This window comes from Tepidisphaeraceae bacterium (genome assembly GCA_035998445.1).
Taxonomy (GTDB): Bacteria; Planctomycetota; Phycisphaerae; order Tepidisphaerales; family Tepidisphaeraceae; genus DASYHQ01.
Map to the genome: position 1 here is coordinate 172,734 of DASYHQ010000033.1, position 57,671 is coordinate 230,404.

Sequence of the window (57,671 nt, forward strand, 5' to 3'; positions counted from 1 at the left end):
CGCGTGTCGCTTCGACTGCGGGGTCGAAGCTGGCGATCTTTACGTCCAGGCTGTACGCGATCGTTCGCTGGATGACTTCTTTGAGCCCGATGCGTTCGGTTTCCGCGAACAACTCAGGGGTCGTCAGTTCGACGACCGGCGCGGTGGACGGCCCGGCGATGCCACCGCTGTCACGCGTGGTGGGGCCGGTGGTCGGGCGGGTCGCAGCGCGGGTGGTGCGGTTGCCGGTGGCGGGCTGAGCCTGCTGTTCGGGGGGCGCGTCGAGCGGGCTGACGAACGTCGTCGGCAGGGGCGGCATGGCCGCCGGTGAGAACTCGCTGGAACGGGCGCGCTCGTCCGACTGCAGCGCCCGCGGGCGAAATGGTGGTGGCTCGGCCGCGTTGCAACCGGCAATCGCCAAGCCCAGAACCAGTACGCTCGTCTTCCGCTTCCGCATCATGCCCATTCAGTATGCTCCATCCGTGTTTGGGCGGGCATTGTAGGAACGGCGCGGCCGCTTTCCAACAAGGTTGAGGCTGTCAACTGGAAAAATGTCGACCGCGGGTGACCTCTGGACTTCATGTCGCGGCGGGTCCACATCGTTTCGCGCCGGCAACGCGCGACAGTATGATCCCGGGCATGAGTGAATCGGCCACCGTCAGCACGCCCGCGATCGAACGAAAGTCCTTCGAAGCCCCCGTCCGCGACATCATGGATGGCGCGGCCCGCTGGGAGATGAAGATTCACGACCACGGCCTCGTTGCCCTGGTCGACGTGATGCCGCGCCTCGTCCCCGAGGGCAAGACCGCCGACTTTGCCATCGTGCAGGCGGCGCGCGTGTCGTACGGCGAGGGGACCAAGCTGGTGAACGAGGACACCGGCCTCATTCGCTACCTCGCGCGGCACCGGCATTCGACGCCGTTCGAGATGGTCGAGTTCAAGTTCCACCACGTGATGCCGATCTTCATCGCACGGCAATGGATCCGCCATCGCACTGCCAACGTGAACGAGTACAGCGCGCGGTACAGCATCGTGAAGGACCGCTTCTACCGCCCCAGCCTCGATAACGTGCGCAAGCAGAGCACCAGCAATCGTCAGGGCGGCGAAGGCCCGACCGACGTCGCGACGGGCCAGGAGTTTCTGGACTACCTGGATGAGATCGAACGCAGCTACGAGAAGTACCAGCACTTCATCGACAAGGGCGTCGCCCGCGAGATTGCCCGCATCGCGCTGCCGGCTAGCGTGTACACCGAGTGGTACTGGAAGGTGGATCTGCACAACCTGCTGCGCTTCCTCAGCCTGCGCATGGACCCCCACGCCCAGCAGGAAATTCGCGACTACGCGTGGGCCATGTTCGAGCTGATCCGCCCCGTGGTGCCGGTGGCCGCCCAGGCGTTCTTGGATTACGACTTCGAGGCCATGCACCTCACGCGGCTCGAGATCGAGGCCATCAAGTCCGGCCAACCCCTGAACACAACCAACAAGCGCGAGACGGCGGAGTGGGAAGCTAAGAAGGGGAAGCTGGGGTTGTAGTGAGCCTGTATTGGGAGACTGCGATGCCGGTGCCAACGATCACTCTGCTGGGTGAAAAGTTCGTCGTAATACCCGAAGCGGAATACCTGCGACTGAAGCGGTCCGCCAAATCCGGGCAAGCCAAGCGCAAAAGGCGCATCCCTTCGGCAGAAGACTTGGCGGACATTGCGGAGATCAAACGCATAAAAGCCGATCTTACGCAGAAGTTCATTCCGTGGAGTGAGGCCAAGAAGCGGCTGCGTAGGCTCTAGTGAGATCAGTCGATGAAACAGGACATTGAAACGTTCGTTCACGAAAGAGTCGCGTATCTTGCAAATGCGGGGCTTGCCCGTCGCGGCCCAGTGCCGGAAGAGGTGGTCCGCGAAACCGCCAGGCGCTTTCAGGAACAGTTCGGGTTCGACCTTCCAGCAATCTACTTAGACATCTGCCGGATCGAAGACGGTATCGAATGTGGTGGTGCGGCGCTGTTCGGTCTAATCACGCGCACAGAATCTGGCGCGGACTTCCCGTGGACTGAAGGATTGCTGGATGCCTACGAAACGCAGGTGGTTGACATAGGCGAAGAGGAGTTCATCCCGTTCGGACTAGCGACGGACGGAGGTGACCAATACGGGTACGATTTGACCGATCAGCAGTTTGTTCGAATCGTCAGACATCGAAGCGATAGACAACAGACCTACGCCGACTTCGAAGACATGTTTCGCGACTTCGTCGCGCGGGGCCGCCAGTTTGAATAGCGACAACGTTCAGTTGCCGCAAGGAGCTTAATGCCCGACCTTCCCCCCATCCAAACGCGCCAACTGTTGCCCGACGCCAACGAGTCGTGGCGGATCTTCCGGATCATGTCCGAGTTCGTGGAAGGGTTCGAGGTGATGGGCCGCGTGGGGCAGGCGGTGACGATCTTCGGTAGCGCGCGCACGAAGCCGGACGACCCGTACTTCAAGGCGGCCGAGGAGACCGCCCGGCTGCTGGTGAAGAAGAAGTACGCCATCATCACCGGGGGTGGGCCAGGCATTATGGAGGCGGGGAATAAGGGGGCGTTCGAGGCCAAGGGGACCAGTGTTGGGCTGAACATCACGCTGCCGCAGGAGCAGGAGGGGAACCGCTATCAGACAGTCCCGCTCGACTTCCACTACTTCTATGTGCGCAAGGTGATGTTCGTGAAGTACAGCGGCGCGTTCATCGTCTTTCCCGGTGGGTTCGGCACGCTGGATGAATTGTTCGAGGTGCTGACGCTCGTGCAGACGCTGAAGATCGAGCCGATGCCGATCGTGCTGTACGGCAGCGCGTACTGGTCGGGCCTGGTCGGGTGGATCAAGTCGCAGATGGGGACGTACTACATCGACGTCGAGGACACCGACATCTTCCGCATCGTCGACACGCCCACCGACGCAGTGCGAGAGGTGGTGGCGGGGATGAAGAAGCCGTGGTGGCGTCCCTTGGATGAACAGCCGGTCCCCGCGCCCGCGCCAGGCGCCACCGCCGAGGCGGCGGCCGCCGCGTCGTCGATCGCATCGCAAGGCGAGGCCGCTACGACAGGTGAAGGTACGCGATACGGTCGCCGGGCGAAGCCAACGACGAAGAAGCACGCCAAGCCGTCGCGCAAGCCCGTGCAGTAAAGGAAAACACCCAGCCCCATCCAGGCAACACGACGGCCGGTTCAGCTTTGCTGAGCCGTCACCACCGCCCCGTAGCGTCTCGGTGACCGGTGGCACGTCCGATACTTCGTCGTTCCGCACCGCGCGCCGGGTCAACCTGATGCAACAATTTCTGCATTTGGAACTGGTGCGGCCCAAATCTGCTTTAGTCTGCCAACTTGCACGACGATGACGACAGCAGTGCCGCCGGTTTCGGTGGCGCCACGTGTCCCGAGTACCGCGATTTTGCGGATCGAACGGGGCAGCGTCCGGTATGAGCGCGACGTCGTGCATCATGGTAGAGCAAACGAGCCTAGCGGAACTCATCGGCATCGCGGAGCTCAGCATCGCGCTCCTGTGTAGCCTGCTCGCGCTGACGTGTTGCGCGTTTGGCCGGCTGGCCGCGCATCGCGATCATGTTGCCACCCGGGTCGTTGCGGTGGCGAAGCCTTCGGTCATCAACACGCCTTCCATTTCCACCGGCGACGTGCCGATCGCCGAGCGGTTGGCCGCCACCGAGGCGCAGTATCAGGCGTTGGTCGAGCGTGTGCCTGCAATCGTTTACACCTGCACGTTTGGGGCCGACTGCCAGTGCTACTACGTCAGTCCGCAGATCATCGCGATCCTCGGGTTCGAACCGCACGACTGGATGGGCGACCGCACGTTCTGGTTCAAGCGAATCCACCCCGACGACCGCGTGCGCGCCTTAGCCGAAGAGGACGCCGCCAAGCGCACCGGTGAGTTGCACAGCGAGTACCGCATGATCCGCCGGGATGGGCGGATCATTCACGTAAAGGACAACGCGAAGGTCATCTACGACGACGCCGGCGAGCCACTTTACCTGCAGGGGTTCCTCACCGATCAGACCGAGCAGCGCACCGCGCTCATCCAGCTGCGCGCCAGCGAGCTGCGATTCACTGAATTCATGAAGAACCTGCCCGGCGTGGCGTTCGTGAAGGACGATGAGGGGCGCTACGTCTACTGCAACGATGCCTGGCAATCCATGTTCGCGACCGGCGTGCCTGCCTGTCCCGGCATGAGCGACGAGGAACTGTTCCCCTCGATCGCCGACCGTCTGCGCGAGAACGACCTGCGCGTGATCGAGAGCGACCGCCCGGTGCAGCTAGAAGAAAGCATCCCCCAGTCCGGCGGCACGCGGCACTACCTCGTCTGCAAGTTCCCGATGCACATGGAAGGGGGCCATCGCCTGCTGGGCGGCATCGCGGTCGACATCACCGATCGCAAGCGCGCGCAGGAACAGTTCACCAGCCTGTTCGAGAACGCCGTCGAGGGCATCTTCCGCACCACCGCCGACGGGCGATTCATCGCGGCCAACCCGATGCTGGCGCGCCTGTACGGCTACGACAGTTCCGCGCAGCTCTGCCAGAGCGTGGGCAACATCGGCCAGCAGTTGTACGTCGACGAGCGCCGCCGGGCGCAGTTCCAGGACCTCATTGAGCAGCACGGCTCGGTGACCGGCTTTGAATCGGAGATCCGCCGGCGCGATGGGTCGATCATCTGGATCAGCGAGAACGCGTGGCGGACCTGCGACGACGACGGCAAGCTGCTGTACTACGAGGGCACGGTGATGGACATCACCGCGCTGAAGCAGAACCTCGCGCTGAACGTCGCCAAGCAGCAGGCGGAAGAGGCCAACCGCGCCAAGAGCGAATTCCTGGCCAACATGAGCCACGAGATCCGCACGCCGATGACCGCCATCATGGGCTACACCGACCTGCTGCTCGACGAGATGCGCGAGCACCCGCGCGCCGGGCAGTGGCTGTCGATCATGCGCCGCAACGGCGACCACCTGCTCGGCGTGATCAACGACATACTGGATCTGTCCAAGATCGAAGCCGGCAAGATGACGGTCGAGCAGTTGGAATGCTCGCCGTGGCAGGTCGTCACCGACGTGGCCGCGTTAATGCGGGCTCGCGCAAGCGAAAAGCAACTGGCGTTCACCTGGGACCGCGCCACCGGTGTGCCCGACACCGTGCTCACCGACCCGACCCGACTGCGGCAGATCCTGATGAACCTCGTCAGCAACGCGATCAAGTTCACCGATCGCGGCCACGTGCGCATCGTGCTGCGCACGCTGCCTGAGTCGATGGACGGCACAATTGGTAGCACGGCCGGTAACACCGGCGACCCGCGCAGCGTTCGCCTTGCGTTCGATGTGATCGATTCCGGCGTGGGCCTGAGCGCCGAGCAGCAGTCGGTGTTGTTCGAAGCCTTCACGCAGGCCGATACCTCGCACACGCGCCGCTTCGGTGGCACCGGGCTGGGGCTGACCATCTCGCGCAAGCTGGCCCGCATGCTGGGCGGCGACATCACGATCACCGGCGATACCGGTTCCGGCAGCACGTTCAGCGCGACAATCACCGCACTTACCGTGACGCGGCCGCACCGGTTGCAAGCGCCCCGGCCGACGCCGTTCGCTTTGAGCACCGAGTTCCGCGCCCTGGCGCCAATATCCGATCTGGCGCAGCAACCATTGCCGAAGCTGCGGGGGCGCATCCTGCTGGCCGAGGACGGGCCGGACAATCAGCAGATGATCACGCTGATCCTGGAAAAGGCCGGCGCCACCGTGACGTTGGCCGAGAACGGTCGGGTGGCGGTGGAGCGCGCGACCGAGGCGTGGGAGCGTGGCGAGCCGTTCGACCTGATCCTGATGGACATGCAGATGCCCGAGCGCGACGGCTATTGCGCAACGCGCGACTTGCGCGAGCGCGGCTATCGGTTGCCCATTATCGCGCTGACCGCCCATGCGATGGAGAGCGAGCGCGCCCGCTGCCTGACGGCCGGTTGCGACGAGTACACGACCAAGCCGATCGACCGCAGGCAGCTGTTGAATTTGGCATCGCGATTCATGAACCCATCGCAGCCGGTGCGTGTGCATAAGTCGCTCGTCGTACCTTCCATGAGCCACGCGAGCGACGACCTGCAGATGGTCGACCTGAGCGGTGACCCGGAGATGTTGACCGCGGCCAACAACTTCCTGCGTGTGCTGCCGGCTCGGCTGGAGGCGATCCAACAAGCGCTGGCGGCATCTGACCTCGATGTCTTGGTCAACCTATCGCACCAACTGCACGGCACGGCCGGCACGTTCGGGCTGATGAACGTTACCCACGCCGCCGCCGCCATCGAGCACAGCGCCCGGAGCCACGCCGACGTCGAGGAACTCGCACGCGCGGTTGATGAACTGGGCGTGTTGGTTTCGCAGGCGCTTTCCACTCAGTCTTGCCGTGCGCTGGATGGGAAAGCGGGTCGATAGTGCGACTCGTCCGCAAAACTGGTTGCCCCCGGCATCCCAATTCACGCGATGTACGCCATATCAGATGACGGAAGCGTCCACTTCTAGGCGTCGTCCGCAAAATCGTTGAAAATTGTTGAGAATTGAAAACCGTCCGGTTAACCTCCGCGGAACGGGCAGCCACATATTTCGAACAGGTCGCCTTCGCTTCTAGGAGTTGGGCAATGGCAACGGGCAACGTTAAATGGTTTGATTCGAAGAAGGGCTTCGGTTTCATCGTTGGGCCTGAGGGCAGGGACGTCTTCGTCCACTTCAGCAGCATCGACGGAGACGGCTTCCGATCGCTGAAGGACGGCGAACCGGTCGAGTACGAGTTGATCACCGGCGCAAAGGGCCTGTCGGCCCTGAAGGTGAAGCGCGTCACGGTGCCTGAGCGCGCGGGCGTTTAAGTCCTGTCCATTCCTCGTGTGCGACCGGCGGCTTGTCCGTCCGTGTCTTTGCATTCATGCGACAACGGCACGGGCGGGCAAGCCGCCGGTGGCAACTGCGCTGGACATGCTGGCGTGATTTGAACTGCGTGGTGCACCCTGTTTCTGCTTGATCGCTCACCTTTCGCTTCGGCGCGACCTCCCGTAATCTCCCGCCCATGACTCCGTTTGCCTGGGGCATGCTCGCCGGCTGGGTGAGCGGCCTGATCGTCCTAGCCGTCGTCGGTTACGTCGCGTACCGGCGCATCCTCACGCTGCGTGCCCGCGCACTCGAGGCTCAGCGGTTGGCCGAGTTGGGCACGCTCACCAGTGGCCTGGCGCACGAGATTAAGAACCCACTCTCGACGATCGGCCTGAACCTTCAGCTGTTGAAGGAAGACCTGCCGCAGGACGACCCGAACCACCCACGGCTGGTGGCGCGGTTAAACTCCGTCGTTCGCGAGGCCAATCGGCTGAAGGACATCCTCGACGACTTCATGCGCTACGCCGGCCGGATCGAACTGGAACTGGTGCCGACCGACGTCGGCGAACTGCTGGAAGACCTGGTCGACTTTTTTACCCCGCAGGCGCAGCTGGCCAAGGTGCAGTTGCGCCTGAAAAAGCCACCCACCCCGTTGATGGCGCGCATCGATGAACGGCACCTGAAGCAGACGATCCTCAACCTGATGCTGAACGCCACGCAGGCGATGACCGAGGGCGGGGAACTGATCCTCGGCGCCCGGCCCGAAGGCACCTTTGTCGTCATCGACGTGATCGACACCGGCCCCGGCATCGCGGCCGACCGGGTCGACCGCCTGTTCGACGCCTACTACTCCACCAAGCCCGGCGGCACCGGCCTTGGCCTGGCCATCGCCAAACGCATCATCGAAGCCCACCACGGCACGATCACCCTGCAAAGCCAACTCGGCAAAGGCACGGACTTCACGATTCGGCTGCCGTTGGAGAAGTAGGGCGGAAGGCGACCTCGGCGCTTTCTGTCTCTTGCCGGACCCTGGGAAGAGACGGTGTTTATGAAGTCTCGTCCCCTCTCCCGGTACTCCGGGAGAGGGTTAGGGTGAGGGTGATTTCGCGCTGCTGGCGACTTCAGAAAGAACAGAATGCATCCTCACCTATCCTCTCCCGGAGTACCGGGAGAGCCGGGGGGAGATCCTTCGGAGCACCTCAGGATGACGAGTGGCGCGACTCGCATCAGAGCCCGAACCGTCAGACTTCTCCTCTTCCCGTGTCATCCCCGCTTTCCCCCGCTACACTTACATCGCTATGGCCGACAGCAACGTGATCAAGTCCAACATTCTCGTGATCGACGACGAGCGCGAGCACGCGCAAGTGATGTGCGAGGCGCTGACCCGACTGGGGCACAAGTGCGACCTCGCCTACAGCTTGGCCGAGGCGAGGATGAAGCTTGGGCGGAAGAATTACGACGTGATCGCGACCGACCTGATGATGGAGGGCCGCAAGGACGGCCTGGCCGTGCTGCATGAGGCGCTGGCGCTCACGCCGCCACCGCCGGTGGTGCTGGTGACGGCCCATGCGGACATTCCGACGTGCAAGCAGGCGCTGAACGAAGGAGCGTACGACTTCATCGAAAAGCCGCTGGATTTGGAATATTTCCGCGCCCAGATCAACCGCGCCGCAGAGCGGGCGAACCTGCAGAAGCAGAACGAGGTGCTGCAGCAGCAACTGGTCGACTCGGCCGGGTTCGAGGGCATCATCGGCGTTAGCCCGTCGCTGCAGGCCGTCGTGCGCACCGCACGGCAGGTGGCGCCGAGCGACATTCCCGTCCTCATCCTCGGCGAAAGCGGCACCGGCAAGGAACTGATCGCTCGCGCCATTCACAACAACAGCAAACGCCGTAAGAACCGCCTGGTGCCGCTGAACTGCGCCGGCCTTAGCGAAAGCATTCTGGAAGACGAATTGTTCGGCCACGTGAAGGGGGCCTTCACTGGCGCCCAGACCGACCGCGAGGGCCGATTCGAACACGCCGACGACGGCAGCCTGTTCCTCGACGAGATCGGCGACATGCCCGCCGCCATGCAGGCGAAGCTGCTGCGCGTGCTGGAGAACGGCGAGGTCGTGCGCCTCGGCAGCAACGAGCCGATTCGCGTCAACGTGCGGTTGATCAGCGCCACCAACCGCAAGATCGACGAGATGGTCGCCGAGAAGCAGTTCCGCGAGGACCTGTACTTCCGCATCAAGGGCGTCACGATCCAGATTCCCCCGCTGCGCGAGCGCCGCGAGGACATCCCGCTCTTGCTCCACTACTTCATGCAGCAGGCCGGCGAGCGTTACGGCAAGCAGATCGACGGCCTGAAGCCCGAGGCCCAGCAGGCCCTCATGAGCTACGGCTGGCCCGGCAACGTGCGCCAGTTGAAGAACGTCATCGAAAACATGGTCGTGCTATCGCCCGAGGGCAAGATTGGCCCTGAATCCCTCCCCCCGGAAATCCGCCCCCACGGCGGCGCCACCGGTGGCGGTGGCATGAACAACCTCGTCGGCATCAGCATCGAACAGGCCGAACGCGAACTGATCCGCAACACCCTGAAGCTGGTCCACGGCAACCGCGAGCACGCCGCGAAGATGCTGGGGATTGGGGAGCGGACGCTGTACCGGAAGATCAAGGAATACGATCTGACGGAGTGATCGCCAGTCTCCCTGCCGTACCACGGGCGGCCCGCCCGTGTCTTCTATCCTCGCTTCATCAAGAGCACGGGCGGGCCCCCCGTGGTACGGAACCCAATGTCATCTGATCTCCGCATCGGCCACGGTTACGACCTTCACCGCCTTCAATCGGGTGGCCAACTCATCCTAGGTGGCGTCGTCGTCGCCGAAGGTATCTCGCCCGTAGCGCACAGCGATGGGGACGTCGTCCTGCATGCGCTGGCCGATGCGCTGCTGGGGGCGCTGGGCAAGGGGGACATCGGCGAGCATTTTCCGAACGACAACTCCGCCTACCGCAACGCAGCCAGCATGTACTTCATCAACAACATCAAGTCGCTGATGGCGCTCGACGGGTGGCGGCCCGTGAACATCGACATCACCATTCTGGCGGAACGGCCGAAGTTGAAGGCGTTCAAGCCGCGGATGGTGACGTTCATCAGGGAATTGCTGGATTGCCCCGTGAACGTGAAAGCCGGTACCAACGAAGGCGTCGACGCCATCGGCCGCGGCGAGGCGATCGCGGCCCACGCGGTGGTGCTGCTGGGTAAGGATGAAGGTTGAATAGAAGCAGGGCGGCCGTCCGCGTTTTTCCATGCTTTACCCTTCAAACTTCATCCTTTCCTCCACTTCCCCTACAATCCCGCCACGATGAGCCTACGCGTCTACAACACTCTGACGAAGCAGAAGGACCTGTTCGAACCGGTACGGCCGGGGAAGGTCGGCATGTACCTGTGCGGGCCGACGGTCTACAAGCCGCCGCACATTGGGCACATGGTGGGGCCGGTGATCTTCGACGCGGTCAAGCGCTACTTGAAGTACAAGGGGTACGATGTCACTTGGGTCGTGAACATCACGGACGTCGACGACAAGCTCATCGAGGCCGCCGCCAAGCACAACACGACCATTGCTGATTTAGCGACGCGCTACACGAAGGAATACCTGGACTGCCTCGCCGGCTTTGGCATCGATTCGATCGACGCGTTTCCCAAGGCGTCGGAGCACATGAACGAGATCCTTCAGCTGTGCGAACGGCTGATCGCCAAGGGCGTGGCGTATCCCGCTGAAGGCAACGTCTACTTCGACGTGACGAAGGACGCCGACTACGGCAAGCTCTCCAACCGCCGCGTGGAGGAACAGGAGAGCGGCCTGCGCACGCTGGAAGGGGGCGGCAAGCGCAACCCCGCTGACTTCGCGCTCTGGAAGGCCGCCAAGGCCGGCGAGCCCCACTGGCCCAGCCCCTGGGGCAACGGCCGACCGGGCTGGCACATCGAGTGTTCGGCCATGTCTATGAAGTACCTCGGCGAGACGTTTGACATCCACGGCGGGGGCATGGACCTCATGTTCCCGCACCACGAGAACGAACTGGCCCAATCCGAAAGCGCCACCGGCAAGACGTTCGCCAAATACTGGATGCACAACGGCCTGACGCGCATCAAGACCAAGCTCGCCAGCGGTGAAGTCAAAGACGAGAAGATGAGCGGCAGCCTCGGCAACGTGGTGTCGGCGGTCGAACTGCTGCAGCAGTACGGCGCCGAGCTCGTGCGCTACATGCTGCTCAGCACCCAGTACCGCCGGCCGATCGAGTTCACCGACGAGGTGATGACCGCCAGCCGCAAGGGGCTCAACGTCTTCGTTCGCCTGTTCGAGCGCATCGAACGCCTCGCCGGCGCCGGCCCGCACCCGGACATGGACGAGGCGGCGCCGATCCTGCTGGAAGGGGAGAACGGCGACTTCATCCGCGACGTGCTGGGCTACAAGATGAAGTTCATGGAGTCGATGGACGACGACTTCAACACCGCCGGCGCGATCGCGGCGCTGCACGAGCTGGCCGGGGCGATCAACAGCTTTATCGAGCGCACCGAGGCCGAGAAGACGCGCGCCACCGACCTCATTCAATCCGTCGCCGCCGCCGGGCAGTCGGTGCGCCGGATGGGCGGGCTGCTGGGGCTGCTCAGTGGTTCCACCGCTGGCGGCGTAGCGGGTGGCGCTCACGGTGGACCGGCGGCGAAGGATGTTCACGCGGCCACGGTCGAAGGGCTGATGCAACTGCTGATCCGCCTGCGCACCGAGGCCCGCGCGTCGAAGAACTTCGCGCTGGCCGACGACGTGCGCAAGGGACTGACAGAACTTGGCATCACGCTGGAAGACCGTGCCGACGGCACCGTGTGGCGGAAGGAATAAGCCTCTCCGGTCCCTCTCCCATGTACCCATGGGAGAGGTTAGGTGAGGGTGATTTGTTCTGCCTTGATCGTCAGCAGTTCGAAATCACCCTCACCCAGCCTCTCCCGGCGTACCGGGAGAGGGGCCGGAGGTGCGTCTCTCCACGTGGCACTGCACTCCCGAAACATGACCCCGCCCAACACCGTCACCTTGCTCACCCCGCCCGGTGTTGGGGCGCTGGCGGTAATCCGCATCGCGGGGCCGGCGGTGCGGACGTTTCTCAGCGAGCATTTCACGAAGCCGCCGCGGGGGGGCAGTTGCGTGTACGGACAACTGCGGGATGGGGCGACTGGGATCGACGATCCCATTGTCGTTCTTGGTCCTGATCAAACCTTCGCTGACATCAGCCTCCATGGCGGGCCGTGGGTGGTTCAGCGAACGATCGACCTGGCAGTGCGGCATGGGTTCGTCGAGCACACGGACACCGCGACGATCGACGCCGCCAACGAGTTGGAACGTGAAGTGATGTCTGCCGTGCCCACGGCTCGAACGGAACTGGCGCTTCAAGCTTTGCTCGCCCAACCCGCCAACTGGGTGAAGCTGCGGCACGAGCCAAACCCCGCGGCCCTTCAGCGGGCGCTTGACGACGTTGCCCTAAGTCACCTGTTGCGCGTCCCGCGCGTCGCGATCGTCGGCCCGGCCAACGCGGGGAAGTCGACGCTCGCCAATCAGTTGTTCGGCGTCGAGCGCTCCATCACCGCCGATTTGGCCGGCACCACGCGCGACTGGGTCGGTGAGATCGCCGACATCAACGGCCTGGCCGTCATGCTGATCGACACGCCCGGCCTGCGACGTACCGCCGACCGCATCGAACAGCGGGCGATCGAACTGGCCACGCCGCAGATGGAGACCGCCGACCTCGTCATCGTCGTGCTCGACGCATCGCGGCCGCTGGAACCGGAACAGTCGGACATCCTGAATCGCTACCCAGCGGCGATTGTCGTGCTGAACAAATCCGATTTGCAACATGACTGGTACGACCGCGTCCCTATCACCGTCGCCACGCGAGCCACCACCGGCGACGGCATTGCCGAGTTGCGGCTGACGATCGTCCGCCGATTTGCTTGCGATGCGATCGATCTCACGCTTCCACGTTGCTGGACCGCGCGACAGCGAGCGGTTGTGACGCGATCGCTTGGCGACCCATTGCACCTAGGGCAACTGTGGTAGGGCGGGCTATACTCCCGGCCATGGTAAGCACATCGTATATCGCCACGCCGGGCAAAAAGATCGACCTCGCAAACTCGCCAACGAAGAACAGGACCGACTTCCCCAACAAGGACGCCGCCGCCGCCGATACGGAGGCGCATCTGAAGAAGCTGCGCGACCTGCAGGAACACCTGTACGCCGAGTCAAAGCAGGCGCTGCTGGTCATCTTCCAAGCCATGGATGCCGGCGGTAAGGACGGCGCCATTCGCACCGTCTTCACCGGCGTCAACCCACAAGGCTGCGGCGTGACGTCGTTCAAGGTCCCCAGCACGCTCGAGCGGTCCCACGACTTCCTCTGGCGCCACCACCTCGCCTGCCCGGCCGCCGGGATGATCGGCATCCATAACCGCTCGCACTACGAAACCGTGCTGGTCGAGCGCGTGCACTCCATCGTGCCGGAGAAGGTCTGGTCGGCGCGGTACGACCAGATCAACGCCTTCGAGCAGATGCTGACGGCGTCAGGCACCACCATTTTGAAATTCTTCCTGCACATCTCCAAGGACGAGCAGAAGGAACACCTGCAGAGCCGGCTGGACAAACCGGACAAACACTGGAAGTTCAACATCGGCGACCTGGCCGAACGGAAGCTGTGGGACGAATATCAACTGGCCTACCAGGACGCGATCGAACGCTGTTCGACGAGCCACGCGCCGTGGTACATCGTGCCGTCCGACCAGAAGTGGTACCGCAACAACGTGGTGTCGCGCGTGATCGCCGAGACGCTGGAAAAGATGGCCCCGAAGTTCCCGGTAGTGGAGGAGGATTTGTCGAAGGTGGTAATTGAGTAACGGAACTTCTGAACACGCGCTCCGGTCCCTCTCCCGGTACTCCGGGAGAGGCTAGGTGAGGGTGATTTGTTCCTGCCGAGCCGTCTGCAGTTGGAAATCACCCTCACCTGGCCTCTCCAAAGAGTGCATGGGAGAGGGACCGGACTCATGCACGGGCATCTCTTCTCCTGTTGGACGTTGGTAATTACCGAATCTCTTCATCGATTGTCATTCTCAGTCGTAGTCCTTCAACCGCTCTGGACGCACCGGGAAAGGGGCGGTGCGAAGGTTTGCCTTCGTCCCGCAATTCCATCCGCACATGAAACGTCTCATAACCCCGCTTGTCGCTTCATCTTCCCGTTCTTGACACCCCCGTATCCCGGTTTTACCCTTATTCGATAGAGGGCTGCGCATGATGTGCGGCCCGTGCGGAGAGACGGTTCGCCACCGATAGCGCCCCCGGCGGATCGACAACTCGACATCCAGACAAGTGGACGCTCGCGCGATGCCTCGCGTGAACCGTCCCGGCACCTTTGGAGGCAGCCCCATGATGCGTTCGCATCGGTCCGTCGCGCGTCTCGCCCTCGTTGCTTCACTATCCCTTCCGTTGATCGGCCTGCCACCCGTTATGGCGCAGGACACCGGCGCGCCCGCGGCCGCGGTCGAGGTGCCGGCGGAACTGCAGACGGCCGTCGAGAACTACTGGCACTACGGCAAGATCGCCCGCTACGACCTGCAGAGCGCCGAAGCGCAGAAGATCACCGGCGCTGGCGCCGAGCCCGCTGTCGTGCTGGCCGCCTTCGAGAAGACCGCCGCCGGTCGAAACGATGATTTGAACAACTGGGTGCTGCGCTGGCAGGGCATCGCCGAGTCGGCCGACAGTGCCAAGCAGATCTACCAGCTGCTGCAACAGGGCCGCGCCACGCGTCGCGCCGACCAGAACTACGTCGAAACGCAGATCCAGCGCCTCGGCACCAACGAGCGCGCCTACATCCTGGCCGTCGGCCAACTGCGCGAGAGCGGTGAGCTGGCCGTGCCACTGATGATCTCGTACCTGCAGAACCCCCAGCGGGCCGAGCTGCACGCGCCGATCCGCCGGGCGCTGCGCGACATGGGTCGCGTCGCGTTGAACCCGCTGGTGGCGGCGACGGAGATGAAGCGTGACACGAACACGCTGCTGACGGTCATCAGCGTGCTGGCCGACATCGGCTACGACGCGCCGGTGCCGTACCTGGCCCGGCTGACCGAGTCGCGGGAGGTTACGCCGTCCGTATCGCAGGCCGCCCGTCAGGCCTTGGGCCGGCTGGGCGCGTCGCAGGGCGTGAAGGCGACCGACGCGTACTTCGATCTGGCCGAGCGCTTGTACTACGGCCGCAGCGCACTGTCGGTCGACCAGCAGGTGCCGACCGCGTACGTGTGGTTCTGGGATGAAGAGAAGGGCCTGACCAAGCGTGACGTGCCGCCGGCGATCTTCGGGCCGGTGATGGCGATGCGGGCGGCCGAGTATGCGATGAAGCTGGGCCAAAGCCGTGGCGACGCGCTGAGCCTCTGGCTCGCCGCCGACTACAAGCGCGAGGCCGCGCTGCCGGAAGGGGCCAGCGACCCCACGCGGCCGGAGAACTTCCCGTCGGCCCATTACTTCGGTGTGAGCTCGGGCGCATCGCACCTGTACACCACGCTGGAACGCGCGTTGCGCGATAACGACTCGGCCGTCGCCGTCAGCACGATCAAGTCGCTCGGCGAGATCGTCGGTGCCGCCAGCCTGCCGCAGGATTCGGCGGCGCCATTGGTGAGCGCGATGCGCTTCCCCGACCGCCGGGTGCGCTACGAGGCCGCGTTCGCGTTGGCCGAGGCCAACCCGCCGCAGTCGTTCACGGGTTCGGAGCGCGTCGTGCCCCTGCTGGCCGAGGCGATCTCGCAGACCGGTGGCAGCAACGTCGTCGTCCTGGCGCCGCGCGGCGGCGAGGGTGACGAGGAACTGAACAGGCTGATCGAATCGATCAAGGGCACCGGCGTGGGCGCCGTGGGTGGGGCGACGGCTCAGGAAGCCGTGAACGCCGCGGCCCAGTTGCCGGCGGTCGACGCGATCGTGGTGTCGGAGAAGGCGCCGGCCGGTGAGATCGAGGCGTTGAACGCGCTGGTGCGGGGCAACGCCCGGCTGGAGCGCACGCCGCGCATCGTGATCGTCGGTTCGGGCGCGTCCCGCTTCGTCGAGGCCGCCGCCACCGATCCACTGCTGTCGACCGTGAACTCGCCCAGCGGCGGGACGATCAAGGCCCAGCTGGAGAGCGCCCGCACGAAGGCCGGCTCGCTTCCGCTGGATGACGCGATGGCCGCCGAGTACGCGTTGAAGGCCGCGAGCCTGCTGCAGAGCCTGGCGGGTCGCGCGAGCGCGTACGACCTGCTGGTGGCCGAGGGCGCACTGACGGCCGCGTTGAACGACGCCCGGCCCGAGATCGTGAAGGCCGCCGGCGCGGTGCTGGCAACGCTGGACTCGGCCCGCGTGCAACCGGCGCTGCTGGAGGCGGCGAGCAAGGAACAGGCTGCCGACGATGTGAAGATCAGCCTGTACCAGAGCCTGGCCAAGCACGCCAAGCAGTTCGGCGACCGCCTGAGCGGCGACCAGCACGCCACGCTGGAGCAAGCCGTCGAGAATGGCCAGAACCTCGACGTCCGCGCCGCCGCCGCCGAGGCCCGCGGGGCGCTCGACCTGCCCGCGGATCAGGCGAAGACCCTGATTCTGAAGGGGTCGCAGACGTAGTCGCTGGCCGGCGACGTTCAATCGATCGAAATACGAAAAGAGCCGTGGGTTTTACCCACGGCTCTTTTCGTTTGGTCAGGCTGATCACGCTTGCGAGCGGACGGCTTCACGTAGCATGGGCGTACTGCCCATGATCGTAGGATGGAATGGCGACGCAATTCGTGGCAACCCGTTTCGACCAAGCAGCCATGAAGAACCACGTCTGACCTCATAGCGGTCATGGGCGAGACGCGGCTCTGTTGAAAAGAGGGTTGAACGCCAAGACGCCAAGGACGCCAAGCGGAGCTACGCCGAGAGAATCCTCTTCTCTCTTCTTTCCTACCTTGGCGTTCTTGGCGTCTTGGCGTTCAACAACGAATGTTTTCCACAGAGCCCCGAGACGCCCATGGTATTTTGGCGAGGCGTACCGCGAAGCGGCTCGCATGCATCCGCGGAATCCCGCGACGGGTTCGTGCAGTCCCTCGTCGGACGCACCGAGCGCAGGCGCTCCGACGCGACTGCCCAAGCAGTGTGTGGAAATGCTTCACGGGCGGAGGCCCGCGTCATGGCAGTCGCGTCCAAGTACTGACGCCAGGGGCGGGCCGCCCATGGTGCGGGCGAACATGCCCGACGGACGGCGTCAGGTGAACGTTGGTGGTTTGGACGTCGTTCTACTTCTTCTTGGCCGCTGGTCCGTTCACCGCCTGCACGGCGCCGACGATCGCGCCCACGGCACCGGCGGTGGCGTTGACGACGGTGTCGGTCACGCTGGTGACGGTAGCCGCGACAGACCGCGACTTCGTCTTGAGCTTCGCGGGGGCCTTCTTGGCGGACTTCATCGCCGTGGTCGCCAGTGAGGTCACCTGCTTCTTCACCTTGGTCGCCGAGACGGCGAGGGACTTGGTGGCGGTGGGCTTGCTGGTCTTCTTCGTCGTCTTCTTCGACTGCTTCGCCACGATCTTCGGTGGCGCGGGCTTCTTGCCGGTGGTCTTCTTCGTGGTCTTCTTGGTCAACTTCGTCTTGCTCGCGGAACTCGTCGCTTTGGCCAATGCTGCTCCTGTTAGTTAGAGCGCATTAGACCAAAGTAGCGGAAATTACCGCAAAACTCGCGACGCTCGCGACATGCGCGCGAGGGTAGGTGATCCCGACCGGTGACGCTCGAGTTGAGGGTGATTTTCCCAGATACGAACGCGCCTACCACTCGATGTTTTCCAGATGCCGTTGGATCTCCCCAGCACTGCTGAACCGTTCGAGGATCAGCGAATCCTTCAGTCCACGGATGATATCCTTCACGACCTTTGGCTGCTCGCCGTACCGGCTGCGGCCACCGACGATCGTGTGGAAGACCTGGATCAGGTTCAGCACGTCCTTGCGAATCTTGGCGCGCGTCGGTTTGCCTAAGTCGAAGAAGTCGAGCAGTTTCACCTCAAAGCCGATGCCCTGCCGGCGGATCATGACGTTGTCGTCGTGGATGTCGCCGTGGTACTCGCCGCGCGCGTGGATGGGGGCGATGCCCTTGGCCAGGTTGTACAGGACGTGCAGCGCCTCGAAGGTGGTCAACCGGCCGTCAGGTTGATCCTTCAGGAACGCCGACAGCTTCTGGCCTTCCACCAGTTCGCTGATGACGACCATGACTTTGGCGCGCTTCACGATCACCAGTTCCTGGTGATGGTACTGCATCAGGATCGGGCAGTGCCGCAGCGCGTCGAGCTTGCGGGCGTAGGCGATGGCGGCCTTGCCGGTGGGGTCGCGGTGGGGGTAATAGAACTTGGCGGCCCGGCGGATGCCGGTGGCACGCTCGCGGATGCAGTAGACCTCCCCCTCCCAACCACCCCCTAAGGGCGAGTCGATGTCGTACTTCCCCGCGACCGATCGGCCGGGTTCGAAGTCGAAGCGTTTGACCTTGCCGGGCCGGTACATGATGGGCCGGATCATGGTGCCCCGACGCGGGGGCGTCAACCGGTGATTCGGCGTTCGGCCAGCATTCCAGCCACCTGCACCACCGCCAGCAGCCAGCCGGTGTACAAGAAGGTGTAGAAGGCCGCATAACCGGCACTCTTTAGCAGGTTTCCGCGACATTTCCGCCCCCGCAGCAGCACCAACCGCAGAGCCCGGTAGAACATCCAGAATACCGCCGTGAGCACCACCGCGAAGACAGGCAGGAACAGGCTTACCAGCAGAGTCAGCAGGGCGACGAGCAGGACGCTCACAACGATCCAGATCACCAGCGCGACGATGCCGCCGATGCAGCCCTCATCAACCTCCAGAGCTGCGGGAAAATCCGTTGCCATGTCGAAGTTGCTCGGCGACTCATCGGGCATCCACCGGCCTGGATCGAACTTTGCAGACGCCTCGGTCTCCCGTTTGACCCGCGCGCCGGTGTAGAGGCCGACGGTCAGGAACACCATCAGACAAACGGACACCGCGGCCAGGAAGATCTCCGTCTCCACGAACGGCGATGCGTTCAGGACGAGGAAAAGCATCGAGCAGACACCGGAGGTCATCCCGGCGACGAGCATGGCGCGGCCGGTGGTCCAGACGGGAAACCGGGGTCGCTGCCGCCATGTCTTAAGCCTTGCCCTTAACGGTACTTTGGCGACCCGATTCATGCCGGCAATGTAGCCATCGTTGCGCCCTAGCATAGGAAAGAATCACATGGCGTTTATAACGCCACGGTCCATCCGGATCGCTACAATTCCATCGTGGAATGGATCAAGACCATAACCGGCCGAATCGTCACCGGCGGCATCGCGCTGGCGGCGGTGGCAGGGGGGATCAGCTGGTGGCAGATGGACCCGGCGACGCGCGAGGCGGTCGTCGACAACACCGCGCGTGGCGCGGCGTGGTTCGTGCTGGTGTTGATGATTCCCTGGTTGATGTTCTGGCTCGTCAGCCGCGTGGCGCAGTTCGACAGCAACGCCGCCGGCGCGGCGTTGGTCGCGGGACTCACACTGCTGGAGGCCGTCGCGCTCGGCGCGTTGTTCGGCTTCACCGACCACTCGCCCGCGGGGTGGGGCCTTTTCGCGGCGGCGGTTTGCGTCGCGGGCGTTTACAATGTCTTCACGTGCGATTGGATCGCGGAGAAGATGGGATAGTGACTTTCACATAGCCCCCGGCTTGCCGGTGGTCTTCTGTTCGAACGGAAGAGAAGACCACCGGCAAGCCGGGGGCTATGTGTGGGGCAAAAAACAGGGGCATGAACGATGACGAACGTGCACGCGGGACAACGCGTTGGTGAATACATCCTGAACGAACGCCTCGGTAGCGGCGCGTTCGGGCAGGTGTGGCGCGCGCACCACCACGTGTGGACCGACCAGTTCGTCGCCATCAAGTTCCCCACGGAACCGCAGTACCTGCGCGAGTTGCAGCGGGAAGGGTCGGCGCTGCACGGCTTGATTCATCCCAACATCGTCAAGGCCGTCGCGTTCGACCCGTTCGCCGACCCGGCGTACCTCGTCATGGAGTACGTGCCCGGCAGCAACCTGCGCGTGCCCGTGAAGAACCGCTCCCTGACGGCCGACGACACGATCGCAATCCTGCGGCAGGTGCTGGGGGGGCTGGCGTTCGCCCACAGCCGTGGGTTGGTGCATCGCGACGTGAAGCCCGAAAACATCCTGATCCACAGCCAGGTGGAAACCTCCGGTTACAGTGCGGATGGCCTGGTGAAGGTAACCGACTTCGGCCTGGGCCAGGCGACGCAGACGACCGCGACGCAGTCGGTGGCGTTCTCCGCCTCGCTGAACTCGCAGGCGGGCCGCGATCTGGCGGGCACGCTGGATTACATGTCGCCGGAACAGCGGTCCGGTGGCATCGTCGATGCCCGGGCCGACCTGTACGCGTGCGGCGTCGTGCTGTACGAGATGCTGACCGGTGAACGGCCCGCTGGCACCGATCTGCCGAGCGATCTGAACCCCGACGTGCCGCGGCATCTGGACGAAGTATTTCGGCGGTCGTACGCACGGCTCGACAAGCGGTTCACCTCGGCCGACGAGATGGCCACGGCGCTGCTGGCGCCATCGACCGCTGTCGCGGTCCGCGATTCGCTGCCGATGGCACGGTTGCACGGGTGTCCGCAGTGCCGGCAACCGACTGATCCGGACGACCAGTTCTGCATGTCGTGCGGCACGCAGTTGGTGGCAGTCGTGCGGCGATGTGCCGCGTGTGGTGGGTACCCGCATCCGAGCGATCAGTTCTGCATCGGGTGCGGTCATGATTTGACGGGCCGATCCCGTCAGGCTGTGAGGGCAACCTAATGGACCCGTTCATCATCCTCCTGCTAGTGTTCGCCTTCCTGGCGGCGGCGTTCTGTTTTACGCTTTGGGCGACGGTGTGGGTCGTGAAGCTGGCGATCAACTTCGTCGCGATGATCTTGCGCGGCGTGTGGCAACTGGGCGTTGCCAGCACGCCGCCGTCACCGCAGTTCGGCCCACCGGTCGTTCGACCAATGCGCGTGCTGACCCGCCGCTGCGCCAATCGCCAGTGCGGCACGGCGCTCCCGTCGGCGGCACGGTTCTGCACGCGCTGCGGCTCGTCAACCAGCGGCTCGTTCCGGCAGGTGGCGTAAACGGTCCCGTCGGCTATAACACGGGGCATGTCCACGCTGAACTACCTGTTCGCCGTAACCGGTTGGACGTGGCTGGCGATCGCGATCGCCAGCGCCGCGGTGATCAGGATGCGCCGCGCGCGTTAATGAAGAACGATTGAACCGCCAAGGACGCCAAGTAGGAAGAGAAGAAGAGCGTCCTTGGCAGTTGGAAATTTTCTTCGATCAGGATGAGTAGCCAGTAGAACGGAGTCTACCGTAGCCCATGCGATCCAGCCCTGACCCATCCGTACATCGATCGCGCGAGCGGCAGATGATTGACCACGTCACCCGCCTGCTCGACGATGATCGACTGCGCATCGATACCGTACGCGGCCGGCGCGCGATTACCGAGTTTGTGAAGGACGTAAAGCAAGGTGACCGCGGCACCGACGTGAAGCGGACGATGACGGACCTGGACAAGCCCGACCGCACGCTGCAGTCGCAGATGCCCCTGGGCGAGTCGATCGACGTGGTGGTGTCGCAGAAGAAGTGGGGCTTCATCAAGACCCCGATGGGCCGGCTGCACGTGGTCTGCGTCTCCCCCACGCGCGATCTGGTGGCCGGTGGATCGCCGGCGCCCATGTCGCGCGGCGACGTGACGAAGGTGCTATCCAGCGTGCCCCCGGCACCGGCGGGCGTGCCGAGCACGGTCGTAATCGTGGCGACCGGTGGCGTGGCGCTGGAGGCCCACGAGATGGCCGACCGCGGCGCCGATCGCACAGTGATCATCGCCGAGCCGAACGACGCCGGTGGCTGGAGCGTGGCGGGCCCGGTCGAGACGAAGGCGCTGGTCGACTTGTTCGACCCGGAACCGGACGACGAAAAGCGCCGCCGGATCGTCGCCGAGATCGAAGCGCCTTCAGCCGACTTGGGCGGGGCGGGCGTGGCGACGGATCGGCTGGCGGGCCGGCTGCAACTGCCGTTGCCGTTCGTCGAGTCGGCACTGAAGGCCTACGCAAAGTCGCACAGCGGCCTGACCGCCAAGCGGTTGGACGGTCGGCTGGTGTTGTTCCGCGAAGGGTCGGTCGCGCCGTCCGCGTCGTCGTCGTCGTCGTCGTCCACCACTGCTGGAGGTTCGGGCATGCCGCTGATCGACAAGATGAAGGCCCTGTTCGCCCGCAAGGGTGAGACGGAGAAGAAGATCGCGTTCCTCGCCGAGCGGCGGGCCGCGCTGTCGCAGCAGCGCGACCGCGCGTACGACGAGATCCACGCCGTCGAAGGCAAGGAATCGGCACTACGGGCCGAGTTCAAGACCGCCCCGAGCGAGGCCGCCAAGCGGCGCGTTACCAGCCATATGCTGCAGCTGCGCAAGGAGCTCGATCGCCGCCAGCAGATGCTGAGCGTCTTCAATCAGCAGATCGACGTGGTCAGCACGCATTTGCACAACCTGGAACTGCTGCAACAGGGCCAGACCGCGAAACTGCCCGACACCGACGAGATTACCACTGACGCCGCCCGCGCCGAGGAGATGCTGGCCGAGCTACAAGCCAGTACGGAGGCCGCCGCCGGCGCCAGCAGCACGATCGCGGGCGGGCTGTCGTCTGAAGAGCAGGCTTTGTTCGAGGAGCTGGAACGCGAGTCCGCCGAGCCCCCGGCGGCCGCGCCGGCGATCGATCGGGAGGTGATGAGCACGATGCCCAAGACGCCAGACCAACCGCCGGCCGAGCAATCACGGCAACCGGCGAAGCGGAGCGAGCCGGAGGCGGGGTAGGGAGAATCCAAAGTCCCAATGACCGACAACTGGCCAAGCACCATATCCCGCACGGAGCGTGAATCGCCGCGGACTGTCATCCCGATGGGAGGCTTGCCGACCTGAGGGATCTCCCAATGGCAGCACGTGCAGCAATCGCGAGATCCCTCAGTCGCCTGAGGCTCCGATCGGGATGACATCCAGTGCTGGGCCGCGATGCTAAGGATTTGTCTTTGAAAGTTAATGATCGTTGGGGCTCGGGAATTTGAACTGGATTTAAACATGGCCCTCATCGACAAGCTGTTCAATCGCCGCAAGACGCTCAGTGAGCTGTCGCCGCAGGAGCTGCGCAAGGAGGAGATCCTGATCGGCAAGCAGCGCGAGAAGCTGTTCAAGCGGGTCGAGCAGATCGCGGGGGAGAAGCAGAAGATCTTCCAGCAGGGCGCGGCACAGAAGTCGCCGGAGTTGCGCAAGGCGCTGGCGCAGGACTTTGAGCTGCGCACGCAGGAACAGCTGATGGTCGCGCGGGAACTGGGGCTGCGCAGCAAGGAGCTGCTGACCGTTAGCCGGCTGCGCATGGTGAAGGAGAACCAGGGGCGCGGCAGCGCGCTGGGGCGGCTGAATCTGACGGACAAGGACGTCGCGCGCATCAGCACGTGGATCGAGGACGACGCCGTGTCACAGGAGATGTACGTCGAGCGGCTCAACGGCCTGCTGGAGCTTGGCGAGCATTCGGACAAGGACGGACTGGCGGCCAGTGGGCTTACGCCAGCGGGGCAGGAATTAATGAACGTCTGGAACGATTTGGACAAGGGCGCGGTCAAGCCGGACGCCGCGTTCGAGGAGGCCGACAAGGCGGTCCGCCGCCGGGCGTCGACGTCGGCGGATGGGGCGATGTGAGATGTCAAATACCGCCGCCAACTGGATCATGCTGCTGGCGGCGACGGCGCTGTCGGTGGCGATCGTCGCGGTAGGGCTGGCGGTCTATTTCCTACTCATCCGATTAACGCCGTTGGGCGTGCGCGTGGGGCGGGTGCTGAGCGGCCTGTGGGCGGCTATCCAGATGAACGGGCGGCAGATGGGGGACAAACTTTCGCAGGGCGCGAAGGTCACCGAAGAATGGGCCGCCGAACAGCGGCGTTTGCGCGACGCCGAGCGTGAGCATGGCTTTCCCGTGCTGCCGGTCGCCAGTGAGGGAGAAGCACGCTGGTTCCGCGTGCGCGGCGTGGTGCGCGAGACCGAACAGGAAGTCGACGTGATGATCGATGCCCAGACCGCCGAGAACGCCTCGGCCAAGGCCACGATCCGCGGCATCCTGGTGACCGATGTGTCGGCCGTCGAACCGGTGGGGCAGTCGTGACGACGCCGACGCCAGAACCGCATCAAGAGCCGAATCTGCACCGGAACAATGCCGCCGAATGGGTGATGTTGGCCGCGATCATGCCGCTGCGGTGGCTGGTGCGGGCGGGGATGCGGCTAAGGAGAGTCTTCAGTCGACCGTGAGGCTTTCAGTAGCGACAATAGAGCGGCTTCATGTTGACGCAGAAGCTCAGCCTCCGATCGACTGCAGGCGTTGTTCGGCGCGGTTGATATAGGCCTCGTACTCGGCGCGATCCTCAGCGTACGGGTCGAACGGCGCCGACTTCACTTCGTTCATGATCTGCTGGTAGACCCGACGAAGCTCCGGCGCGGGAATCTCCTTCGTACGCTCGCGCGTCAGACCGGCGGGATAATGCTTGGCCGTCATCTGATCGTCGGCGTAGTAGCGCAGCAGGATCCGGTAGTTCTGGTCGGCGGCGTTACGGTAGTGGGTGGCGGCGACGGCGAGCAGGTCGGCCTTCTCCTGGCCCGTCTTCGACTGGGCAGCCAGGTAAGCTTCGTCGGCCAGCGACATCTCGCGCAGCGCGATCAGGCCGTCGATGTGCGACTCGTAAGTCGTCTCGCCGGTAGGGTACAGCCGCAGGTGGTCCTCGTACTCGGTGATCGAGTCACCGGCGACGCGGGCGGAGACGGCGTAGGCGTCGAGCGCCTCGGCGATCCGCGCCGCATCGGGCGTCGCGTTGGCCGGCAGCACGATCGATGGGGCTTCCATTTCAATTCGCTCGGTCGGCACCGGCAGCCCGTACGCCATCAGCTCGTTGCGACGGCCACGCTCGCCTTCCGACTCGGCCCACTGCTTCAGCGTAAGGCCTGGGCGGCTGTCGATCACGGTGTCGCTCAGCTGCGCGTGCTTCTGCTTCGACTCGCGCTGTAGCACTTGCGCCTGCTTGTAATAGTTGTACGCCAGCGCCATCGGTGGCACGCCGTAGGGAAAGGGCTGGTACTGCTTCAGGTACTGCAGTTCCGCGCCATCGTTAAACAATCCGGTGTGCCCAGCGCGTGGTTGGCGCGTCGGCGTGATGTAGGCGCTAAGCAGGTTTCCCTGTGCGTCCAGCAGCGTGTCGTGTTCCACCGGACGCCACGCCGGGTCGCTGCGATCCAGGCGTTGCTTCCGTTGATGTTCCGCGGTCTCGGCCCGCATGCGGCGGGTGTAATACTGCTTCTCGGCGGAGTTGCCGAGCTTGTCCGAGTAGACCTGCGCCACCGACGCGGTCAGGTTGATGTTGTCCGGCCGGCCGCGCAGCACGTCCTTGGCGTACTCCAGCGCATCCAGGATCGTGGTGTACTTGTTGGCCAGGCTCGCCATCTGCACGGAGATGTTGTAGGCCTTGTTCCACACCTGGAAGATGTGAACCGTGTCGAACTCCGGCTGAAGCAAACGGATCCACTCGACCTTCGTGTCGAAGTCTTCCAGGTTCTTGTCGGCCTTTTGCGACTCACTGGTCGACCAGAGGAACATGACCAGGGGCCCGCGGAGCCCACCGAGCAGCAGCGCCAGTGAGAAGCTGTTCATCGAGCCCAGCGACGACCGCGACGACCCCGACGCCGTCCCCGGCACCGCGGCCACGCTCAGGCGCTGCCGCATCGCCCAGTCGCGCGTGATGGCGGCGGCCAGGATCGCGACGATCATCACCATGATGATGCCGGCGCGCGCCCGGCTGGTGCGCGTGCGAACCAGATCGACGTCCGACGACGTGGAGGCGGATGATTTAAGCGGGGTCGTTGTCATGATGCTTGAGTTAGGGCGCGACTTCCTTGTTTCGGAAGATCACGTACGACAGGACGATCAGCGGCAACCCGAACAGCAGCAGCACCATCAGCCCATCGCCGATCGCGCCCAGCGGAATCCAGATGCCACGTTCGATGTCTTCGGTGACGGCGAAACGGCTGATGTCGGGCAGCACGCTGCTGAGCGCCTGCAGCGCCCGCGACAGCGATTCGACCGTGTTGCTGACCACCTGTGACTCGGCGGCGCCGGTCAGCTTCAGGTCGGTCACCACCTGCCGGCCGATGCCGGGCGTGAGGGCATCGCCCAACTGAAGCACGCCCCAGCGGCCGAGCAGGATCACCACGGTCAGCACGACCGCGATTGGCCACGACAGGAACGTGCTGCAGAAGACCGCGATCGCGACCACCAGGATCGCCAGCAGCCAGAGGATGAACAGGCTCTTGAACAGGTTCAGCGCGAAGCTGCGGTCGGCCTCCACCAGGGCAAGGTTCGTCTCGTTCAGCGAAATCCAGTGGCCGGGCGACGTGACCTTCAGCACCAGGTCGAAATTGCCGCCCGCCATCGCGCTGGCGGGCAGGTTGGCGTAGGCGGTGCGGCCATTTTCCGGGTGGATGACGACCGGGTCGCTCAGCGTGTTGCTCTTGCGATTGAACACCTGCAACTGCAGGTTGGTCATGCCTTCGTCGTTATCGTCGACGCCGGAGCGTTCGATGAACGACCGCACCTCGACGGGCACCTCACCGGTCTCGTCGACCTCTTGATTGCGGTAGCGATAAACGGCCACCGGCGCCACGTCGGCAACGTCGCCGCGAAGTTGTTGGCCGTGGTTGCCCATGCGGCCACGGAACGAGATCGGCAACGCATCGGGCGAGGCGGGAACGGACGGATATTCCAAGGCAAACAGCTTGTCGGGCGACGGGCTGGCGTATCCCAGTTGCGCCGCACCAACGCGCGTGCCGTACTCGTAACCGGGCACCGCGCCGCGCAGGCCGATGTGGAACCGCACCGGCGAGCCGTCGACCGACGTCTTGCGGATGGCTGCCAGGTTCGCAGGCGTCAGCTCGATGGCGACGGGCGACACCTCGTTGGGCGCGACCTCGATCGGTCGACCGCCGTTGATTTCGTTGGATGGAACGAGCGTAAAGAAGTCGCGATCCAGCACCTCAACGAACACCGCCGGTCGGCGGGCGTCCGGTGGCGCGTCGGGTTCCATGCCGGGCAGGTACGGAATGCGGACCGACTGCGTCGTCGGCGCCGTGGCGGGCATCGCCGAGGCGTCCTCGGTCGCGGTTTCACCCTTGGTCGGGCGCACCTCGACCAGCGCCACGAACCGCATCGGGGGCAATCCGTCCGCAGCCTCGACGGTGACGGGAAGGTCGTCGGCGGGCACCTCGAACGGAATCGCGATGCTCTGTTCGGACGCGCCGCTGGTGAACCGAACGCCGGTGTCCTCACCCGGTAGGCGCGAGTAGAAGTTCAGGTCCTGCGGGCGGTAGAACTCCTTGGCGTTCAGCAGGCCGGCCGACACGTAATGTTCGAGCGTTGGCCGCAGCGCCGGGTCGACTTCACCGGCCTCAAGGCGCTGGCTCACCTCACGCTGCATCGTCCACGATCGCAGGTGCAGGTAGCCGTACGTGAAGACGCCCATGATCAGCAGGATGGCCGCCGACACGCAGGCGAAACCGACGACTTTGCCCAGCACGATCTCGAGCCGCGTGGTCGGCTTGGTGACGATCGTGAAGATAACGCGGTTCTCGATTTCCTTCGGCAGGTTCGTGCAGGCCAGGATGATCGCGGTCAGCGTGACCAGCATGCCCGTGGCGAACAGGCAGAACTTGGTCGTCTGGCGAATGGCGTCCAGTTCGTCGACCGGCTTTTGGAATTGCGAGACGAGGATGACGCCGACGATGGCCAGCGGAGTGATCCACAGCACGCGGCGGCGGATTGCGTCGGTAAAGCTGACGCTGGAGACCGCCCAAATGCGCGCGGGTGACAGGCGGAGCAGATCCTTGAAGCCGAAGATCAGCAGGCCCACCACCACGATGCCCGCGGCGACGAGAAGCCCCACGTGACGAAAGAAAAAATCGGACGCGGCGAGAATGCTCGGTTCGCTCGACATGGGAATTAGCGTCTGGTCAATCGTGTCTATGGTCTACGGGGCCAAGTGGCGCACCTGCGCGTTGCTGTAAGTCGAAATCACCCTCACCTAACCTCTCCCGGCGCATGCGGGAGAGGAACCGGAGCGGCAACCGCCGACTCGAGCAACATTACGTGTCGCTGCTGGTGTACGAACCACCGGCAGCGGTCTTCTCGCGGACGATGCGCATGAACAGGTCTTCCAGCGTGGTCGTCGGGTGCGTGACCGTCGCCTCACCATGACCCATTCGGCGGATGAACTCCTGCACCTCGATGATCTGGCTCGGCGTCAGGCCGCTGGCCTCAATCTGCGTCACGTCCTTCACCTGCACGAGGTCCTTCACCTGCCCCAGCGTCTGCATCTTCCCGCGGAACAAAATCGTGATGCGGTCGCAGACGTCCTGCACGTCGGCCAGCAAGTGGCTGCACAGCAGCACCGTCTTGCCCTGTGCCTTCAGCGAAAGGATCAGGTCCTTCATCTCGCGCGTGCCGATCGGGTCGAGGCCCGTCGTCGGCTCGTCGAGCAAGATAAGGTCAGGGTTGTTAATAAGCGCCTGTGCCAGACCGATTCGGCGAGCCATGCCCTTGCTGTACTCGCGCAGCTTGCGCTTGCGAGCCTTGGCGTCCAAACCGACGGTGTCCAGCAGTGCCGGCACGCGCTTTTTGAGTTCACGGCGCGGGATTTTGAACAGCCGGCCGTAGAAGTGCAGCGTTTCCTCACCGTTCAGGAAGCGGTACAGGTACGACTCTTCGGGCAGGAAGCCGATGCGCTCGTTGATCTCCGTGCTGCCGGCCGAGTGACCCAGCACCGCGGCGCGGCCGCGCGACGGGAAGATCAGGCCCAGCAGCAGTTTAATGGTGGTGGACTTGCCCGAACCGTTGGGGCCCAGCAGGCCGAAGACTTCACCACGGTTGACGGTGAGGGACAGGTCGTCGAGCGCCCGCACCTTATCCCGGCCCCAGAAGTCCTTGTAGACCTTGGTCAGGTTGGCGGTGTAGATCGCCGACGCCGCGATGTCCGACTCCGAAACCGGGGTCGATGCGTTCACGCTTTCGGGAGCGGTTGCTGTGGTCATGCGAGAGGTCGTGGGAGACGTGGTCTACGCTCAGGCCGGGCTCCGCAGCCCGAGCCTCCAAGGGACGACATGCGCCGCCCGGGCGAAAGTCGCAGGCGAAGTGCATCGCGCACGACACCGGCGAGGCCCGAGGTCGAGCCGCGAGGAACAGGAGCGCAGAAGTGAACGGCAGCGCTCTATTCGATCGCGGATCAACGCGACGACGCGCCTCGTCTTAGCGGCCCATCGGCTTGGCGACGCGCGGCTTCGAACGAATGCGACGGCGACGCTTTTCGCTGGGCTTCTCGTAATAGGCGACGCGCTTGATGTCCTTCGTCAGGCCCTCTTTTTCACAGGCCTTCTTGAAACGACGAAGCATTTGCTCGGCGGTCTCACCGCCGCGGCTCTTGATCTTGATCATTCGGTACCTCTGGCAATCCTGCGCACCACTCGAACGGCCAAGGATGCGTCCCGATGGACGCCGGCTGAGTGGAAAAAATCGCCGACGGACTTTTGCCCCGTCGGCGGAAGGGTTAGTGTACCTTAGATCGTCTCGTACGCAATACCCAGAGCAACCCGCGCAAATGTCGCTGCAACAGACCATTACTATACGCGTGCGTTATCCGGAAGTTGACGGCATGGGCTACCTGCACCACAGCCGCTACCTCCAATATTTCGAGATGGGCCGGGTCGAGCTGCTGCGCCAGATGGGCGTCAGCTACGCCGACCTCGAGAAGACCGGCGTCTTCTTCGTCGTCGTCAAGGCCGCCCTTAACTATCGCGCCCCCGCCCGTTACGATGACGAGCTGCACCTAACCACCAAGCTCGTGAAGCAGACCCATGTGCGGTACGATCATGCCTACGAGGTTCGCCGGAGCGACACGTTGATCTGCGAGGGTACCACGACGATCGCCTGCGTCGACCGCGAGGGGCAACTTCAGGGCATTCCCGAGATCCTTACGGTCGCCAGGGTAGATTAAACCGCTTAAGTGCCGCTATAGTCAGGGGTTCATCCGCGGACCGATCCGCAGGATGAGCCAAATGTGTTCTGGAGGTGTGCCATCGCGACGATCGAGACCAAAGTGACGAAACCGAACAGCATGGACGCCGCCAGGCAGTTCGCCATTGAAGGTGCCCGCCTGGCCGCCAACACGCGCTGCGAGGACGTGGTCGTGCTGGACGTGAGCGCGATCTCCCCGATCACCGACTTCCTCATCCTCGGCACCGGCAGCAGTTCCCGGCAGATGCAGACCGTTTGTCAGGAGATCGAAGAACTGGGTGAGCCGCGCGGCTTCAAAGCGTTGAACCAGTCCGGCTTGGAAGGGGAAAGCTGGATGGTGCAGGACTTCTTCCAGGTCGTCGTCCACCTGTTCAACCGCGAGGCCCGCGGATACTACGATCTGGACGGCCTCTGGGGCGACGCCAAGAAGGTCGAGTGGCAGCAGCCGAAGAAGTAACGCACGCCGTTCATGCATCTGTTGTGGCGACGCCTGTGATCGCCCATTTGATTTGATCACTATCACATAGCGTGTCGCGCCATCCGTTGTCCTGGGTATCAACCAGGCTGACATTTTGAGCGATTCCTCTGGCGGCGGCATCGGTCCACATCGCACCTTCGCAAAGTGGCTCGTTTCCCTATGATCGGGCCATGTCTGGTTTTCTCGCATTCTCTTTCGCAGTATCCCGACGTTTGCTTCTGTTGCTCGCGGCGCTGCTCCTGCTTGCGGGCACCGGTTGCTCGCGCTTCGATGTGCTGAACGCGACCGTGCCGTCCTGGGGATACCGGCAAAACAACGGCATCTCGTACGGTCAGGCGGCCCGGCAGAAGTTGGACGTTTACCAGCCCGGCAGCCAAAAAAAGGGCGCGCCGATCGTCGTCTTCTTCTATGGCGGGGGTTGGCAGAACGGTCAGCGGACGGATTACCGCTTCGTGGCCGAGGCGTTCACGTCGTACGGGTACGTGACGGTCATTCCCGATTATCGCTTGTATCCGGAGGTGACGTTCCCGGCGTTCGTGGTCGACGGCGCGATGGCGCTGCGGTGGGTGCAGGAGAACGCCGCTCGGTTCGACGCCGACCCGAGCCGCATCTTTCTCGTCGGTCACTCGGCGGGCGCGCACATCGCGGCGTTGTTGATGTACGACGAGTCGTACCTGAACGACGTCGGCTTCGACCGCGCCGCGCTACGGGCGACCGCCGGCATCAGTGGGCCGTACGACTTTAAGGCGACCGGCTTTTACGAGCAGATCTTCCCGCAACAGGACGACCCCCAGACCCGGCGGGACTTCAACCCGATCTATTACGTCGACGGCTCCGAGCCGCCCATGCTGATGCTGCAGGGGACCGACGACAAGCTGGTCGAACAGGGAAACGCAATACGGCTGGCGAAGCGCGTGCGCGCCCAGGGCGGCCAGGCCCGGCACCTGCGGTTCCGCGGTGGCAACCATTCCGACACCGTGCTCTCGCTCGCCTGGAGCTTCCGCTGGCTGACCCCGTCGCTGCGGTACATCACGACCTTCTTCCGCGAGCACGATCCGGCGGTGGTGCAGGGGGCCCGTTAGGCGTGCTGTTGCAGCACACACGGCGAAATCCTAGTCTCGACGGCCTTCACGTTCCCTTGGTAGAGACTGGTGACCCTATCGGTGGCGAACAACTCGGTTATTCGCCACCGATACGCGTTTTGAGGAACCCGATTTATGGCCCGTCCGCTCGGCGTCTGGTCTGCGCTATCCCGGCATGATGCTGATGGGCTTGTACGGCAGGTTCATCGCGTTCAGCAGGATGCCAAGGCACAGCCAGAACCCCGCCGCCATGGCTTCGCCGACGATCAGGCCCAACGCCACCGGTTTGCCCGCGCTGTACATTCCTGCGCCACCGAAGCGCACCACCAGCGACTTCAGCGCCCAGCCGATCATAATGCTGAACCATAGGTGGGCACCGGGATAGGTGTTGATCATCAAGAAGCCTATCGGGTGCAGCGGCCAACCGGTGAAGCGGAGCCGCAGGAAGCTCAGGATGCCGGTGAAGATGAACCCGAAGGTCATGTGCGCCAGCGGGCTGTGGTTCATGTAATACTGCTGGCGGTCGTACTGCACGGTCGGCTCGACGATCATCCAGCGGGGGTTGTCGCGTGCGCCCCATTCGTTGATCGGGTCGATCGATGGCGTGCTGAGCGTGGCGGAGTAGGTGTATTCGACGATCAACAGCGACGCGAAGCTGATGACGTACCCCACAATCAACGCTAGCGCCAAACATGCCAGGAAGCGCCGGCCCTGGCCGGACTTTGGCGACGGGTCGATCGTTTGGTCGGCCATGCGCAGCGCGTGCAGGCCGTAGACGCTGGAGACCTCGCGGAAGTCGTAGTGCACGCTCTGAAGCATGGCAGCGTGGTAGTAGGTCTCCATCGAGACCGGCATCTTCACACCGTACGCCGCCAGCAGGCCGAACGGTTTATAAATCGGCACCTGAAGCTGACCGTGGACCAGACCCACCTCGGCGATGATGCGCGCGATCATCACGAACAGGAACAGCAGCAGCATCACCATCACGACCGCGCCACCGAGGCCCGCTCCGGCCAGCACGAGCCAGCCGATCATGATGACGACGCACGAGATCAACGCCCAGGCCGTCTTGCGGTACGACAGGTAGACGCCTTCGGGCTCGCCGTCGCGCTGGCCTCGAACCGCCTGCTTGGCGACCATCATCCAATGGTGCCGCCCGATCCATGCCGTCGCGACGGCGAACGCGATTAGGCCACCGAGGTGTTGGTCGCCTTGCCCCGGCGTGCTGGCGTCGCCGGCGAACGAACCGCGCATCATCTTGAAGACCTGGAACAGCAGGAAGAACGCCCACAGACTGAACGCGACCGATGACGACAGGAAATACGTAACTCCGACCACCGTGAAGAAGATGGCGGCGTCCTTCACCTTCTGATCCATGTACGCGAACGGCGGCTCAGTGAAAATTCGGGAAAAGTCGTAATAAGTCCAAATAGTAGGGAAGAATTCCGGAAAATACTTCGCCAAGCCGTTCCAGCCGTGCAGCAAGAAGACGCAGCCAAACGCGATCCAGAACCCGCGTGACCTGAAGGTCGAGTTCAGCCACTGCCCCCGGCGGGGCGTCTCGATCATCGCTAGCTGAATCTGGGCAAGCGGGAAGGGCAGCCGCTCGTTGTCGACCCATTGCCTGCGGACGATCAGCATCAGGCACATCACCGCGCCGTACATTGCCGCCAAGAAAATGCCCCACGTGATCGCAGGGCGAATCCATGCGGTCAGCGGGATCGGGCCCTCCTGAATCCAGCGGGCATGAAACCCCGTGACCACCGGATCGTTGCTCCACGTCCGACGGTCGTCGGACGAGAACTGCGGCCACAGCCAGTCGGGCAGGTTGAGGCTGAGAAAGATGCTGCGAAACTCCGAGTGCGACCGCGATTGCCACAACGGCCCCGTAAGCGACGACGGCAGATAGCGCATCAGCCCGCCACCCGGCAGGCAGCAGGCGATCAGCATCATCGACAGCGCGACGCACAACTCACCCGAGTGAAACGCCCATCTGGGTCGCCATCGCGAAAGCGGACCATTCACGCCGAGCACGAACAGGAACGTCAGCAGAACCACGCCCAGCGGCAGGTTGTTGCCCACCAGCAGCGTGTTGCGCATCGCGTAGTCGTTGTAGGCCGTCAGCCCACAGATCACGCTCGTGCCGGCCAACCCCAGCAAGACGCTTCGAAAATTGACCGCCGGCCGAACGACCGGTGGTGGGGAAATGGGTAGTTCCTGCACGCGGCGGATCGTACTGTCGGGGTTGGCGACGTGTCTATATGTGACGTGAGTGCGGGAGGCGGAAGGAAGCGGATGAACCGTAGAAACGCGGTTCAACGTTCTTCCGATCACCCCGACCGCTGGCACCGCGGGCAGAAGTGCGTCGATCGCCCGCCCAGCACGATGCGTTCGATCGTCGTTCGGCATCCCTGGCAGGCTTCGCCCGCGCGATCGTAGACGCGGTGCAGGCGCTGGAAGTCGCCCTTGTTGCCGTCGGCGTCGACGTAGTCGCGCAGGCTGCTGCCGCGGCTGCGAATGGCCCGGCGGAGGACGGTCTTGATGGCGCGGTTCAACTTCATCACCTGTGCCGGTGACACCTCGCACGCCGGCAGTAGCGGGTGAATGCCCGACGCGTGCAGCGCTTCGTCTACATAGATATTGCCAAGGCCCGCGATCAATCGCTGGTCGAGCAGCGCCACCTTGATCGCCCGCTTGGTCTTGCGCAACTGCACCGCCAGTTGCGCCGGCCGTAGGTCGAGCGGTTCGGGGCCCATCAGATCATCGCCCATCGCGGCGCCAAGCCACCACAGCCCACCGAACCGCCGTGGGTCGCGAAATCGGATGTCGAAGTTGGGAAGTTTGAATGCCACGTGCGTATGCTTCAGCAGTGGCGCGTCAGGCGGGTCGATCGTCAGTCGGCCCGTCATGCCCAGGTGAACGTAAAACCGCTCGGCCGTGGTCACCGTGAAGATGATTCGCTTGCCCCGGCGATCGATCGACTCAATACGTCGGCCGAGCAATTTCGACCGGAGGTCGACCTCAGGTGGGGTTATGACGTCTGCCCGGTGGATGAGCACGTCATTGATCGTCTGCCCGACCGCCCGTGGACGAAGCGTGGTGACGACGGTCTGGACTTCCGGCAGCTCGGGCATTTGCAACTTTCCTGTACGGGCGGCGTCTGTTTGTTGGTACTATACAGGGTAGGATCGGGGGCAACGCCAAGGTAAGCCCGTGCGATTCCTCGAGCGTGACCACCAACCGCGCCGCGCACGTTTATGAAGTCGTCCACCCGCTTGCGGGTTCGCTGTTCGATCGTCCCGGACAAGACGAGCGAGCCCGTTCGTTTGAAACCGTCCGATCAGGAACGCGACCGACCAACACGATCAGCCCATCCCCTTTTGGAGCCACAGCATGGAGTCGAAGCTCGGACTGGTTCAACCCGAACAAACGGACCTTGCCACCGACGAACTGGCCGCCATCGAAAAGCTGCAGCGTGGCTACCACGAGATGAAAGCCGAACTCGGCAAGGTGATCGTGGGGCAGGAAGCGGTCATCGAAGAACTGCTGATCGTCCTCTTCTGCCGTGGGCACGCGTTGCTCGTCGGTGTGCCCGGCTTGGCCAAGACGCTGTTGATCAGCACGCTCGCCAAGACGCTGGGCCTGTCGTTTAACCGCATTCAGTTCACGCCTGATTTAATGCCATCCGACATCACCGGCACCGAGGTGATCGAGGAGGACAAGACCACCGGCAGCCGCAGCATGCGCTTCGTGCGCGGGCCGGTCTTCGCCAACTGCATTTTGGCCGACGAGATCAACCGCACGCCCCCCAAGACGCAGGCCGCGCTGCTGGAGGCCATGCAGGAGCACCAGGTGACCGCAGGCGGCAAACTGCACCGCTTGCCGCAACCGTTCTTCGTGCTGGCGACGCAGAACCCGGTCGAGCAGGAGGGCACCTATCCACTGCCTGAAGCGCAGCTGGACCGGTTCATGTTCAACATCAACGTGGGCTACCCCACCGAAGAAGAAGAGTTCCAGATCGTCCGCCTGACCACCGCCGGCCGAAAGGTCGAGCTGAAGCACGTGCTGGGCGCCGACGAAGTGATGACGCTGCAGGAGATCGTGCGCAAGGTGCCGGTCGCCGACCACGTCATCCGGTATGCGTTGCAGTTCAGCCGCCTGACGCGCAAGAGCGAGGGCGGCGTGCCCGACTTCGTCAACGAGTACGTGACTTGGGGTGCCGGCCCGCGTGCATCGCAGAACCTGATCTTGGCCGGCAAGGCCCGGGCGCTGCTGAAGGGTCGCTATCACGTGAGCACGGAAGACATTCGCCAGGTCGCGCTGCCAGTGTTGCGGCATCGCATCGTCACCAACTTCAACGCCGAGGCCGAGGGCGTGAAGCCCGACGTGATCGTGCGAAAGCTCATCGACCACATCCCGCGGCAGCAGTATGAAGAGCTGGATGCGCAGGCGGCGAAGATGATGAAAGGGGCCGGGGTGGCGTGAACCGCGCACTCGACCGAATATGGCCAAATAAGCGATCTCGGCGCGCTGTTTTCATCGTGCTGGTCGTCGCATGTGTCGCTTACGTTGTAATTGTCGAACTGGCACGACGTTCTCGATATAGATCGGTCGACCAAGTGTGGGTTGAGAAGGTCAATAAAGCGCTGTCGCCCGGCACAACGAGGGGGTACGCGGAAGCGTGGCTGCGGCACAACAACATTGAATACTCGTGGGGTGAAACGGATCAGATCAACGGCATCGCACGTGTTGGAGCAGTCTATGGCTTGTCGAAGAAGGACATCGGAATCACATTGCAGTTCGACGAAGGTGGCCAGCGCGTCGAATCACTCAACGTGAAGCCGGTTTATACCGGTTTCTAACGGCGGGGCAGTGGTCAGTTCGAGATAAAGAATGAGCGAAGGCGCAACCGATTATCGCAAGTACCTCGACCCGCGAACGCTCGCGCGCGTGTCGGCGCTCGACCTGCGCGCTCGGCTCATCGTCGAAGGCTTAACCGCCGGCATGCATCGCTCGCCGTATCAGGGAATCTCGGTCGAGTTCGCGCAGCATCGGCCGTACGTGCAGGGGGACGACATTCGTTACCTCGACTGGAAGGTCTTCGGCCGCAACGACAAGTTTTACTTGAAGCAGTACATCGAGGAGACGAACCTCCACCTGATCCTGATCGTCGACGCCAGCGAGAGCATGGGCTACGGCACCGTGAAGACCGACGCCGGCGTCTGGACGAAGTACGACCACGCCACCGCCATCGCGGCTTCCATGGCGTACATGGCGATTCAACAGCAGGACTCAGTGGGGCTGGCGATCTTCGACCAGACGCTGAGCCGTTACTTCAAGCCCAGCAACTCGCCGGCCCAGTGGAAGACGGTCGTCAACGAACTGCAGCAGGTGCCGCGATGGAACAAGACCAGCACGGGCAAGATCCTTGATTCGCTCGCTGAGAAGCTGCACCACCGCAGTGTGATCGTCATCCTGTCCGACTTCTTCGACGACCTGGAAAGCATTAAGACCGGCCTGCGGCATCTGCGCTACAAGAAGCACGAGCTGATGCTCTTCCAGATCCTGGACCCGGCCGAGATCGAGTTCCCGTTTGAAGACGTGACCATGTTCCAAGGCATGGAAGAGGCCGGCCAACTGCTGACCGAACCGCGGGCGCTGCGCGAGAGCTATCTGGAACAGCTGCGCGAGTTTACGGATGGTTTGAAGAAGCTCTGCCGTGGGATGAACATCGACTTCACCCGCATGAACAGCAGCGAGTCGTTGGATGTGGCACTTAGCACGTTCTTGGCGAACCGTGCCGCGACGATGAAGTAGTTCAATGCAGAGGCGCAGAGAAAGGAACGCAGAGTGATGCAAAGAAGAAATGCGTTTGGCAGAAGCCTTCGTGCCCTTTCTGCGCCCTCTGCGTTCTTCCCTCTGCGCTGAATAGATTTGGTTGAATGGTTTTGATGAGCCATCTGCACATCCTCGCTGCCCCGTTCGTCACGCCGGCGTTTGCCGTCGCGGGGCTGGCGTTGGCGGCGATCCCGATCGTCATCCACCTGCTGAACCGTCGGCGGTTTAAGACCGTGCAGTGGGCGGCGATGGACTTCCTGCTGCGCGCGATGAAGAAGAACCGCCGGCGGTTGAAGTTCGAGCAGTGGCTGCTGCTGGCGACGCGGTGCGCGCTCTTCGCGCTGCTGGGCTTAGCCCTGGCCCGACCGACCGGTTGCGAAAACACGACGCTGTCGAAGATCGCGGCGCAGCGGGCGGGCGTTCACGTCATCGTAATTGATAACAGTGGTTCGACCGCATACGAATCGGGCCGCAGTGGGGCGTCCACCAACTTGGCCCGGGCCAAGCAACTGGCGAAAGAACAGATCGACCGTTTGGCCAGCGGCACCGAGGCCGTCGCGATTGTGACCGCTGCCCAACCTGCGACGCTGGCGCTAAAGTCGACGTTCGACCTGGAGGCCGCCCGCGGCACGATCGACCGCATCGAACAGACGTACGCCGCCACCGATCTCGCTGGGGCGTTGCAGCTGGTGATGGAGGTCGGTCGCTCGGAAGCAAGGCAGCCGGAGCGCAGCCTGCATTTGTTCACCGACTCGGCCCGCACCGCCTGGGAGGGCAACGCGGCCGAGGCGATCCAGCGCATCGGCCCCGACGCCGCCAAGGTCTTTGCGGTCGCGCACTACAACGTTGCCATTCCTAATCAGTCGAACGCGGCCGCGGTGGAACTAAGGCCCACCAGCAACCTCGTCTCCACGCAGTTTCCGATCGACTTCCTCGCCACGCTGCGCGAGTTTGGCCCGTCGCGCACGGTGCAGACGCAGTGGAAGCTGGACGATGCAGTTCTGCCCGGCGGCAGCACGATGTCGCTCGACCCTGCCACGCCACCGGTCACGCAGTCGCAGGCCCGCTTCGGTTCCGGTGGGCCGCACGTGCTGAGCGTTTCGGTCATTGGTGGCGATAAGCTGCGCGTCGACGACACCCGCTATCGGGTGGTCGACGTGCGATCGCAACTGAAGACGTTGATCGTCGAAGGGGAGCACGGCGTGGGCCTACTGGGTTCGTCCGGCACGTTCCTGTCGCTCGCGCTCTCCCCGCCGCGCCCCCAAGGCGAGCAGGGCAGCAGCTACGTGGCGACGGAGGTGATTGGCGAGCTGGAGTTCGGCAACAAGGTGCTGGAGGACTACTCGGCGGTCATCCTCGCGGGCGTCGGGCAAATCACCTCACAGGCGAGCGAGTCGCTGGCGAAGTACGTGTCGGGCGGTGGATCGCTGATCATCTTCATGGGCGAGGCCGTGTCGGCCGAGACGTACAACGGGACGCTGCTGCCGCGCCGGTTGATGCCTGGCGCACTCGTGAAGCGAATGAGCGCAAGCGGCGACCAACCCGCGTTTACGTTCGACTTTAGGCCACGCGGTGTCGTGCATCCCATGCTCTCGGCGTTTGCCAATCAGGAAAACTCCGGTTTGGATACAGCCCAGGTCTTCACCTACTGGCAGGCCGCCATCCCGGCAGACAGTGGCGTGGAGCGCGTGCTGGACTACCTGCCGCCCGAGGGCGCGCCGGGCGACGCAGCGAGAGATCCCGGCATCACCGTGCACTCGCTAGGCGCTGGCCGCGTCGTGTTCTTCTCCACCAGCGCCAACAGTGAATGGACGACCCTGCCCGCCAAGCCGGCGTACGTGGCAATGATGCACGAGCTGATCAGCGGCAGCGTCAGCAGTGGCGACGAGTGGCGAAATCGCATCGTTGGCCAACCGCTCGTGCTGCCCGCCAACCTGCGCCTGACGGCCGCCCCCACGCTGACCGATTCCACCGGAACGCCGATCGCCTTTGTCCCCGGCGCGCCCTCGCCCACCACCGCGCCACTGCCGCGCCCGGGCATCTACTCGCTGAACACTGGCAACACCGTGATGCCCGTTGCCGTCAACATGCCGGCCGAGGAATCCGACATGCGCACCGTCGACGGCGGCGTGATCAAGACCGCGCTCGGTGACCAGAACGTCAGCATCTACGACGACGCGCTCGCGCCGCTCTCCACCGCCGCCGCGACCGGTAACGACTTCGGCTGGACGGTGATGTTCATCGTCCTGGCGCTCATCGGCTTCGAAAGCTTCATGGCCATGCGATTTGGCCATCAACGGAGGATGGTCGGACAATAAGGTCACGGCCGCTTGATCAAACATGACCCGCCTGCTCGAAATTCTCCTCGGCCTCGACCCCGGCTTCCTCGGTCGCCAGGGGAGCCTGCGCCTGCAGTTCAACCCGCGCTGGCCGCTACAGGATGTGTTGGGGGCGTCACTGTGGAACGTCGTGCTGATCGCGTTGGCCGCGGCGCTGGTGGTGTACGTGTATCGGCGCGAAGGGCGATCGCAGCGGGTCCGCGTGACGCTGGGCATCGTTCGTGGCTGCGTGCTGCTGCTGGCAATCGCGATGCTGAACCGGCCGGTGCTGACGCTCGTGCAGACGCGCGTCGAACCGTCCGTGCTGGCGGTGTTAGTCGACGACAGCCTCAGCATGAAGATCACCGATGCCGGCGGCGACACCAGTTCCCCCACCAGCCGCCTGGCGGCGGTGGTCAGCTTGCTGAGCACGGGCGACCGCCCCCTGATTAGCTCGCTTGCGGAAAAACATGACCTGCGATTATATCGTTTCTCCAGAACTGCAGAACCCATCACTGAACTGTCGGCCGGCACGGTATCTGGCAAACGCGATCTGGAATCGCTGGACACGTCAACCGCGACCGCCGCGCTTCAGTCGCTGCAACCGCAGGGCCAGAACACCGCCCTCACGTCCGCCGTGTCCGCGGTGCTGCAGGACCTGCAGGGCCAGCGCATCGCCGGTGTCGTGCTGCTGACCGATGGCCGCGAGAACCCCGCCCAACCACCGGCCGCCATGGCGGCGCTGAAGGCGTTCGGCGTGAAGGTGTACCCGGTCGCGGTGGGGTCGGACGACGCGCCGGTGAACGTGCAAGTGCAATCCGTATCCGTTCAGGATGTGGCGTTCAAGGGCGACTTCGTTAACGTGCGCGCGACGGTGGTCGCATCCGGTGGCACCGGCGAGCGCCAGGTGACCGTTGCCCTGCGCGACCGTAAGACCGGCCAGCCGATCATCAACGCCGAGGGCGGCAACGTCGAGCAGATCGCCGTGCTGCAGCCCGGCCAGCCGCAGGAACTGGAACTGCAGTTCAAGCCCGAGGTCGTCGGCCCGCTGGACCTGGAAATCGTCGCCATCCCCACGCCCGGCGAGGTGGACGACGTCGACAACGTGCGCTTCGCGCAGCTATCGGTGCTGGACGCCAAGATCGCGCTTCTCTACGTCGACGGCTACCCGCGGTGGGAATACCGCTACATCAAGAACGAGATGATGCGCGACGCCACCGTCGAGATCTCGTGCCTGCTGACCAGCGCCGATCCCAACTTCGCCCAAGAGGGCGACCGCCCGATCACGCGCTTCCCGGAGACGATCGAAGAGCTGATGGAGTACGATGTCGTGCTGTTCGGCGACGTCGATTCGCGGCAGTTCACCGATGCGCAGTTGGCGCTGGTGTCAGAGTTCGTCAGCCGCAAGGGCGGGGGCTTTGGCATGGTGGCCGGGCCGCGGATGGCGCCGCAATCGTTCCGCAACACGCCGATCGAAGCGCTGCTGCCGGTCAACATCGCGCGCGTGCAGACCGAGGTCGGCGGACCGATCGCCGAGGGGTTCCGGCCGTCGCTCACGCGCGACGGGGAGCAGTCGGGCATTTACCGCTTCTTCACCGACAAAGAGCGCAACGAGCAGTTCCTGCGCGACGAGTGGCAACCGGTCTACTGGTACAGCCGTGGCATCACCGCCAAGCCGGGCGTGGGCGAGGTGTACGCCGAGCATCCGGTGGATACCGGGCCCGACGGTCGCAAGACGCCGGTCATGGTGCTCGGCCGGTACGGCGCGGGCCGCACGATGTTCAGCGCGATCGACGACTCGTGGCGGTGGCGTTATTACACCGGCGAGAGCGTCTTCGACACCTACTGGATCCAGCAGGTGCGCTACCTCGCCCGCGGCCGTAAGCTGGGCCAGCGCCGGCTGACATTCGCGACGCTGCAACCCACCTACGACCTCGGCGAACAAGTACGGCTGAGCCTGCGGGTGCTCGATCCAACGCTGCCCGCGCAACTGCCCGATCAGATCCGCGTCGACATCACCGATAGCGACGGCCGCCCCGTGCGCCAGGAGACGATGATCCGTCAGCCCGGCCAGTCCGATGCCTACACCGCCTCGTTCACCGCCGACCGCATGGGTGCCTTCACCGCTCGCGTGGCCCCGGTTGTCGGCGGGGTGGATGCGATGACGGTGCCACTGGAGATCATCACGCCGCGCCTGGAACTGGCCGAGCCGCAGGTCGACCGTGCCGCACTGTCGCGTCTGGCATCGGAGACGATGGGCGAGTCGGTCGATTTCACCGCCGCTCAGGAAAAGCTGCCGCAGATCATCCCCAGCGCGGCTAAGATCATTCCGGTGCGGTCCGGTGCGCCCCTGTGGGACGCGCCGCTGGCGCTGGCGCTGTTCGTCGGGCTGATCACGCTCGAGTGGGTGCTGAGAAAGTTGAACGGGATGGTTTAGAAGAGGAGTGGGCAGTGGAGAGTGGGCAGTCGGCAGTAAGAACCGCTTTCTTACTGCCCACCGCCCACTGACTACCGCCCACTGATTGCATTATGACCCCAACACCGCTCATCGAATCGCTGCAATCGTTTCGGCGTCGCGTGCGCATGCTGACGCTCGTGACGGGCGTCGGCTACGCACTGGCAGCGGCGATCGGGATGGTGCTGGCGGTGGTGCTGGTCGATTACCTGCTGAACCTGCAGGCCGTGCTGCGCATCGCGGTGATGGTCGCGGTGGCGGTGGGCATTGGTGGGATCCTGGCGCGTTACGTCGTGCGGCCACTGGTGGGCAAGCTGCCGCTCACCGACATTGCCGGACGGCTCGAAGAGGCGTTTCCGCAGTTCGACGACCGCGTACGCAGCACCGTGAACTTCATGGCCGGTGGCGAGGTGCATGGCTCGGGGGTTATGAAGCAGCACGTGATCGACCAGGCGACCTCGCTCGTGCAGTCGGTCGACCTGAATCGAGCGATCGCGACTAAGCCCGTGAAGCAGGCCAGCGGCCTGGCCGCCGGCGCGGTGGCGCTGCTCGTGCTGCTGGCGCTGCTCTGGCCGAGCTACCTGAAGATCGGATTGATGCGCCTCGTCGCGCCGTTCTCGAGCACGGCGTGGCCGAAGTGGGTGCAGATCGACATGATTGAAGCGCCCCCGGCGCGCGTGCCGGTCGGTCAACCGATCCCCATCAAACTGAAGCTGTCGCGCGGCGACCGGGCGAGCCGGGACGTGTCGGTTCACTATCGCAACTACACCGGCACCGGCGCGTTGATGGTCGCCGACGGCCCGGAGCGCGAAGAGTTCATGACACGCAACGAGGACGGCACCTATTCCGCCGCCCTCGACGCCAAGCTTGCCCAGGCCGCCGCTGCGGGCACGCTCGTGGCGTGGGTGGAAGCGGGGGACGACCGGGTCGATCTAACGCCGATCGTCGTCGTGCCGCGGTTGGCGATCGAGCGCGTCGAGGCCGCCATCACGCCACCGCCGTACGCGAAGCTCCCACCCACCACGGTGAACCTCGCCGACATGCCCGCGGTCGTCGCGGCGGGCTCGACGGTGCAGCTGTCAGTCGCCTTCAACAAGCCGCTCGCGTCGGCCGACGTCGCGATCGAACCGCTCGCGACCGATGTGAAGCTGCCGGAAATAACCTGGGCGCGGGCCGGTGGAAGCAGTGGCGAGACCGCGAGCATCGGCACGTTCAGCCCGACCGAATCGCTGCGCTTCCACCTGCGCGCCACCGACGCCGACGGCTTCCAGAACCCGGCCATCGAAGAGTACGAGATCATCGTGCGACCCGACCAGTCGCCCACCGTGCAGATCGAGGAACCCCGCCGCAACGAGGAACGCACCGCCGTCGCGCTCGTGTCGCTGCGGGCGATTGCCGAGGACGACTTTGCCATAAGCGATGCGACGCTGTGGGTTGAGCGGTTGTCGGATCGCGTGAAGTGGGAGTTGCCCCTGGTGAAGGACGAGGCGGCGACCGGAAACGCGATGCTGTCGCCGGGCGACTCCAGCCCTGATCGCCGGCGGTATCGCATTGCCTACGCGTGGGAGCTGTCGGAATTGGCCGACGCCAACCTGCAGAGCGGCGACGTGCTCGAGTACTGCATCGGCGTCACCGATAACTACGCGCTGCACGGCGCCACGCACCCACCGGCCTACAGCGGCAAGCTGCGCATCACGATCATCAGTCAGGAGGAGTTCGCCGCCCGCATCGGTGACGAGCTTCGCGCCGCGGCCGCTGCGGTGAACGAGGCGCGCAACGCGCAGACGCGCACGAACGTAGAGACGGCCAACATCGCCGACGAGACGAAGGACAAGCCCAAGCTCGACGACGCCGACCGCACCGCGATCGAGCGCCTAGCCAACCAGCAATCGTCGGCCGCCGCCACCGTGCGGCAAGTGGCGTCGCGGCTGGAGAACGTGCTGGAGCGCCTGGATGAAAATCGCTCGCCCAACAACGACCTCCGCGAGACGGCCAAGGATGCGCGCGACCTGCTGAACCGCACCGCCGAGGGCCCGATGAAGGATGCCGGCCGGCAACTGGCAACCGCCAAGGATCGCCAGCAGAACGAGGCGGACCCGCAGAAGTCGACCGAAGAGCGCAACGCTGATTTGAAGGACGCCCAGAACAAGCAGGAGACGGCCGCCGACGATTTGCAGAAGGCGATGGAGCGTCTCGGCAACACCGGCAGCCTGTCGCAGACCATTCAGCAGTTCCGCTCGCTGCTGGCCGATCAGCAGCGCGTCTCGAAGGATACGAAGGATTTTGCGAACGAGAACCGCGGCAAGAGCAACCTGACGCCCGAGGAGCAGAAGGAGCTGGAGAAGCTCGTCGCCGACCAGAAGAAGCTCGCCGATTTAACCGAGAAGGCGATCGAGGACGCCAACCGCGCCGCCGAGCAGTTGCAGAAGACCGATCCCGCGACCGCCGAGTCGCTGAAGCAGGCGGCCAGCACGGCCAAGCAGCAGCAGGTGTCACCGAGCCAGCAGCAGGCATCTTCATCGATGAAGCAGAACCAGCAGACCCCCGCGCAGGCTGCGCAGAAAAAGGCGGAGCTAGGGCTGGAGATGGTCATCAACGCGCTGCGCGACGCCGAGAAGCGCAAGCTGGAAGAGCTGGCCAAGAAGCTGGCCGAGATGCAGCAGCAACTTGCGATGCTGGTGAAACGGCAGGCCGGTCACAACATCGACAACCTGCGCCTGCAGGGGCCCGATGTGCTGGAGAAGACCAATGCCGACGTGCTGACCGATTTGGCTGAGAAGGCCGGCCGGATGGTTTCGGAGATCAAGGAAGGCAAGGAGCCTGCCGTCACGCTTGGGCAACTGTCGGCATCGCAGCAGCAGACCGAGCGCAACACGCGCGATCTGTCACGCACGGCTGAAGACACGCAGGACGGCGCCCAACTCGCCGCCGCCCTTACGCGGGCGGCCGGTCGCATGGAACGCGCGCTGGTGAGCCTGCGGGCCAGCAAGCTGCCCGAGGCGTACGACCCGCCGCAGGTGGAAGCGCTGGCGGCGCTGGTGGATGCGAAGCGCGTTTTGGACGAGCAGCAGCGCAAGGCGGAGGAGAAGATTGAGCAACAGCAGAACGAGGCCATCCGCGCCCGCTACGAGAAGATTAAGGTCGAGCAGGAAAAGCTGAACGCCGACACGAACCGCATGGATCTGGCCCGCGATAAGGCCGGCAAACTCGTCCGTCCGCACTCGGTCAACATCCTCAAAATGCCCGGCGAGCAGGGCAAGCTGGCCGACGCGACCAAGGCGATCGAAGAAGACCTCAGCGGCGCCGGCGCGATCGTCTACGTGTGGGCCAACAAGGACATCGTCGAGGCGATGAACACCGTGAAGGACGCGCTCGGCGAGCAGCGCACCGACGCGGAGGTGCAGATCGAACAGCAGCGGATCGTCGAGCAACTCGACGCGATGATCCGCAACCTCTCCATCAAGCCGCCGGAGCGCAAGTTCGACCAGAAGCAGGGCGCCGGTGGGGGTGGCGGTGGCCAAGGGGCCGCGCGGTTGCCAAGCGAGGCCGAGCTACGGCTGCTGAAGGACCTGCAGTCGGCCGTCAACAACGCGACGAAGAAGCTGGCGGCGTTGGTCGAGAAACAGGAACAGAAGCTGCAAGGCCTTGGCGGTCGCCAGGGTGAGTTGCGCGGCGTGCTGGGAGAGCTGATCGAGAATGCCAGCAAGGGCCAGATGACGATCGGCGACGAGCCCGACAACCGCGATCAGCTGCCCGAAGAGGCGAACGCTGAAAATATTGAAGATCAGGAACTCGAACAGGAACTGCTGAACGACGAGCCCGACACGCAGGAACTGCAGAAGGGCGTGAACCGCGTCGGCGACCGCATGGCACGCTCGCGGCAACGGCTGGCGATCAACCACGACCCGGGCAAGGTCACGCAGGAAATCCAGAAACGCATCCTGCTCGACATCGACGAGCTGATCCAGGAGGCGCGCAACCAGCAGGCGCAGTCGCAACCCAGCCCCGGCCAAGGGCAGGGACAGGGCCAGCAGATGGCCGAGGCCAAGCCGGGCGAGGGGCAGGGTGGCAAGCCGCAACCGGCGCAAGGGCGACCCGCCGGTGCTGAGGCGGCACAGGAGTCGAACCGTGGGCAGGGTGTTGATCCGTCGGCGGAACCGTCGGCCGACATCAAGGAGACGATGGCCGAGTGGGGCCGCATTACGCCGCGCCTGCGCGCTGCAGTGGTGGAGGGGCAGGGCGAGCAACCAATCGAGAAGTACAAGGCGCTGGTCGACGACTACTATCGTGCATTGGCCGAGCGGCGGGATTGAGCGGATCGCCGACCTGCCCGAATGGAAGTGACAAATGAATGATGTAACGCAAGACTCGACCCTTAGCCCGTGGGGCAGCGCAGTCCGGTTCCCTCTCCCGGTACCCCGGGAGAGGGCTAGGGTGAGGGTGCTTCGATCTAACGAAAACCGCCAGCAGCACGGAATCACCCTCACCCAACCTCTCCCAACGTTCCGGGAGAGGAGCAAGACGCGATCCCTCGCCTGCGCGCTGCTCGCCGGTTGCGTCACCGTCGCAAGCGTCGCTGTTCCCACCCGCGCCGCCGACGGCATCGCGGATCGACCCAATCAGGTGATCGGCACCGAGATCAACGATCGCCAGCGGCAGGCGGTCGACCGTGGCCTTGCCTGGCTGGCGGCCAGTCAAGGTGCGGACGGCAGCTACGGCTCCGGCGGTGGATTCCAGAAACACGCGGGCATCACGGCGCTGGCGGCGCTGGCGTTCATGCAGGCGGGCAACCTGCCCGATCGCGGCAAGTACGGGCAGAACGTGAAGCGCGCGCTCGACTTCGTGCTGGCGTCGTGCCAGCCGTCGGGCCTGATCGCGTCGGACACCACCAATGGCCCGATGTACGGCCACGGGTTTGCCACGCTGTTTCTCGGCGAAGTGTACGGCATGACGCATGACGAGTCGGTTAAGGAACCGCTGCAGCGGGCCGTGCGTCTGATCCAGAACTCGCAGAACCCCGAGGGCGGCTGGCGGTATCAACCGGTGCCGGTGGATGCCGACATTTCCGTCACCATCTGCCAGGTGATGGCGCTGCGGGCGGCGCGCGACGCGGGGCTAAAGGTCGAGAAGGCGGTGATCGACAAGTCGATCCAGTACGTGCGCAGTTGCCAGAACGCCGACGGCGGCTTCAGCTACGTCGCCAACCGCGGTGGGGGTGGGGGCAGTGGCTTCGCGCGGTCCGCTGCGGGCGTGGCGGCGCTGTACTACGCGGGCGTGTTCGAAGGGGACGAACTCGATCGCGGCCTGCGTTACTTGATGCAGTTCATCCCCGCGGCCGGCAATGCGAAGGGCGCCAGTTCCGACACGGAAGGGCACTACTTCTACGGCAACTACTACGCCGTTCAGGCGGCGTTCCTGGCGGGGGGGGAATACTGGGCCAAGTACTACCCGGCCATGCGTGATCAGCTCATCTCGCGTCAGCAACGCACCGGCAGCTGGCAAGACCCGGTCAACGACGATTACGCCACCGCCATGGCGCTGATTATCCTGCAGATGCCCAACCGCTATTTACCCGTCTACAGCGGCAAGGGACCGGGCGGGTGATTTGAAGTGGAAGTGCGAAGGTGGAAGGCGGAAGGGAACCGATGCGGAAGTCTGTTCAAGCGGCTGGCAAATCAAGCACCCGTCATCCTGAGGTACTCCGAAGGATCTCTCCCCGTATCACATCACGAAGAGATCCTTCGGAGTACCTCAGGATGACGAGACTCTCAATCTTGAAAGCTTGGTGCTTTGGCGCGACGCTCGTAACGCTCACGGCAACGGCATCGGTCGCCCTGGCCGATGGGCCGTGGACGATGACCGATGCCGACTTGCAGCGGGTGTCGATCCTGTCGGACATGGACATCAAGGACGGCAACGTCATGGGGCAAACCGCCAGTGGTGTGGCGACCGTGCCGCTGGCGCGAGTGGTGTCGCTTTCGAGCGGGAAGACAGCCGCTGTGCCCCAGGGACTGTTCGTCCTGCACATGGCCGACGGCCAGCAGATCGTCGGCAGCCCCGCGGGCAGCACGGCGGAATCGGTGATCTGGACGAACGAAAAGCTCGGTGATCGAACGGTGCCGCTGTCGTCGGTCGTGCAGGTCAGCCGATCGCTGACGCCACCGGCTCCCGCCGAGCTGTTGGAAGACGCCGCCAAGCTGGCCAACGGCGACACGGTGCGCGGCGTCGTCTCCACTTTAGACAACGAGAACGTCACCTTCACCGTCGGCGATGCCGAGGTACCCGTCGCGCTGGCGAACCTCACGTCGATCCGCTTCGCATCGACCGGTGAACCCGCGCCGGCCACCGCTGCTGCGTTTGCGGTTACGCTGGCCGATGGGTCGACCGTGTTCGCCGATGCCGTGACGAAGGATGGCGACGACTGGACGGTTCGGCTGGACGGCGGCGAGGTCGCGGTGCCCGCCGATGGCATCGTACGGGTCGATCACCTGAACGGGCCGGCGCGGTGGTTGTCGTCGCTTCCGGCGCAGGTGCAGTACACGCCGTACCTCGGCGAGTCGTTCCCACCCAAGGTCGACCGTTCGGCTGACGGCGGCGCGATTCGCGCGGAGGGGCGCACGTACGACCGCGGCATCGGCATGCACGCCCGCACGCGAATGACGTTCGCATTGGACGGGACTTTCCCCACCTTCCGCACACGCTACGCCGCAGAGCCGGGGCTGGCACTGACGGACGCCGTCGTCCGCGTGTTGGTCGACGACAAGGTCGCCCACGAATCTCGCGTGCGCGGCGGACAGGTTTCGCAACCGGTCGAACTGGACGTGAGCGCCGCAAAGACGCTCACGCTGGAGGTCGACTTCGGCGCCGGCCTGCACACGCAGGACCGCGTCAACTGGATCGAACCCGCGCTGTTGAAGTCGCGCCCTGAGCCTGCGACGACGCAACCTTAGTAGATCGTCATGACGCACCGGCGATCTCGTCTTCTGTAGGACAGGCATTCCTGCCTGTCTCTCCCCCCGTCTTCCTCTCCCCCCGTATTTGGTCTTCTGTGGCACAGGCATTCTTGCCCGTGTCTCTTCGACTGCGCTTGAACCTGCCGCTAAAGCGCCAAGTCCGGTGGTGGTGGGGGAGCGCTGCGCCGCTCGGAGGGCGCATAAGAAGACCCGCGTTCGCCGGAACACGGGTCTTCTTGGGTGGCTGAGCGTCGATCAATCCGATCGGCCCAGCCAGTCATCTTATCGGCACTAGGACTGCAAACCGTTGAATCTGAAGTTGCGGTTGCTCAGGGGTGGCAGGGTTCATACACTTAACGACAGTTCGCTAGGGGTGCCCCGACCCAGAACGTGGGGCTGAGAAATACCCTCGGAACCTGATCCGGCTGAAGACCGGCGTAGGGAACGCGAACGGCCCGCCCGCCCGTCACTGCGCGCGTTCCGTTGCGGCAGTCCCCATCCGCCACCCGTCAGCCCCTGCATACGGAGCGTTTCATCATGATGTTCAAGGCCGACCACGACGCCGTTTCCGATTCGAAGACTCACGCAGCGCCAATGCCGCCGCTCGGCGACAATCCCTCGTCCACCGCCGCCGGCACCACGCCGGGGTCGTTCGCGAGCAAGGGACGCGTGGGCACGCCTTGGACGTTCAGCAGCCCGGATACGCCCGGCATGCCGCAGCCATCCGAGAAGACGGCGTGGGACTTTCTGCCCAACGATTGGCGCGCGCGCAAGATGCCGGCCGACACGAAGCTGGATACCTACACGCCCGGCGCTTGTTTCGTCGGCGACCATCCGTCGGTCACCTTCCGCTGTGCCGATGGCACGATTCTCGAGGTCCGCTACCCGCGCAACTTTGAGCCGATCACGCAGCTGGAGAGCGCGCGCCTCGGCATCATCACCAGTCAGATGGAACGCGTCGCCCAGCGCGAGCCGCATTTGTCAGCAGCGCAGGTGCGCGACGAGGTGTCGGCCGGTCGCATGGTTATCCCCGCCAACATCAACCACCTCAAGGGCAAGCTCGACCCAATGTGCATCGGCCGGGCCAGCAAGACCAAGGTAAATGCGAACCTCGGCGCGTCGCCCGTGTCGTCGGACATCAGCGAGGAACTGGAAAAGGTCGACTGGGCGATCAAGTGGGGCGGCGACACGCTGATGGACCTCTCCACCGGCGGCGACCTGAACGCGACGCGCAGCGCGTTCTGTCAGCACTCGTCGGTGCCGGTCGGCACGGTGCCGATCTACAGCATGATCATCGGGCGGAAGATCGAAGAGCTGGATTGGCCGATGATCGAGGCGGAGCTGATCAACCAGGCCGAGCAGGGCGTCGATTACTTCACGATTCACGCCGGCGTGTTGCGCGAACATCTGCCGATGGTGCGCAAGCGCCTGATCGGCATCGTCAGCCGTGGCGGCAGCCTGCTGGCCAAGTGGATGATCCACCACGGCAAGCAGAACCCCATGTACACTTACTGGGAAGACATCTGCGACATCCTGCGCAAGTACGACGTCACCTTCAGCATCGGTGATGGCCTGCGCCCCGGTGGCCTCGCCGACGCCACCGACGCCGCCCAGCTGGCCGAGTTGCATACGCTCGGCGAGCTCACCGAGCGCGCCTGGCGCCGCGGCGTGCAGGTGATGGTCGAGGGGCCCGGCCACGTGCCGTTCGACCAGATCGAGTACAACATGAAGCTGCAGCGGACGCTCTGCCACGGCGCGCCGTTCTACGTCCTCGGGCCGCTCGTGACCGACATTTTTCCGGGTTACGACCACATCACCAGCTGCATCGGCGCCACGGCGGCCGGTTATCACGGGGCGGCGATGTTGTGCTACGTCACGCCGAAAGAGCACTTGGGCCTGCCGAAGAAGGACGACGTAAAGCAGGGCTGCATCGCCTATAAAATCGCCGCCCACGCTGCCGATGTCGCCTTGGGCATTCCCGCCAGCCGCGACCGCGATGACGAGCTGACCAAGGCCCGGGCGGCGCTCAACTGGGAAAAGCACTTCGAGCTCTCGTTCGACCCCGATACCGCCCGCGCCTATCACGACGAAGATCTGGACGTCGACACCGACTTCTGCGCCATGTGCGGCCACGACTGGTGCAGCGTACGCATCAGCAAGGAGATCAACGAGTTCTTCAGCGGCAAGGACGAGTCGATGCAGTGGGACAAGCCCAAGAAAACCGCTGCCCTCACGCCCGAACAGCAGGAGATCCTCGCCAAGCGCGGCGTGCTGTCGCCCGACGAGATCCACAAGCTCGCCAGCAAGACCAAGAAGGCCGTCGGCGCCGACAAGGACAAGGCCACCTGCCACAGCGACTACGTCGACCCCGACACGGCCAAGCAGAAGCAGGCCGAGAAACTGATCCCGCTCGGCGTCGGCATCAAGACGAGCGACAGCGTGATCTGAGGCGCATTTTCTGCAGCCGACGTTGCGCAAGATCCGATCTGAACTACTGGCCTGGCCGCTTAAGCGGCCAGGCCGGTTTTACAGAGGGAACGCAACATGAAGCTCGAACGCGCGTCGACCGCAGGCTCAAAAGTGCTGCTGATTCTCGGCTGGGTGATGACGGCCATCCCGATCCTGATGATGGGCGTCGGTGGCGTCTACACGTTATACGACTCGGCCGCGATGGATGAGGGGCTGCGCAAGCAGGGTTACGCGGCCCACCTGGGGCGGGTCATCCTCTACCTCGAGATCGCCTGCGTGATCGTCTACGCCTTCCCGCGTACAGCCATTCTGGGCGCGATCCTGCTTACCGGTTACCTCGGTGGGGCCGTGGCGACCCACGTACGCGCGGAGGATGGCATGTGGCCGGCACCGGTCGTCTTCGGCGTGATCGTCTGGCTTGGCGTGTTCTTACGCGATGCACGCCTGCGGGCGCTCATTCCCTGGCGGCGGTAGCTCAGCCGGACGGATGACGAATCAATCATGCGAATCCGATGATCGCACAGGTTTTGCTGATCGTCGTACAATGCGACGTCGAACTGCCAAACTCATCGTGCTCGCGCTGCTCCTATCACTGATGACGCCGTTGGGCAGCACGCGCGCTCAAGACGCGCCGGAGGGCGAAAAGGCGAACTTGGCGGTCGCGGTGACGGACCTGAAGAACACGCGCGGCATGCTGCGCTTGGGCGTGTTCGACCAAGCCAATGGCTTCCCCCGCGATCGCGGCGCGGCGTTGCTTTGGCAGAGCTTGCCTGCGGATGCGGAAAACCCAACGTTCCACATCGACCTGCCGCCCGGGCGCTACGCAGCGGTCGTGCTGCACGACGAGAACAGTAACGAGAAGCTCGACACGAACTTCATCGGCATCCCGACCGAGGGCCACGGCGTCACGAACAACCCCAAACCCCGCCGACGGCCGCCGCGCTATGACGAGGCCGTGTTCGAACTGAAGTCCGATGGCGCCACCATGTCGATCAGCGTTCAGTACAAATACCTGTGATCGGTGCGACGTCGGCGACGCCTATCATCCGGCCATGGCTTGGCCACTTCTGATCTGGAACGTGCATCTGGCCGCAACGTGGTTCATGGTGGGGCTGATCTGGTTCGTGCAGATCGTGCATTACCCGCAGTTCGATGGTGTGGGGCCAACGGAATGGTCGGCGTACCATCGCCGTCACCTGCGGGGCACGACGTTCGTTGTCCTTCCGGCGATGCTGATCGAGTTGGGGACTGCCATCGCGCTGCTCGTCATTCGGCCGAAATTCGTTCCCGTTGAAGTGGCTTGGATCGGTTTCGCCCTGCTGGGGGTCGTGTGGGTGTCGACGTTCCTGTTCCAGGTGCCGTGTCACGATAGGCTTGCCAAGGCGTACGACTCGACCTGCATTCAGCGGCTGAGCCGTGGCAACTGGGTGCGCACCAGCGGTTGGACCGTACGCGGCCTGCTCCTGATCGTAATTTCACTCTTCGCGGTCGCAGCACCGAGTTGATAAGTCGGTAATCCACATCAGGTCGTTACAGGTTATCTATTTTCACAAAGTGCTTTGTGACACGATGTGCAATTTTGTCGTACGCGCGTTTTTGTGGTGAAAACGCCATTGGGGGTGCGAAGTTCCTGATTGTCGGGTTGTTCGGTGGTTCTAAAATGAAACAAGTTAGGGTGGTTTAGGTAAGCGGGCGACGATGGCGTCGTCTTAACAGAAGAACTAATCGACCGATCGTGATTTCACGGTTTGTCGTGCATGGGTCCTGATCTTTGGGTGAGATCAGGACCTTTTTCTTTTTGAGCAGTAGCGATGTTTCCACCCGCATAGCCGCGGGCTTGCCCGCGCGTGTCCTAACACGGAACCCCGGGCAAGCCCGGGGCTATATTAGCGTAAGTGGGTTTGTGCGATCCCGGGTCCCCAAACATGCGACCGAATTCTTTTGTTGATGCGCCCAGTTGAGTTGCGCAACCGCGTGCCGATACTGCCGTTCTATGCCGACGCTGCTCGATCGCCTGCTGCTGCTTCAACCGACCGCCAAGCGTACCACGCTACGGCAGATGCTGGCTGCCGGACGGGTTCGAGTCGATGGCCAGCGGGCGCGATCGCTGAAGCAGGAACTGCCCGACAGTGCCAAAGTGACGATCGCCGACCACGCCCCGCGGGCGACGCCGTCACCCGGGCCGTTGACGATCGTGCATGAGGATGCGGACCTGCTGGTCATCAACAAACCACCCGGCCTGCTGACCAGCACCGGCCCGCGCGAGCAGCGCCCGACGGCGCTCAAGTTCGTGCAGGACTACTTCGCTGGCAACCGCGACGTGCGCGTGGGGCTAATCCATCGGCTGGATCGGGACGCGTCGGGGTTGCTCGTCTTCTCGAAATCGAACATGGCGTACGACTCGCTGAAGACGCAGTTCTTCAAGCACAGCGTCGACCGCGTCTACAGCGCCGTGGTGATGCGCGTGCCGTCCGAACGGCAGGACACGCTGAACAAGCCATTGGAAGAACGCACCGACGGCACCGTCTACGTCTGCCGAGGTAATCGCGGGCAGTTGGCGGTGACGCATTACGCGGTCGTCAGTCAGAACGCGCAGAACCAAGCCCTGCTGCGCGTGACGCTGGAGACGGGCCGGAAGCACCAGATCCGCGTGCACCTGTCGCACGCCGGCTGGCCCATCGTCGGTGATTCCGTCTACGGCGACGCCACCCCCGGCGTCGGCCTGATGCTGTGCGCCGTCGAACTGGCCGTCGACCACCCCCGCACCGGCCAGCGCGTCGCCTGGAGCCTGCCCATCCCCGCCTTCATGCGCAAGCTCTTCGCAGAACCAAAGCCCTGACGGCCCGCGGTCGCGACGCTTCTGTAGGACAGGCATTCCTGCCTGTCTCTCCCCCTGTCCGCCTCTCCCCCCGTATTCGCTTCGCCTCTCTTCTGTGGCATAGGCATTCTCACCTGTGTCTCTTCGATCTTCCTTTGCTGGTGGGACGGACATTCTTGTCTGTCTCTCCTCTGTCTTATGCCTTTGGTCCGGCGGACATCTTTGTCTGCCGCGTGGCGCTAGCCGCCATTAGGCAGAGGAAGAGACGCGAAGTCGCGAAGGCGCGAAGTAGGACGCGAAGAAATGCGGAGCGCGTTGCGCCGGTTCCACCTCAATCGCGCAGCGCGACCGTAGAGATAGATAGTGTGCTCTTTGACAACCGAATAGACCAAGCGAAGCGGCCCACCCGCACTCTTGTCATCACCCGATGGTGCACAATGGTGCATAATGGTGCACGAATTCGCGTGTTGCCTTACCCAAACCGCCGCGGCGAGACGGGGTCGCCTTAATCCCTTTGTCCTCCCTCGCGTCCGGCTTCGCGCCTTCGCGACTTCGCGTCTCTTTTGCATTGGGTACGCGCAACGCAGAAAGAGAGAGACAGATAAGAATATCCGTCCCACCAAAAGAGGAAGCGACACAGGCAAGAGTGCCTGTGCCACGGAAGAACGAATACGGGGGGAGAGACAGGCAGGAATGCCTGTCCTACGGAAGCATCGTCCTCAAAGTGCTTGTCATGATCCCAGGCATTCCATCAGCATCGCGCGGAACGCCCCGGGGTCGGCGACGCGGTAGGTGGCTCGGGTGTCGGCGATGCCGACCTTGACGGTCAGCAGGTTGTCGCGCTGAATCTGGAACATGCTTTCGTCGGTCAGGTCGTCGCCGGCGCAGAGCATGACGTCGTAGCCGTGGCCCATCTCGACCTGGGTTTCGGAGAGGATGCGCATGACCGCGTTGGCCTTGTTCACGCTGGCGGCGGCGACCTCGACGATCTTGCGGCCGTGGCGCACGTGGACGGGGAGGTTGGCGGTGAAGTTCGAAAGTTCTTCGGTCAGCGCTTTCGCCTTCCACTGGCCGAACTCGGGGTCGGCCCGGCGGTAGTGCCAGACGAGGCCGGTGCTCTTCACCTCCACCGTGGTGCCGGGCGTCGAGTCGCTGTAGTTGCGCAGCAGGGGCAGCACCTCGTCCTTCCAGCGGAAGTCGAGCGTGTCGGCGAGGTTCTCCCAGGTCTCGCTACCGGGCCGGCGGATGCTGGCGCCGTGCTCGGCGACGAGGCCGAACGGATAGTGACCAAGCCATCGCTGCAGGTCGGCGCTCACGCGCCCGCTGACGATCGTCGTGTCGACGTTTCGTTGCTTCACCAACCGGTCGAGCAGCGCGATCACCCCGGCGTTCGGACCCGCGGCGGCGGGGTCGCGCTCGATCTCGCGCAGCGTGCCGTCGTAGTCCAGGAACAGCGCCACCCGGCGGTTGGGATCGGCGATGGCGGCGCGTAGCAGGGTGGTCGCCTCGCCGATCGGGTGGGGCACCTCGGGCACGGGCGCGTGGGTGGCCAGATCGTTGATGAACTGCTTGGCCCACGTGCGGGCGTCGTGCTGCATCACGCGCTCGCGCATCGCCTCCATGCGCTCGCAGCGCTCCTCAAGCGGCATCTCCAGCGCATCGCGCAGCGCGTCGGCAACGGCTTGTTGGTCGTGCGGGTTGACGACCACGGCGCTGTGCAGCTCGACGGCGGCGCCGGCGAACTCCGACAGCACCAGCACGCCGCAGTAACTTCGCTCGCGGCAGTTGCGCTGGCAGGCGACGAACTCCTTGGCCACCAGGTTCATGCCGTCGATCAGCGGCGTCACCATGCAGACGTCGGCCAGTTCGTACATCGCGCACAGGTCGGCGAACGCGACCGAGCCGTGGATGAACAGCACTGGGCTGTTGTGCAGCGTGGCGTACTTGCCGTTCAACCGGCCGACGCGGCCCTCGACCTCGTCGCGCAGTTCCTGGTACTCGGCCACGCCCTCGCGCGATGGCACGCCGATGAAGATGAACCGCACGGTGTCGCGCTGCTCGGGCCGTTGCTGTTCCAGGAACAGGTCGATCGCGTCCAGCCGATGCAGGATGCCCTTCGTGTAGTCCATCCGCTCGACCGATAGCACGATCTTCATGCCGGCATGATTCTTCGCCAGCGCCGCGTGATGCTCGGCGTGCTCGGGCGAGTCCATCTGCTGGTTGAACTTGGCGGCGTTGATGCCGATCGGGTAGACGCCCAAATGCGTCGTGCGGCTCTCGTGGCGAATGGTGGAGATCTCGGCCTCGAGCCCGAGCAGGCGCAGCGCGCAGCTGCGGTAGTGGCGCATGTAGCCGTACGTGTGGAAGCCGATGAGGTCGGCCCCCAGCAGGCCGGCGACCAGTTCGTTCCGCTGCGGCAAGTAACGGAAGACCTCGTACGACGGGAAGGGCGTGTGCAGGAAGAACCCCACGCGCAGCGACGGTCGGGCCGCCTTGATCATCTGCGGCACCAGCATGAGCTGGTAGTCGTGCACCCAGACGGCGTCGCCCTCGCTGGCCTCGGCGAGCACGGCGTCGGCGAAGCGCTGGTTGACGTCCTGGTACGCCCGCCACCACGCTGCCTCGTGCCGGAAGCGCGTGGGCATGTAGTGAAGCAGGGGCCAGAGGCTGGAGTTGCTGTACCCCTCGTAGAACCCCTGCTGCTCCTCGGCCGACATGAACACGGGTGTGGCGGCGTACTTCTCCTGAAGGAACCGCGTCGCCTCCGGCTGCCGGTCGGCCGGCAGGTCGCGACCGGGCCAGCCGATCCATTTTACGTCGTATTGGTCGGTGTCCACCCCTTCCAGCGCCGCCACGAGGCCGCCTGAGGATTTCGTGCTTTGGGATAGATCGTCGTGCAGCGTGATGGGCAGGCGGTTGGCAACGATGAGCAGTTTCGAGCGTGAATCAGGTTTGGCAGCAGACATAGCTGACACCCTATGGAAGTCGCCGTGCGAGGCAAGGGACAATCATTAATTATGGCCAAAAACGCCAGAAAAATGGTCTAATTTTCTGAACTCGAGAGCGGAAATGGCAAGCGAAAGAGCCGTGGGTTCAAACCCACGGCTCGTACGCGTTTTTATGTCGGACGACTGCGCTACACTTCCATCACTTCGGCGCGCTTCTTTTCGATCAGGTCGTCGACCTTGCCTTCGTAGGTCT

General features: G+C 64.1%; 47 protein-coding genes and 1 riboswitch (2 of these 48 cut by a window edge). Of the genes, 35 read left to right on the top strand and 12 right to left on the bottom strand.

The features are described from left to right. Positions 1-439, bottom strand: partial view of a TolC family protein gene (locus tag VGN72_14190; protein HEV7300511.1) — the beginning only. 1,358 nt of this gene lie to the left of the window's left edge; 439 of the gene's 1,797 nt are visible here — the first part of the coding sequence; its start codon is at positions 437-439; its stop codon lies off the left edge, out of view. Positions 440-618: 179 nt separating this feature from the next. Between VGN72_14190 and thyX the strand changes: the two genes are divergently transcribed. The 13 genes from thyX to VGN72_14255 all read left to right on the top strand — a co-directional run bounded on the left by thyX (position 619) and on the right by VGN72_14255 (position 16,505). Beyond that, the gene (gene thyX, locus VGN72_14195) at positions 619-1,512 is read left to right on the top strand and encodes an FAD-dependent thymidylate synthase (protein ID HEV7300512.1); all 894 of its coding nucleotides are present in this window, start codon (positions 619-621) and stop codon (positions 1,510-1,512) included. Between the two features lie 23 nt (positions 1,513-1,535). After that, the gene (locus VGN72_14200) at positions 1,536-1,763 is read left to right on the top strand and encodes a hypothetical protein (GenBank protein ID HEV7300513.1); all 228 of its coding nucleotides are present in this window, start codon (positions 1,536-1,538) and stop codon (positions 1,761-1,763) included. 12 nt (positions 1,764-1,775) lie between these two features. Next, positions 1,776-2,249 (top strand): SMI1/KNR4 family protein, encoded by a 474-nt coding sequence (locus tag VGN72_14205; GenBank protein HEV7300514.1) that lies wholly within the window; start codon positions 1,776-1,778, stop codon positions 2,247-2,249. 30 nt (positions 2,250-2,279) lie between these two features. Further along, positions 2,280-3,131, top strand: a complete 852-nt coding sequence (locus tag VGN72_14210; protein ID HEV7300515.1) for a TIGR00730 family Rossman fold protein — start codon at positions 2,280-2,282, stop codon at positions 3,129-3,131. 313 nt (positions 3,132-3,444) lie between these two features. Beyond that, on the top strand, positions 3,445-6,423 hold the full coding sequence (locus tag VGN72_14215) for a PAS domain S-box protein (protein HEV7300516.1): 2,979 nt from the start codon (positions 3,445-3,447) through the stop codon (positions 6,421-6,423). Between the two features lie 203 nt (positions 6,424-6,626). Then, a complete protein-coding gene (locus VGN72_14220) occupies positions 6,627-6,851 on the top strand; it encodes a cold-shock protein (protein HEV7300517.1) in 225 nt (74 codons plus the stop codon). Between the two features lie 197 nt (positions 6,852-7,048). Further along, positions 7,049-7,840 carry an ATP-binding protein gene (locus VGN72_14225; protein ID HEV7300518.1) on the top strand — a complete coding sequence of 264 codons (792 nt, stop codon included), beginning with the start codon at positions 7,049-7,051 and terminating at the stop codon, positions 7,838-7,840. Positions 7,841-8,150: 310 nt separating this feature from the next. Further along, on the top strand, positions 8,151-9,530 hold the full coding sequence (locus VGN72_14230) for a sigma-54 dependent transcriptional regulator (protein ID HEV7300519.1): 1,380 nt from the start codon (positions 8,151-8,153) through the stop codon (positions 9,528-9,530). Positions 9,531-9,626: 96 nt separating this feature from the next. Then, complete coding sequence (ispF, locus tag VGN72_14235) at positions 9,627-10,109, top strand: 2-C-methyl-D-erythritol 2,4-cyclodiphosphate synthase (GenBank protein HEV7300520.1); 483 nt, start codon at positions 9,627-9,629, stop codon at positions 10,107-10,109. A gap of 87 nt (positions 10,110-10,196) precedes the next feature. Beyond that, the gene (gene cysS / locus VGN72_14240) at positions 10,197-11,729 is read left to right on the top strand and encodes a cysteine--tRNA ligase (protein HEV7300521.1); all 1,533 of its coding nucleotides are present in this window, start codon (positions 10,197-10,199) and stop codon (positions 11,727-11,729) included. 165 nt (positions 11,730-11,894) lie between these two features. Continuing rightward, positions 11,895-12,938, top strand: a complete 1,044-nt coding sequence (locus VGN72_14245; GenBank protein HEV7300522.1) for a GTPase — start codon at positions 11,895-11,897, stop codon at positions 12,936-12,938. 20 nt (positions 12,939-12,958) lie between these two features. After that, positions 12,959-13,765: a polyphosphate kinase 2 family protein gene (locus tag VGN72_14250; protein HEV7300523.1), complete on the top strand. Its 807-nt coding sequence runs from the start codon at positions 12,959-12,961 to the stop codon at positions 13,763-13,765. Positions 13,766-14,291: 526 nt separating this feature from the next. After that, a complete protein-coding gene (locus VGN72_14255) occupies positions 14,292-16,505 on the top strand; it encodes a HEAT repeat domain-containing protein (GenBank protein HEV7300524.1) in 2,214 nt (737 codons plus the stop codon). 650 nt (positions 16,506-17,155) lie between these two features. Here the strand turns inward: VGN72_14255 and VGN72_14260 are convergent. The 3 genes from VGN72_14260 to VGN72_14270 form a co-directional block, all read right to left on the bottom strand. After that, positions 17,156-17,533, bottom strand: coding sequence for a hypothetical protein (locus VGN72_14260; protein HEV7300525.1), 378 nt, complete (start codon positions 17,531-17,533; stop codon positions 17,156-17,158). A 145-nt stretch (positions 17,534-17,678) separates the two neighbouring features. Continuing rightward, on the bottom strand, positions 17,679-18,419 hold the full coding sequence (locus tag VGN72_14265) for a protein kinase (protein ID HEV7300526.1): 741 nt from the start codon (positions 18,417-18,419) through the stop codon (positions 17,679-17,681). 20 nt (positions 18,420-18,439) lie between these two features. Further along, positions 18,440-19,093 carry a hypothetical protein gene (locus tag VGN72_14270; protein ID HEV7300527.1) on the bottom strand — a complete coding sequence of 218 codons (654 nt, stop codon included), beginning with the start codon at positions 19,091-19,093 and terminating at the stop codon, positions 18,440-18,442. A gap of 93 nt (positions 19,094-19,186) precedes the next feature. Here VGN72_14270 and VGN72_14275 point away from each other — a divergent pair, with 93 nt between their 5' ends. From VGN72_14275 to VGN72_14300, 6 genes are all read left to right on the top strand, one after another. Then, positions 19,187-19,579 (top strand): hypothetical protein, encoded by a 393-nt coding sequence (locus VGN72_14275; GenBank protein ID HEV7300528.1) that lies wholly within the window; start codon positions 19,187-19,189, stop codon positions 19,577-19,579. Positions 19,580-19,687: 108 nt separating this feature from the next. After that, on the top strand, positions 19,688-20,737 hold the full coding sequence (locus VGN72_14280) for a serine/threonine-protein kinase (protein HEV7300529.1): 1,050 nt from the start codon (positions 19,688-19,690) through the stop codon (positions 20,735-20,737). After that, the gene (locus tag VGN72_14285; GenBank protein HEV7300530.1) at positions 20,737-21,048 is read left to right on the top strand and encodes a hypothetical protein; all 312 of its coding nucleotides are present in this window, start codon (positions 20,737-20,739) and stop codon (positions 21,046-21,048) included. The genes VGN72_14280 and VGN72_14285 overlap by 1 nt, the downstream gene beginning before the upstream one ends. A 292-nt stretch (positions 21,049-21,340) precedes the next feature. Beyond that, positions 21,341-22,780, top strand: coding sequence for a hypothetical protein (locus VGN72_14290; protein ID HEV7300531.1), 1,440 nt, complete (start codon positions 21,341-21,343; stop codon positions 22,778-22,780). Between the two features lie 261 nt (positions 22,781-23,041). Continuing rightward, on the top strand, positions 23,042-23,659 hold the full coding sequence (locus VGN72_14295) for a hypothetical protein (GenBank protein ID HEV7300532.1): 618 nt from the start codon (positions 23,042-23,044) through the stop codon (positions 23,657-23,659). 1 nt (position 23,660) lies between these two features. Next, positions 23,661-24,119 carry a hypothetical protein gene (locus tag VGN72_14300; protein ID HEV7300533.1) on the top strand — a complete coding sequence of 153 codons (459 nt, stop codon included), beginning with the start codon at positions 23,661-23,663 and terminating at the stop codon, positions 24,117-24,119. A 189-nt stretch (positions 24,120-24,308) separates the two neighbouring features. Here the strand turns inward: VGN72_14300 and VGN72_14305 are convergent, their stop codons facing one another. The 4 genes from VGN72_14305 to rpsU form a co-directional block, all read right to left on the bottom strand. Then, entirely contained in the window at positions 24,309-25,868 is a 1,560-nt protein-coding gene (locus tag VGN72_14305; protein ID HEV7300534.1) for a hypothetical protein, read from the bottom strand. 10 nt (positions 25,869-25,878) lie between these two features. Then, a complete protein-coding gene (locus VGN72_14310; protein ID HEV7300535.1) occupies positions 25,879-27,987 on the bottom strand; it encodes an ABC transporter permease subunit in 2,109 nt (702 codons plus the stop codon). A 148-nt stretch (positions 27,988-28,135) separates the two neighbouring features. Beyond that, complete coding sequence (locus VGN72_14315; protein HEV7300536.1) at positions 28,136-29,080, bottom strand: ABC transporter ATP-binding protein; 945 nt, start codon at positions 29,078-29,080, stop codon at positions 28,136-28,138. Between the two features lie 214 nt (positions 29,081-29,294). Beyond that, on the bottom strand, positions 29,295-29,480 hold the full coding sequence (gene rpsU, locus VGN72_14320) for a 30S ribosomal protein S21 (GenBank protein ID HEV7300537.1): 186 nt from the start codon (positions 29,478-29,480) through the stop codon (positions 29,295-29,297). A gap of 163 nt (positions 29,481-29,643) precedes the next feature. Between rpsU and VGN72_14325 the strand changes: the two genes are divergently transcribed. From VGN72_14325 to VGN72_14335, 3 genes are all read left to right on the top strand, one after another. Further along, entirely contained in the window at positions 29,644-30,039 is a 396-nt protein-coding gene (locus VGN72_14325) for a thioesterase family protein (protein ID HEV7300538.1), read from the top strand. A 102-nt stretch (positions 30,040-30,141) separates the two neighbouring features. Continuing rightward, positions 30,142-30,516, top strand: a complete 375-nt coding sequence (gene rsfS / locus VGN72_14330; GenBank protein HEV7300539.1) for a ribosome silencing factor — start codon at positions 30,142-30,144, stop codon at positions 30,514-30,516. A gap of 233 nt (positions 30,517-30,749) precedes the next feature. Beyond that, a complete protein-coding gene (locus VGN72_14335; GenBank protein ID HEV7300540.1) occupies positions 30,750-31,619 on the top strand; it encodes an alpha/beta hydrolase in 870 nt (289 codons plus the stop codon). Between the two features lie 165 nt (positions 31,620-31,784). Here the strand turns inward: VGN72_14335 and VGN72_14340 are convergent, their stop codons facing one another. Both VGN72_14340 and mutM read right to left on the bottom strand, forming a co-directional pair. Then, a complete protein-coding gene (locus VGN72_14340) occupies positions 31,785-33,842 on the bottom strand; it encodes a DUF6785 family protein (GenBank protein ID HEV7300541.1) in 2,058 nt (685 codons plus the stop codon). A gap of 107 nt (positions 33,843-33,949) precedes the next feature. Continuing rightward, entirely contained in the window at positions 33,950-34,753 is an 804-nt protein-coding gene (gene mutM / locus VGN72_14345; GenBank protein ID HEV7300542.1) for a bifunctional DNA-formamidopyrimidine glycosylase/DNA-(apurinic or apyrimidinic site) lyase, read from the bottom strand. Between the two features lie 259 nt (positions 34,754-35,012). Between mutM and VGN72_14350 the strand changes: the two genes are divergently transcribed. The 13 genes from VGN72_14350 (at position 35,013) to VGN72_14410 (ending at position 54,491) form a co-directional block, all read left to right on the top strand. Further along, complete coding sequence (locus VGN72_14350; protein HEV7300543.1) at positions 35,013-36,104, top strand: MoxR family ATPase; 1,092 nt, start codon at positions 35,013-35,015, stop codon at positions 36,102-36,104. After that, positions 36,101-36,481, top strand: a complete 381-nt coding sequence (locus tag VGN72_14355; GenBank protein ID HEV7300544.1) for a hypothetical protein — start codon at positions 36,101-36,103, stop codon at positions 36,479-36,481. The genes VGN72_14350 and VGN72_14355 overlap by 4 nt, the downstream gene beginning before the upstream one ends. A 31-nt stretch (positions 36,482-36,512) precedes the next feature. After that, complete coding sequence (locus VGN72_14360; GenBank protein HEV7300545.1) at positions 36,513-37,436, top strand: DUF58 domain-containing protein; 924 nt, start codon at positions 36,513-36,515, stop codon at positions 37,434-37,436. Between the two features lie 134 nt (positions 37,437-37,570). Then, positions 37,571-39,775 (top strand): BatA domain-containing protein, encoded by a 2,205-nt coding sequence (locus VGN72_14365; protein HEV7300546.1) that lies wholly within the window; start codon positions 37,571-37,573, stop codon positions 39,773-39,775. Between the two features lie 22 nt (positions 39,776-39,797). Beyond that, positions 39,798-42,212, top strand: a complete 2,415-nt coding sequence (locus VGN72_14370) for a VWA domain-containing protein (protein HEV7300547.1) — start codon at positions 39,798-39,800, stop codon at positions 42,210-42,212. 92 nt (positions 42,213-42,304) lie between these two features. Beyond that, entirely contained in the window at positions 42,305-46,543 is a 4,239-nt protein-coding gene (locus tag VGN72_14375; GenBank protein ID HEV7300548.1) for a hypothetical protein, read from the top strand. Positions 46,544-46,670: 127 nt separating this feature from the next. Continuing rightward, a complete protein-coding gene (locus tag VGN72_14380) occupies positions 46,671-47,834 on the top strand; it encodes a prenyltransferase/squalene oxidase repeat-containing protein (protein HEV7300549.1) in 1,164 nt (387 codons plus the stop codon). Positions 47,835-47,986: 152 nt separating this feature from the next. Next, on the top strand, positions 47,987-49,180 hold the full coding sequence (locus VGN72_14385) for an NPCBM/NEW2 domain-containing protein (protein ID HEV7300550.1): 1,194 nt from the start codon (positions 47,987-47,989) through the stop codon (positions 49,178-49,180). Positions 49,181-49,542: 362 nt separating this feature from the next. Beyond that, positions 49,543-49,645: riboswitch (TPP riboswitch) on the top strand. Positions 49,646-49,720: 75 nt separating this feature from the next. Continuing rightward, on the top strand, positions 49,721-51,631 hold the full coding sequence (thiC, locus tag VGN72_14390) for a phosphomethylpyrimidine synthase (GenBank protein ID HEV7300551.1): 1,911 nt from the start codon (positions 49,721-49,723) through the stop codon (positions 51,629-51,631). Between the two features lie 96 nt (positions 51,632-51,727). After that, complete coding sequence (locus tag VGN72_14395) at positions 51,728-52,126, top strand: DoxX family protein (protein ID HEV7300552.1); 399 nt, start codon at positions 51,728-51,730, stop codon at positions 52,124-52,126. A gap of 70 nt (positions 52,127-52,196) precedes the next feature. Continuing rightward, entirely contained in the window at positions 52,197-52,670 is a 474-nt protein-coding gene (locus tag VGN72_14400) for a DUF2141 domain-containing protein (protein ID HEV7300553.1), read from the top strand. A gap of 34 nt (positions 52,671-52,704) precedes the next feature. Continuing rightward, positions 52,705-53,157, top strand: a complete 453-nt coding sequence (locus VGN72_14405; protein ID HEV7300554.1) for a hypothetical protein — start codon at positions 52,705-52,707, stop codon at positions 53,155-53,157. Between the two features lie 488 nt (positions 53,158-53,645). After that, positions 53,646-54,491: an RluA family pseudouridine synthase gene (locus VGN72_14410; protein HEV7300555.1), complete on the top strand. Its 846-nt coding sequence runs from the start codon at positions 53,646-53,648 to the stop codon at positions 54,489-54,491. Between the two features lie 710 nt (positions 54,492-55,201). Here the strand turns inward: VGN72_14410 and VGN72_14415 are convergent. Both VGN72_14415 and frr read right to left on the bottom strand, forming a co-directional pair. Further along, complete coding sequence (locus tag VGN72_14415; GenBank protein ID HEV7300556.1) at positions 55,202-57,436, bottom strand: bifunctional alpha,alpha-trehalose-phosphate synthase (UDP-forming)/trehalose-phosphatase; 2,235 nt, start codon at positions 57,434-57,436, stop codon at positions 55,202-55,204. Positions 57,437-57,606: 170 nt separating this feature from the next. Next, on the bottom strand, positions 57,607-57,671 hold the final stretch of the coding sequence (gene frr, locus VGN72_14420; protein ID HEV7300557.1) for a ribosome recycling factor. The gene runs 496 nt beyond the window's last position; only the last 65 of its 561 coding nucleotides appear in the window; its start codon lies off the right edge, out of view — the gene reads right to left on this strand; it ends in the stop codon at positions 57,607-57,609.

Coding starts and splice junctions, on each gene's coding strand:
- VGN72_14310 (HEV7300535.1), bottom strand. CDS start 27,987: ATGTCGAGCGAACCGAGCATTCTCGCCGCGTCCGATTTTTTCTTTCGT.
- VGN72_14360 (HEV7300545.1), top strand. CDS start 36,513: ATGAGCGAAGGCGCAACCGATTATCGCAAGTACCTCGACCCGCGAACG.
- VGN72_14405 (HEV7300554.1), top strand. CDS start 52,705: ATGGCTTGGCCACTTCTGATCTGGAACGTGCATCTGGCCGCAACGTGG.
- VGN72_14325 (HEV7300538.1), top strand. CDS start 29,644: ATGTCGCTGCAACAGACCATTACTATACGCGTGCGTTATCCGGAAGTT.
- VGN72_14350 (HEV7300543.1), top strand. CDS start 35,013: ATGGAGTCGAAGCTCGGACTGGTTCAACCCGAACAAACGGACCTTGCC.
- VGN72_14220 (HEV7300517.1), top strand. CDS start 6,627: ATGGCAACGGGCAACGTTAAATGGTTTGATTCGAAGAAGGGCTTCGGT.
- VGN72_14210 (HEV7300515.1), top strand. CDS start 2,280: ATGCCCGACCTTCCCCCCATCCAAACGCGCCAACTGTTGCCCGACGCC.
- VGN72_14285 (HEV7300530.1), top strand. CDS start 20,737: ATGGACCCGTTCATCATCCTCCTGCTAGTGTTCGCCTTCCTGGCGGCG.
- VGN72_14415 (HEV7300556.1), bottom strand. CDS start 57,436: ATGTCTGCTGCCAAACCTGATTCACGCTCGAAACTGCTCATCGTTGCC.
- VGN72_14280 (HEV7300529.1), top strand. CDS start 19,688: ATGACGAACGTGCACGCGGGACAACGCGTTGGTGAATACATCCTGAAC.
- VGN72_14205 (HEV7300514.1), top strand. CDS start 1,776: ATGAAACAGGACATTGAAACGTTCGTTCACGAAAGAGTCGCGTATCTT.
- VGN72_14200 (HEV7300513.1), top strand. CDS start 1,536: ATGCCGGTGCCAACGATCACTCTGCTGGGTGAAAAGTTCGTCGTAATA.
- VGN72_14395 (HEV7300552.1), top strand. CDS start 51,728: ATGAAGCTCGAACGCGCGTCGACCGCAGGCTCAAAAGTGCTGCTGATT.
- VGN72_14375 (HEV7300548.1), top strand. CDS start 42,305: ATGACCCCAACACCGCTCATCGAATCGCTGCAATCGTTTCGGCGTCGC.
- VGN72_14295 (HEV7300532.1), top strand. CDS start 23,042: ATGGCCCTCATCGACAAGCTGTTCAATCGCCGCAAGACGCTCAGTGAG.
- VGN72_14215 (HEV7300516.1), top strand. CDS start 3,445: ATGGTAGAGCAAACGAGCCTAGCGGAACTCATCGGCATCGCGGAGCTC.
- VGN72_14305 (HEV7300534.1), bottom strand. CDS start 25,868: ATGACAACGACCCCGCTTAAATCATCCGCCTCCACGTCGTCGGACGTC.
- VGN72_14270 (HEV7300527.1), bottom strand. CDS start 19,093: ATGAATCGGGTCGCCAAAGTACCGTTAAGGGCAAGGCTTAAGACATGG.
- VGN72_14385 (HEV7300550.1), top strand. CDS start 47,987: ATGACGAGACTCTCAATCTTGAAAGCTTGGTGCTTTGGCGCGACGCTC.
- VGN72_14410 (HEV7300555.1), top strand. CDS start 53,646: ATGCCGACGCTGCTCGATCGCCTGCTGCTGCTTCAACCGACCGCCAAG.
- VGN72_14230 (HEV7300519.1), top strand. CDS start 8,151: ATGGCCGACAGCAACGTGATCAAGTCCAACATTCTCGTGATCGACGAC.
- VGN72_14315 (HEV7300536.1), bottom strand. CDS start 29,080: ATGACCACAGCAACCGCTCCCGAAAGCGTGAACGCATCGACCCCGGTT.
- thiC (HEV7300551.1), top strand. CDS start 49,721: ATGATGTTCAAGGCCGACCACGACGCCGTTTCCGATTCGAAGACTCAC.
- VGN72_14365 (HEV7300546.1), top strand. CDS start 37,571: ATGAGCCATCTGCACATCCTCGCTGCCCCGTTCGTCACGCCGGCGTTT.
- VGN72_14255 (HEV7300524.1), top strand. CDS start 14,292: ATGATGCGTTCGCATCGGTCCGTCGCGCGTCTCGCCCTCGTTGCTTCA.
- VGN72_14290 (HEV7300531.1), top strand. CDS start 21,341: ATGATTGACCACGTCACCCGCCTGCTCGACGATGATCGACTGCGCATC.
- thyX (HEV7300512.1), top strand. CDS start 619: ATGAGTGAATCGGCCACCGTCAGCACGCCCGCGATCGAACGAAAGTCC.
- VGN72_14245 (HEV7300522.1), top strand. CDS start 11,895: ATGACCCCGCCCAACACCGTCACCTTGCTCACCCCGCCCGGTGTTGGG.
- rpsU (HEV7300537.1), bottom strand. CDS start 29,480: ATGATCAAGATCAAGAGCCGCGGCGGTGAGACCGCCGAGCAAATGCTT.
- VGN72_14400 (HEV7300553.1), top strand. CDS start 52,197: ATGCGACGTCGAACTGCCAAACTCATCGTGCTCGCGCTGCTCCTATCA.
- VGN72_14225 (HEV7300518.1), top strand. CDS start 7,049: ATGACTCCGTTTGCCTGGGGCATGCTCGCCGGCTGGGTGAGCGGCCTG.
- VGN72_14250 (HEV7300523.1), top strand. CDS start 12,959: ATGGTAAGCACATCGTATATCGCCACGCCGGGCAAAAAGATCGACCTC.
- mutM (HEV7300542.1), bottom strand. CDS start 34,753: ATGCCCGAGCTGCCGGAAGTCCAGACCGTCGTCACCACGCTTCGTCCA.
- VGN72_14370 (HEV7300547.1), top strand. CDS start 39,798: ATGACCCGCCTGCTCGAAATTCTCCTCGGCCTCGACCCCGGCTTCCTC.
- VGN72_14300 (HEV7300533.1), top strand. CDS start 23,661: ATGTCAAATACCGCCGCCAACTGGATCATGCTGCTGGCGGCGACGGCG.
- ispF (HEV7300520.1), top strand. CDS start 9,627: ATGTCATCTGATCTCCGCATCGGCCACGGTTACGACCTTCACCGCCTT.
- cysS (HEV7300521.1), top strand. CDS start 10,197: ATGAGCCTACGCGTCTACAACACTCTGACGAAGCAGAAGGACCTGTTC.
- VGN72_14265 (HEV7300526.1), bottom strand. CDS start 18,419: ATGATCCGGCCCATCATGTACCGGCCCGGCAAGGTCAAACGCTTCGAC.